This is a genomic window from Colwellia sp. C2M11, assembly GCF_018860915.1.
Lineage (GTDB): Bacteria > Pseudomonadota > Gammaproteobacteria > Enterobacterales > Alteromonadaceae > Colwellia.
The window spans coordinates 115,344-173,014 of sequence record NZ_JAHKQD010000003.1 but is presented as its reverse complement, the minus strand read 5'-3'; the positions used below and the strand labels follow the sequence as shown (position 1 = coordinate 173,014).

Annotated in this window: 53 protein-coding genes (2 of these 53 cut by a window edge); 45 read left to right on the top strand and 8 right to left on the bottom strand. The window is 35.3% G+C overall.

Features of this window, described 5'->3' with window-relative positions; translation table 11 throughout:
• Positions 1-139, top strand: the end of a protein-coding gene (gene thiI, locus KO509_RS00725) for a tRNA uracil 4-sulfurtransferase ThiI (RefSeq protein ID WP_215971364.1). Its footprint begins 1,316 nt before the window's first position; the window shows 139 of its 1,455 coding nt (coding positions 1,317-1,455); the start codon falls outside the window, past its left edge; its stop codon occupies positions 137-139.
• Between the two features lie 41 nt (positions 140-180).
• Here the strand turns inward: thiI and KO509_RS00720 are convergent, their stop codons facing one another.
• Positions 181-1,164, bottom strand: coding sequence for a 2-dehydropantoate 2-reductase (locus KO509_RS00720; RefSeq protein WP_215971363.1), 984 nt, complete (start codon positions 1,162-1,164; stop codon positions 181-183).
• A 7-nt stretch (positions 1,165-1,171) separates the two neighbouring features.
• Positions 1,172-1,570, bottom strand: a complete 399-nt coding sequence (locus tag KO509_RS18245; protein ID WP_215971362.1) for a VanZ family protein — start codon at positions 1,568-1,570, stop codon at positions 1,172-1,174.
• 145 nt (positions 1,571-1,715) lie between these two features.
• Between KO509_RS18245 and KO509_RS00710 the strand changes: the two genes are divergently transcribed.
• Both KO509_RS00710 and KO509_RS00705 read left to right on the top strand, forming a co-directional pair.
• A complete protein-coding gene (locus KO509_RS00710; RefSeq protein WP_215971361.1) occupies positions 1,716-2,198 on the top strand; it encodes a YajQ family cyclic di-GMP-binding protein in 483 nt (160 codons plus the stop codon).
• Positions 2,199-2,781: 583 nt separating this feature from the next.
• The gene (locus tag KO509_RS00705) at positions 2,782-3,135 is read left to right on the top strand and encodes a DUF1428 domain-containing protein (RefSeq protein ID WP_215971360.1); all 354 of its coding nucleotides are present in this window, start codon (positions 2,782-2,784) and stop codon (positions 3,133-3,135) included.
• 177 nt (positions 3,136-3,312) lie between these two features.
• Here KO509_RS00705 and KO509_RS00700 read toward each other — a convergent pair whose 3' ends face one another.
• Together KO509_RS00700 and ygfZ are read right to left on the bottom strand one after the other, a co-directional pair.
• Entirely contained in the window at positions 3,313-3,807 is a 495-nt protein-coding gene (locus tag KO509_RS00700; RefSeq protein WP_215971359.1) for a peptidylprolyl isomerase, read from the bottom strand.
• 80 nt (positions 3,808-3,887) lie between these two features.
• On the bottom strand, positions 3,888-4,868 hold the full coding sequence (gene ygfZ / locus KO509_RS00695) for a tRNA-modifying protein YgfZ (protein ID WP_215971358.1): 981 nt from the start codon (positions 4,866-4,868) through the stop codon (positions 3,888-3,890).
• Positions 4,869-5,066: 198 nt separating this feature from the next.
• Between ygfZ and KO509_RS00690 the strand changes: the two genes are divergently transcribed.
• Both KO509_RS00690 and KO509_RS00685 read left to right on the top strand, forming a co-directional pair.
• Positions 5,067-5,339 (top strand): succinate dehydrogenase assembly factor 2, encoded by a 273-nt coding sequence (locus KO509_RS00690; RefSeq protein ID WP_215971383.1) that lies wholly within the window; start codon positions 5,067-5,069, stop codon positions 5,337-5,339.
• A gap of 31 nt (positions 5,340-5,370) precedes the next feature.
• Entirely contained in the window at positions 5,371-5,766 is a 396-nt protein-coding gene (locus KO509_RS00685) for a protein YgfX (RefSeq protein WP_215971357.1), read from the top strand.
• On the opposite strand, the gene nadB is transcribed toward KO509_RS00685, so the two are convergent.
• Entirely contained in the window at positions 5,741-7,396 is a 1,656-nt protein-coding gene (gene nadB, locus KO509_RS00680; RefSeq protein WP_215971356.1) for an L-aspartate oxidase, read from the bottom strand. The two genes, KO509_RS00685 and nadB, sit on opposite strands and share 26 nt — an antisense overlap.
• Before the next feature lie 231 nt (positions 7,397-7,627).
• Here nadB and rpoE point away from each other — a divergent pair, with 231 nt between their 5' ends.
• From rpoE to KO509_RS00620, 12 genes are all read left to right on the top strand, one after another.
• Positions 7,628-8,206, top strand: coding sequence for an RNA polymerase sigma factor RpoE (gene rpoE, locus KO509_RS00675; RefSeq protein ID WP_215971355.1), 579 nt, complete (start codon positions 7,628-7,630; stop codon positions 8,204-8,206).
• Positions 8,207-8,283: 77 nt separating this feature from the next.
• A complete protein-coding gene (locus KO509_RS00670; RefSeq protein ID WP_215971354.1) occupies positions 8,284-8,913 on the top strand; it encodes an RseA family anti-sigma factor in 630 nt (209 codons plus the stop codon).
• A 91-nt stretch (positions 8,914-9,004) separates the two neighbouring features.
• Positions 9,005-10,018 (top strand): MucB/RseB C-terminal domain-containing protein, encoded by a 1,014-nt coding sequence (locus tag KO509_RS00665; RefSeq protein WP_215971353.1) that lies wholly within the window; start codon positions 9,005-9,007, stop codon positions 10,016-10,018.
• Positions 10,018-10,509: a SoxR reducing system RseC family protein gene (locus tag KO509_RS00660; RefSeq protein WP_252727311.1), complete on the top strand. Its 492-nt coding sequence runs from the start codon at positions 10,018-10,020 to the stop codon at positions 10,507-10,509. Before KO509_RS00665 ends, KO509_RS00660 begins: the two co-directional genes overlap by 1 nt.
• 102 nt (positions 10,510-10,611) lie before the next feature.
• A complete protein-coding gene (gene lepA / locus KO509_RS00655; RefSeq protein ID WP_215971352.1) occupies positions 10,612-12,402 on the top strand; it encodes a translation elongation factor 4 in 1,791 nt (596 codons plus the stop codon).
• 76 nt (positions 12,403-12,478) lie between these two features.
• On the top strand, positions 12,479-13,411 hold the full coding sequence (lepB, locus tag KO509_RS00650) for a signal peptidase I (RefSeq protein ID WP_215971351.1): 933 nt from the start codon (positions 12,479-12,481) through the stop codon (positions 13,409-13,411).
• Positions 13,411-14,139 (top strand): ribonuclease III, encoded by a 729-nt coding sequence (rnc, locus tag KO509_RS00645; protein WP_215971350.1) that lies wholly within the window; start codon positions 13,411-13,413, stop codon positions 14,137-14,139. The genes lepB and rnc overlap by 1 nt, the downstream gene beginning before the upstream one ends.
• 3 nt (positions 14,140-14,142) lie before the next feature.
• Positions 14,143-15,054: a GTPase Era gene (gene era, locus KO509_RS00640; RefSeq protein ID WP_215971349.1), complete on the top strand. Its 912-nt coding sequence runs from the start codon at positions 14,143-14,145 to the stop codon at positions 15,052-15,054.
• A gap of 86 nt (positions 15,055-15,140) precedes the next feature.
• Entirely contained in the window at positions 15,141-15,869 is a 729-nt protein-coding gene (gene recO / locus KO509_RS00635; RefSeq protein ID WP_215971348.1) for a DNA repair protein RecO, read from the top strand.
• Positions 15,870-15,880: 11 nt separating this feature from the next.
• Complete coding sequence (pdxJ, locus tag KO509_RS00630) at positions 15,881-16,612, top strand: pyridoxine 5'-phosphate synthase (protein ID WP_215971347.1); 732 nt, start codon at positions 15,881-15,883, stop codon at positions 16,610-16,612.
• Positions 16,613-16,701: 89 nt separating this feature from the next.
• Positions 16,702-17,094, top strand: a complete 393-nt coding sequence (gene acpS, locus KO509_RS00625) for a holo-ACP synthase (RefSeq protein ID WP_215971346.1) — start codon at positions 16,702-16,704, stop codon at positions 17,092-17,094.
• Positions 17,095-17,245: 151 nt separating this feature from the next.
• Positions 17,246-17,494 (top strand): hypothetical protein, encoded by a 249-nt coding sequence (locus tag KO509_RS00620; RefSeq protein WP_215971345.1) that lies wholly within the window; start codon positions 17,246-17,248, stop codon positions 17,492-17,494.
• Here KO509_RS00620 and barA read toward each other — a convergent pair.
• Positions 17,491-20,295: a two-component sensor histidine kinase BarA gene (gene barA / locus KO509_RS00615; protein ID WP_215971344.1), complete on the bottom strand. Its 2,805-nt coding sequence runs from the start codon at positions 20,293-20,295 to the stop codon at positions 17,491-17,493. The genes KO509_RS00620 and barA overlap by 4 nt on opposite strands.
• Before the next feature lie 195 nt (positions 20,296-20,490).
• On the opposite strand from barA, the gene rlmD reads away from it, so the two are divergent.
• The 5 genes from rlmD to KO509_RS00590 all read left to right on the top strand — a co-directional run bounded on the left by rlmD (position 20,491) and on the right by KO509_RS00590 (position 26,182).
• Positions 20,491-21,906 carry a 23S rRNA (uracil(1939)-C(5))-methyltransferase RlmD gene (gene rlmD, locus KO509_RS00610; protein WP_215971343.1) on the top strand — a complete coding sequence of 472 codons (1,416 nt, stop codon included), beginning with the start codon at positions 20,491-20,493 and terminating at the stop codon, positions 21,904-21,906.
• A 139-nt stretch (positions 21,907-22,045) separates the two neighbouring features.
• Positions 22,046-24,238, top strand: coding sequence for a GTP diphosphokinase (relA, locus tag KO509_RS00605; RefSeq protein ID WP_215971381.1), 2,193 nt, complete (start codon positions 22,046-22,048; stop codon positions 24,236-24,238).
• A gap of 35 nt (positions 24,239-24,273) precedes the next feature.
• Positions 24,274-25,092 carry a nucleoside triphosphate pyrophosphohydrolase gene (gene mazG / locus KO509_RS00600; RefSeq protein ID WP_215971342.1) on the top strand — a complete coding sequence of 273 codons (819 nt, stop codon included), beginning with the start codon at positions 24,274-24,276 and terminating at the stop codon, positions 25,090-25,092.
• An 11-nt stretch (positions 25,093-25,103) separates the two neighbouring features.
• Entirely contained in the window at positions 25,104-25,715 is a 612-nt protein-coding gene (locus KO509_RS00595; RefSeq protein ID WP_215971341.1) for an RNA methyltransferase, read from the top strand.
• A gap of 11 nt (positions 25,716-25,726) precedes the next feature.
• Positions 25,727-26,182 carry a YbaN family protein gene (locus tag KO509_RS00590; RefSeq protein WP_252727310.1) on the top strand — a complete coding sequence of 152 codons (456 nt, stop codon included), beginning with the start codon at positions 25,727-25,729 and terminating at the stop codon, positions 26,180-26,182.
• A 277-nt stretch (positions 26,183-26,459) separates the two neighbouring features.
• Here the strand turns inward: KO509_RS00590 and KO509_RS00585 are convergent, their stop codons facing one another.
• Entirely contained in the window at positions 26,460-27,074 is a 615-nt protein-coding gene (locus KO509_RS00585; RefSeq protein WP_215971340.1) for a DUF4202 domain-containing protein, read from the bottom strand.
• A 294-nt stretch (positions 27,075-27,368) separates the two neighbouring features.
• Here KO509_RS00585 and KO509_RS00580 point away from each other — a divergent pair, with 294 nt between their 5' ends.
• The 17 genes from KO509_RS00580 to KO509_RS00500 all read left to right on the top strand — a co-directional run bounded on the left by KO509_RS00580 (position 27,369) and on the right by KO509_RS00500 (position 44,897).
• Positions 27,369-29,006: a CTP synthase gene (locus KO509_RS00580; protein ID WP_215971339.1), complete on the top strand. Its 1,638-nt coding sequence runs from the start codon at positions 27,369-27,371 to the stop codon at positions 29,004-29,006.
• A gap of 68 nt (positions 29,007-29,074) precedes the next feature.
• A complete protein-coding gene (gene eno, locus KO509_RS00575) occupies positions 29,075-30,373 on the top strand; it encodes a phosphopyruvate hydratase (RefSeq protein WP_215971338.1) in 1,299 nt (432 codons plus the stop codon).
• A 204-nt stretch (positions 30,374-30,577) separates the two neighbouring features.
• Positions 30,578-31,231, top strand: coding sequence for a hypothetical protein (locus tag KO509_RS00570; RefSeq protein ID WP_215971337.1), 654 nt, complete (start codon positions 30,578-30,580; stop codon positions 31,229-31,231).
• A gap of 57 nt (positions 31,232-31,288) precedes the next feature.
• Positions 31,289-31,603, top strand: a complete 315-nt coding sequence (gene ftsB / locus KO509_RS00565) for a cell division protein FtsB (protein WP_215971336.1) — start codon at positions 31,289-31,291, stop codon at positions 31,601-31,603.
• A gap of 2 nt (positions 31,604-31,605) precedes the next feature.
• A complete protein-coding gene (gene ispD / locus KO509_RS00560) occupies positions 31,606-32,355 on the top strand; it encodes a 2-C-methyl-D-erythritol 4-phosphate cytidylyltransferase (protein ID WP_303495257.1) in 750 nt (249 codons plus the stop codon).
• A complete protein-coding gene (gene ispF, locus KO509_RS00555) occupies positions 32,346-32,849 on the top strand; it encodes a 2-C-methyl-D-erythritol 2,4-cyclodiphosphate synthase (protein ID WP_215971335.1) in 504 nt (167 codons plus the stop codon). The genes ispD and ispF overlap by 10 nt, the downstream gene beginning before the upstream one ends.
• Before the next feature lie 36 nt (positions 32,850-32,885).
• Complete coding sequence (truD, locus tag KO509_RS00550; RefSeq protein WP_215971334.1) at positions 32,886-33,968, top strand: tRNA pseudouridine(13) synthase TruD; 1,083 nt, start codon at positions 32,886-32,888, stop codon at positions 33,966-33,968.
• An 8-nt stretch (positions 33,969-33,976) separates the two neighbouring features.
• Complete coding sequence (gene surE / locus KO509_RS00545) at positions 33,977-34,729, top strand: 5'/3'-nucleotidase SurE (protein WP_215971333.1); 753 nt, start codon at positions 33,977-33,979, stop codon at positions 34,727-34,729.
• A complete protein-coding gene (locus tag KO509_RS00540) occupies positions 34,729-35,391 on the top strand; it encodes a protein-L-isoaspartate(D-aspartate) O-methyltransferase (protein ID WP_215971378.1) in 663 nt (220 codons plus the stop codon). Before surE ends, KO509_RS00540 begins: the two co-directional genes overlap by 1 nt.
• Complete coding sequence (locus tag KO509_RS00535; protein ID WP_215971332.1) at positions 35,391-35,969, top strand: YqaA family protein; 579 nt, start codon at positions 35,391-35,393, stop codon at positions 35,967-35,969. Before KO509_RS00540 ends, KO509_RS00535 begins: the two co-directional genes overlap by 1 nt.
• A 14-nt stretch (positions 35,970-35,983) precedes the next feature.
• Positions 35,984-36,868, top strand: coding sequence for a peptidoglycan DD-metalloendopeptidase family protein (locus KO509_RS00530; RefSeq protein ID WP_215971331.1), 885 nt, complete (start codon positions 35,984-35,986; stop codon positions 36,866-36,868).
• A gap of 131 nt (positions 36,869-36,999) precedes the next feature.
• Positions 37,000-37,893: an RNA polymerase sigma factor RpoS gene (rpoS, locus tag KO509_RS00525; RefSeq protein ID WP_215971330.1), complete on the top strand. Its 894-nt coding sequence runs from the start codon at positions 37,000-37,002 to the stop codon at positions 37,891-37,893.
• 503 nt (positions 37,894-38,396) lie between these two features.
• Positions 38,397-39,038: a hypothetical protein gene (locus KO509_RS00520; protein ID WP_215971329.1), complete on the top strand. Its 642-nt coding sequence runs from the start codon at positions 38,397-38,399 to the stop codon at positions 39,036-39,038.
• Positions 39,039-39,146: 108 nt separating this feature from the next.
• Positions 39,147-39,905, top strand: a complete 759-nt coding sequence (locus KO509_RS00515) for a hypothetical protein (protein WP_215971328.1) — start codon at positions 39,147-39,149, stop codon at positions 39,903-39,905.
• Positions 39,906-40,164: 259 nt separating this feature from the next.
• A complete protein-coding gene (locus tag KO509_RS00510) occupies positions 40,165-43,545 on the top strand; it encodes a carboxypeptidase-like regulatory domain-containing protein (RefSeq protein ID WP_215971327.1) in 3,381 nt (1,126 codons plus the stop codon).
• Positions 43,546-43,605: 60 nt separating this feature from the next.
• Entirely contained in the window at positions 43,606-44,094 is a 489-nt protein-coding gene (locus KO509_RS00505) for a hypothetical protein (protein WP_215971326.1), read from the top strand.
• Between the two features lie 125 nt (positions 44,095-44,219).
• The gene (locus KO509_RS00500) at positions 44,220-44,897 is read left to right on the top strand and encodes a FlgO family outer membrane protein (RefSeq protein WP_215971325.1); all 678 of its coding nucleotides are present in this window, start codon (positions 44,220-44,222) and stop codon (positions 44,895-44,897) included.
• 254 nt (positions 44,898-45,151) lie between these two features.
• Here KO509_RS00500 and mutS read toward each other — a convergent pair whose 3' ends face one another.
• Positions 45,152-47,746, bottom strand: a complete 2,595-nt coding sequence (gene mutS / locus KO509_RS00495; RefSeq protein ID WP_215971324.1) for a DNA mismatch repair protein MutS — start codon at positions 47,744-47,746, stop codon at positions 45,152-45,154.
• A 339-nt stretch (positions 47,747-48,085) separates the two neighbouring features.
• Here mutS and recA point away from each other — a divergent pair, with 339 nt between their 5' ends.
• From recA to KO509_RS00465, 6 genes are all read left to right on the top strand, one after another.
• Entirely contained in the window at positions 48,086-49,126 is a 1,041-nt protein-coding gene (recA, locus tag KO509_RS00490) for a recombinase RecA (protein WP_215971323.1), read from the top strand.
• A 167-nt stretch (positions 49,127-49,293) separates the two neighbouring features.
• Positions 49,294-49,884, top strand: coding sequence for a hypothetical protein (locus tag KO509_RS00485; RefSeq protein ID WP_215971322.1), 591 nt, complete (start codon positions 49,294-49,296; stop codon positions 49,882-49,884).
• Between the two features lie 33 nt (positions 49,885-49,917).
• Positions 49,918-51,141 (top strand): AVAST type 1 anti-phage system MBL fold metallo-hydrolase Avs1a, encoded by a 1,224-nt coding sequence (gene avs1a / locus KO509_RS00480; protein ID WP_215971321.1) that lies wholly within the window; start codon positions 49,918-49,920, stop codon positions 51,139-51,141.
• 5 nt (positions 51,142-51,146) lie between these two features.
• Positions 51,147-56,951 carry a serine protease gene (locus KO509_RS00475; RefSeq protein WP_215971320.1) on the top strand — a complete coding sequence of 1,935 codons (5,805 nt, stop codon included), beginning with the start codon at positions 51,147-51,149 and terminating at the stop codon, positions 56,949-56,951.
• A gap of 18 nt (positions 56,952-56,969) precedes the next feature.
• Complete coding sequence (gene avs1c, locus KO509_RS00470; protein WP_215971319.1) at positions 56,970-57,233, top strand: AVAST type 1 anti-phage system protein Avs1c; 264 nt, start codon at positions 56,970-56,972, stop codon at positions 57,231-57,233.
• 39 nt (positions 57,234-57,272) lie between these two features.
• Positions 57,273-57,671, top strand: partial view of an ATP-binding protein gene (locus tag KO509_RS00465; protein ID WP_215971318.1) — the 5' portion only. Its footprint extends 759 nt past the window's final position; only the first 399 of its 1,158 coding nucleotides appear in the window; the start codon lies at positions 57,273-57,275; the stop codon falls past the right edge of the window.

Sequence of the window (57,671 nt, the reverse complement as noted above, 5' to 3'; positions counted from 1 at the left end):
TAAACTTGCCACTCAGTTTGGTGATTTAGATATGAGTAAAGATTACCTACTTTACTGTGATCACGGGGTAATGAGTAAGCTACAAGCTCTTTACCTGATTGATAACGGTTTCAGTAACGTAAAGGTATATCGTCCGTAAAAGCAAGTTTAGTTCTTAAATTAGCGTATTAGGTCAGCACCTTAACTTAGCGCGCTAACCGCTTGCCACATTTTAGTATTTTCTGGTGTGGCAAGTTTGTGTTTTATACCTAAGCGATGTATATAGCCATTAATGTAATCTATTTCACTCGTACGTTTTTCGGTAATATCACAACGCATAGAAGAGCTATTTTTAGCGGTTGCTTGTGCTACATTTTTCACTATTATTTTAAGATCTGCTAAATCTAAATTCACCTTTTCAGCATCAGCTACAGCCACTACTTCTTCTAGTAATATTAAAATTGTTGATGAATATTCAGCATTATTTATTTCACCGTTACTGATATCGTTTATTGCAGTTAATGGATTAATAACACAATTGATTGCTAGCTTTAACCATTGTTTTTTATTGATTTCTTGATGAAATGTTACTTGAGGTAGGGCGGTATTTAATAATTTTGTCAGTGATTCTTGCTGTGCTAAGTTCGGCACACCTGAAAGTAAACCAATATCTGTTGAACCAACTCCGGTATGTGTCACAGTAAAAGGCGCTGAGCGCAAACAACCATGTGTTGTGAGTAATGCGTAAATATTCTGGTGCTTGATTATATTTTGCGATAGTTCTGACAAGGTTCCCATACCATTATGAGCAAGTACAATAGTAATATTACTTTTTAATTTATTTGCAATATTATCCAGTGCTAACGATATTTGAAAAGCTTTTACGCAAAAAATAATGAGATCAGCTTGCTCAATATCCTCAGTTTGCGCGTAATTAATTTTACCCTGATGTACTAAACCATTATGATCAGTAAAAGAATATTGATCATAGGACATGGTTATTTGATTTGTTGATGTCTTATTAGACCGCGGCTTAGCTGAAGGAGAAGTTGAATCGGTTCTCTTCGAGGGTAACAAATGCAGCCGTGCTTCATTATAATCACCGTGGTTATTTATCAGCTGTAAAATATGATGATACCAAAGTAAGCCTATCGCGCCTTGCCCAACAATAATAATATTTTTCAACTAAATGTTACCTTTGAAGCTTGTTGTTTTTTATTCTCTGAATCATAAATGATTTATATCGAAAATAAGCAATTTTAAACAGTATGTATAAAATGATCCCTGCTATATCAGCAAAAAAATCACTAAACTCACCATTACGAAACCCTAAATAATATTGCCCTAGCTCACTGAGCCCAGCATAGCAAGATAGCGTAAAAAAAGTAGTTAATAATGATAGCTTTATTACTGAAATCGCTAACCAGCTTAAAACGAAAAAGCTAATAAAATGACCAATAGTATCTATTTGCGGAGAGCGAAATATTATTCTTGTTAGGGCATCAGGTAGTAATAATTCATGAGAAAAAAATAGGGCTATCCCACAGCAGAAAACGAAGATAAAAAAAGTTAGGTGATGTCGTACTTTCACAAGGTATACATTTTAAAAAAATAAGACCTTAATATTACCATGTCCTCAGCGTTTGTGGATGAAAAATTCTCGTGAGGTCTGCTTGTTTGGCTTTTTTTGCTAGGTATAATAGGGACAATAATAATTTAATTGAAAGAGAATAATTATGCCATCAATGGATATTGTTTCTGAGACTGATTTAGAAGAAGTACGTAATGCGGTAGATAATGCCAATCGAGAAATATCAACTCGCTTTGATTTTCGTGGTGTAGATGCAAGTTTTGAATGGAAAAAACCTGTAGTAACAGTAAAGTCTGAAAGTGATTTTCAACTAAAACAACTTTGTGACATGTTACGTAGTCAATTAACTAAGCGTAATGTTGACGCTAAAGCGATGACAATAGGAGCTGCTTCTGCAACAGGTAAAAATTGGAGCCAGCAAGTAACCTTTAAAGAAGGAATTGAACAAGACGTAGCCAAAAAAGTTGTTAAGCTTATTAAAGGAGAAAAATTTAAAGTACAAGCGGCCATTCAAGGTGAGCAAGTTCGCGTTACAGGAAAGAAACGTGATGACTTACAAGCGGTAATGCGTTTTGTGCGAGAAGCTGATTTAGAGCAATCTTTTCAGTTTACTAACTTTAAAGATTAATTTCCATATAGATTTTAATTTTAGCTTATCGAGTTTCTGTCATTCGTTGTAGTGGCTCAAACTCGATATAGCATTGCTAGTTTCTGTGTTTGAGTCAAACCTTACTACAGTAATATCATCTAGGCGTTGCCCACCTTTATCACCTTATCGAACTAGTGTCATTTTACATCAATTATTTACCCAAACGGCTCTGTTTTATATCAGCTTCATTAATTAAGTGAGCAATTTTATATGTAGAAAAAATTGCCAAATATAAGGAATTTATTTAATAACTAGTTGTTCTAATTATTAAATAACGATGTGGTTGGTGGTTTTAGCAAGTAGAAATGCTCACATAGCTAGTGAGATTGGCATTAGCACTACAGAAATCTTTTAAAATAGGCAGTTTAGTCAATATTTCAGTGTATCTAATTCAATAAAAATTAGGGCGTGGTTATTTATACTGGCCTACGCTTCAGTTCTTTACTAAACTAATTATAGTTTTGATTTTTTAAGTTAATCTCAGATATGGAGACTAGCCTTTTGGGGAAGTCATCATGTCTATGTGAATTTAAACCATAAAAATATTAAACAGAGGTTATATATGTCTTATGTAGATGGTTTTGTAGCTGCAGTCCCAACAGAAAATAAAGAAAAATATATTGAACATGCTAAGTTATCTGCGGTTGTTTTTAAAGATCACGGTGCACTGAAAGTCACTGAAACTTGGGGGGATAATGTTCCTGATGGCGATATAACATCCTTCCCTATGGCTGTTCATTGCGGCAACAATGAAACGGTAGTATTTTCATCTGTATTATGGCCGACGAAGGAAGTACGTGATGCTGGTTGGGAAGCCATTATGGAAGATCCTAGGATGGATCCAGAGCAAAATCCAATGCCTTTTGATGGCAAGCGTTTAATATACGGTGGCTTCGAAGTTATTATAGAGGAGTAGTTGCGAGTGCCATTTAATTAACAAGGAACATAAAAAGCCAATAATCTGGCTGGCTTTGAACTTGAAGTGGCTCGTTAAAAGGTCTTTGGAATCTACTAGATAAAGTTTGAGTTATGCCACCTTAGTTAAATGTTGAAGGCTTGTAACTCGAACTTTACCTATGAGTTAAATTGTTATTTAATCGTGATCATGCCCACAGCTTTCACCTTCGCCATGAATATGGCCGTGCGCAAGCTCTTCTTCAGTTGCTTCTCGTACTTCTAAAATATCGACTTCAAAGCTCAAATCAATACCAGCTAATGGATGGTTACCATCAACAGTTACTTCATCGTCTGTAACATCGATTACAATAACTGTTTGCTCACCATCATCAGTACTAGCACGCAGTTGAGTACCCAGTGTTAAATCTTCAACGCCTTGCAGTAATTCTTTTGGTACTGTTTGTACATAGTCGTCATGACGTTCACCGTAAGCTTTATCTGCGCTTACATCAACTTTAAATTGATCACCAACTTGATGACCGATTAATGCCTCTTCAAGGCCTTCAATCAGATAACCTGAGCCTTGAATAATAGTCATAGGTTTATCATCATAAGAGCTGTCGATTAATGAACCTTCGCTGTCTGATACTGCGTAGTGCATTACGACTACTGAATTGTTGGTAATTTTCATATATTGTCCAATGTTAAAACTGAGTTTAAAGTTAAGTTTAGACGTTAAGAGATTAAGTTAACGTTTTAAGTATGATTTTTCTATTCCTCAACCGTTAACGAATAAGGTAATGTTTCAACTGCTACCTTAGCGTCAGGTTGTGATTTTATTCTTAATTGAGTTGAGCTATCAACATCATGCCCTAATACAGCTTGGATATAGCATGTACCATCATCAGCTTGATATGTAGATAATACATCACCAGCTTTACGCCAGTTTTCGCCTAATTGTTTTTCAATTATATCATCATTTTGTACTGGCTGATTCAGAAGAGTAGTTAATGAAAACAGGGCTTTTTTATTCTTACCTAAATATTGCATACGAGCGACAGTTTCTTGGCCTAAATAGCAGCCTTTAGTAAAACTGATACCGTGAATAGCTTGTAGGTTAAGCATTTGAGGAACGTATTCACCGCTGCTTTGATGAGATAACTGAACAAAACCTTCACTGATTTCGAGTAAATTCCAGATATTATTAGAGTAAACAGGTAAATTGATGCCTTGTATAATATTTTCTAATCTGGAGGTTGAATCAATTAATAAGTAACGAGTTATTCTGCCTGAAATATAAACCAGTGTTGTAGAGTCTGACTGTACTACGGGGTTTAAACTATCAGGGATACGTGAAAAATTATTTTTTAATATAGTTTCAGCGTCATCACCTATTAATGCAAAAATCGCTAAGTCATCAGCTTTTAAAATATCAACCTTGGCAAAAACACCAAACTTTTTTAGTTCTGCCATTGATGACTCAATACTCGATTCAGGCTGAATTAATAAGTGTGCGTCGTTTCTATTTAATAAGCGAAAAACACTGAATGTTTTGCCTTTAGCATCGCAATGTGCACCAACAAGTAAGCTATGTTCTGTACTTATGGTTACGTCACAAGTGACTTGTCCCTGCAAATACTTGCTCTTTTCTTCACCCGTTAATGCAATAGCACTATAATGATTTAGTGAAACTAAATAAGTGTCGGGTAATTGCTCTAGAGTAGGGGAGTTTGCTTCAAGGTTTATTGACATAAGAAAAGCCTATGCTGTGGTTAATAAAAGATAAATAAGGGTGAAAGAGCAATAAATCAAGTTTAGTTGCAAAAAACACACAATTTATTGGCGGTAAAACAGCTGTTATTGTTACAATGTATTCTACTAAACAACACGTTAAAGCAAAACGGTTAATCCTTAGAACATCACTTTAGGTAAATTACTATGCCAACATCAATAAGCTCTCTAGAAAAAAATCCTCAACCTATAGTCAATAAAGCAAGACTAAGATGGGCTTGTCGTCGTGGTATGCTAGAGCTAGATGTACTATTTATACCGTTTGTTGATGAAGCTTATGATAATTTAACATCGAAACAACAATACGTTTTTGAACGTTTACTGACCGAGCAAGATCCAGATCTATTCGCTTGGTTTATGGGGCATAAGGCTTGTGAAGACCAAGAACTTAACACCATGGTGCAACTTATTCTCAACCGCGTTAAAGTATAATATATGCGTTAGAAGTTCACGTTATCAGCCTATGTTATACGTGGGAGGATTTGTTGCGATACTTCTGTTACCCGTATTATTGTTTACTTATGCTTATCATCTTGCATTAGTTGTTATTGTACTTACGTTATTTTTATTTGGCTTTTGGCTATCAAGTAAATCAGTTCAATGTGTTACGGGTGTAAACTTTGAGTTAAGTAAAGAGGGGATTTGTTCTCTTAAAGGGAATGACTATCAACTATCAAAAAGTAGCCGCTTTAGTTTTTTGGGCTGTTGGTTAATTTTACAGCCCATCACTACAGTGAGTTTAATGCTTGATGATAAGGTAAGTAAAAATAAAGCTCTTTTTATTTACCGTGATAGTCTAAGTGAACAAGATTTTTCTCGATTAGTCACTGTTATTACTCAATTAAATCGTCAACCTTAGGCACTACACTTTTAATTGAGTTTAATTTAGTTGTCAGTATCGTTGGTTTTGCATCAGGTAAGGTGTCCGGATAATCTAAGGTATAGTGTAGACCTCGGCTTTCTTTTCTTTTCAGCGCACAGTGAATAATCAACTCAGCTACTTGTACTAAATTTCTCAATTCGAGTAAATTATTACTAACTTTAAAGTTTCGATAATAGTCTTGAATTTCTTGTTGTAATAATTCTACGCGATGCAAGGCTCGTTCAAGTCTTTTAGTGGTTCTAACAATACCAACATAATCCCACATAAATAGGCGTAGTTCATGCCAATTATGTTGAATAACAACTTCTTCATCAGAGTCTGTTACTCGACTTTCATCCCAAGGTGGTAAGTCAATAAAAGAGTTGCTATGGGTTAACGAACCGCTAATTTCTAAAGCGGCGGCTCGTGCATAAACTAGGCACTCTAGTAATGAATTACTCGCTAGACGATTCGCGCCATGCAAGCCAGTATAAGACATCTCTCCAATAGCATAAAGTTGAGGAACGTCAGTTCTACCATGCTGATCTATCATGACGCCACCACAGGTATAATGTGCTGCGGGTACAATAGGGATTGGCTGTTTAGTGATATCAATACCTAAATCTTTGGTACGTTGATAAATAGTAGGGAAATGTTGTTTAATAAATTCAGCAGGTTTATGACTTATATCTAGGTACATGCAGTCAACACCTAAACGTTTCATTTCAAAATCTATCGCTCGGGCGACAATATCCCTAGGTGCTAATTCTGCTCGCTCATCAAAAGCCGGCATAAAGCGACTACCATCAGGTCGTCTTAGTTTAGCTCCTTCGCCACGTAACGCTTCTGTTAACAAAAAGGTTCCAGCATCAGGATGAAATAAACAAGTAGGATGGAATTGATTAAATTCCATGTTTGCTACACGACAGCCCGCTCGCCATGCCATTGCAATTCCATCACCGCTTGCAATATCAGGATTAGAGGTATATTGATAAACTTTACTTGCGCCGCCTGTTGCTAAAATAGTTTTTTGAGCATAAATACTTTCAACTTTTTCTGTATTTCTATTCCAGATATAAGCGCCAATACACTGTTTTTTATCATCGGCTTGTTTAGAGTCGGCCTTATGATCACAAATAAGATCAATTGCATTGTAACGTTCAAAAATACGAATACGCGAATGCTGTTTAACTCGCTCTGATAAAGTTGTTTGAATAACTTTACCCGTAGCATCTGCGGCATGAAGGATACGGCGGTGACTATGACCACCTTCTCTTGTTAGATGGTATTTAGCTTCGCCTTGAGTGTCATCTTCTTTATCAAAATTAACACCTTGCTCAATGAGCCAATCAAGGCATGCTTTTGCACTTTCCGCTGTATATCGCACCGCACTTTCATCACATATGCCAGCACCGGCAACGAGAGTGTCTGAAATATGATCTTCAATACTATCATTTTCATCAAAAACGGCTGCCACACCACCTTGAGCATAATAAGTCGATCCTTCATTTAATGGACCTTTGCTCAAAATAACGACATCTGCATTTTTTGCTAAATGTAAGGCAAGTGTTAAACCAGCAGCGCCGCTGCCAATAATTAAAACGTCACAATTGTTTTGTTGATTCATATATACGAATGTTAAGTAAAATCAGTTATTATAGTACGATATTAACGTTAATTAGCGTTTGATAATAGAGCTAGCAAGTATGAATTGAGACTAAAATAGAAATAAATGAAATTAAATAGAACTTTTTCTAGAACCCGTAGTCTTAATTTATGCGTTTGTTATGAGCCAAATGTGTAAAATGATTTTTTACTCTGAATTTTTTGTAGAGTATATTTAGGAGAAATGGCTCAAATGAGCGAACAGAACGTCGACCAAGCATTGGTTGAGCGGGTTCAGCAAGGGGATAAAAACGCCTTCAACCTGTTAGTAACGAAATATCAGCATAAAGTGTCTAACTTAGTGTCGCGCTATGTAAGTAATCACAGTGATGTGCCAGATATCGTACAAGAAGCTTTTATTAAAGCGTATCGAGCCTTACCTAATTTTAGAGGGGAAAGTGCATTCTATACTTGGCTATATCGAATTGCAGTGAACTGTGCAAAAAATCATAGTGTCGCTTTAGGTCGAAAACCACCAAGTAATGATGTTGAAATAGAAGATGCTGAGTTTTATGATGGAGGGGAAGCGCTAAGAGAAAATGCTTCACCTGAAAAAGTATTACTTACTGAAGAAATTAAAAAGGTGATTTTCGATACAATAGCGCAACTACCTGATGACTTGAGAATGGCAATAAATTTTCGAGAGATTGAAGGATTAAGTTACGAAGAAATAGCAACCATTATGGAGTGCCCTGTTGGTACAGTGCGTTCGCGAATTTTTAGAGCACGTGATGTGATAGATAAAAAAATCACACCATTACTAAAAAGTTAACTTGCGTAATAATGGCTAGTTAAACGAGAGTTTATCAATTTTAACACCAATTTAGGTGTGAATTAAAAGGTTAAAGTATGAGTGAAAGTAAGTTTGAGACAATATCATCTATAGTTGATAACTATCGTGTTCCTGAGCAAGAGTCTGAACAGACTATTGACGAAATGCTCAAGGATGAAAACTTAGCAAACACCTGGGAGAACTACCATTTAATCGGTGATGTAATGCGCAATGAAGTACCAGCAGCATTACAGTTAGATTTATCGGCACAAATAGCATCAGCAATTGCAGATGAACCAACAGTATTAGCGCCTAATACTTCCAATAATAATGCAGCTACCGGATTTAAAGCTAAAGTTATCCAGCTGATAAAACCTGCAGGACAATTCGCTATTGCAGCCTCGGCAGCAGGATTAATGATTATTGGAGTACAGCAAAATACCGCGGATACCAATGAAGTTATTATGCCAAGTCAAATAGTACAAACTAAACCGTTAGGTGGATTTGCTAACCCAGTAAGCTTTAATTATCAGCAAAATACCAAGTCACAACAGCAGGCTGAACTTGAGCAAAGAATTGAGCAACAAAGACGTTTTCAAGCTTTATTATCAGATCATGAGCAACAAATTAAGTTGAGTGAAGTTAGAAAAACAGATAAGAAGGAAAGTCTTACTGAGATGGACAAAGAATTAGAAAAATCTCAATAGAAAGCAAACCTTTGATCTCCCCCTATATGAAACGTGAGTAACTTAAGTATAATGAGTTATTCACTTTTTACTGTCTAAACCACGAGAAAATATGAAATTACTAACATCATTCTCCTTTATCTGCATTTTTATCACCAGTTTATTTGTTAGTTTTTCAGCTGTGTCTGCCGATGAAGAACAAGCAAAGTTACTCCTAGAGCGACTTTCTCAATCGTTACGTCAACTAAATTTTAACACTTCGTTTGTTGTCGTTAAAAATAACCAAGCAGAGCCTTATCATTGGTTGCATGGTCTTGCCGAAAATAAAACGGCTGAACAAGGCGACAATAATAAATATGTTGAGCTTGAAATTTTAGCTTTATTAAATGGCCCACGTCGCGATATTCTACGTATTAATAATATCGTTAGTTATAATGAACCAGAATATGCGCCATACTCTATTGACTCTTCACAAATTAGTGGTCCAATTCCTGCTGTTTTTAGCCAAGATATAAGTATTTTAGAAGAAAACTATCATTTGGTTTTAGTGGGCAAAAATAGGGTGCTAGGTAGGGCAGCACAGTTAGTTCGTATTGTACCAAAAGATTCGCATCGTTTTGGGTACTGGCTTTGGTTAGATCAACAAAGTGGCTTGCTATTAAAGTTAGCAATTATCACTCGCAAAGGTAACTTACTTGAGCAAATTCAGTTTACTCATTTAGACATAACAGATACTGTTTCAGAAAACTTGAGTCAACTACAAACGACTGAATTACCAAAAGTAATTGATGTTGCTACTCAACAAAAAACAACAGAACTTGCTTGGCAAGTTAACTGGCTACCTACTGGATTTAAGCCAATTAAATCAGATAGACATCGTATTAGCACCAATAAACAAGCCGTTGAATTTATGCTTTTTAATGATGGTTTAGTAGATATTTCGGTTTATGTTAATCCAAGTAATGAAAAAAACAGACCATTAGAATTTGGTAATGACGGTGCCACCTTGGTATTGAGCCAGGTAGTTAATAATATTGAAGTAAGTGTTGTTGGGAAAATTCCTTTAGAGACCGCGAAGGAAATAGCTAATTCAGTCAGTTTTAATACTAAGGTTACTTCACCATAATGGAAGAATTAGCAACCGTTACCGAGATTAGTCATGGTAATATTACAGTCGTTAGTCAAATAAAGTCTACTTGCAATAGTTGCTCACAAGTTAATAACTGTGCCAACGGGCAAGTTGCCAAAGCGATACCTCATAAAAAGCTATCATTTACCTTAGGTAAACCTAAATCACTGAATAAGCAAATAATAGGGGTTGGTGATAGTGTTTTATTAACTGTGCCTGAAGAAGATGTATTGAGTAGTGCTTGGCAAGTCTATTTATTACCTATATTAGGGCTCTTTTCGTTTTCAGCATTAGGTCAATGGCTAGTACAGAAAGCGATAATACCGCATGAATTAATCGCAATCGTTATTGGTAGTGTCGGTGGTTACTTAGGTTATCGTTTAGCAAAAAAACTGCAAAGCGACCCAATTAAGCAAAAAAATTTGCAGCCGAAAATTTTACGTGTTTTACCTAAGCCTCTTGAAGTCAACAATATTAGCGAAAGTTAACATCTGTTGTGAAAATTCTGAACAAAAGATAGCCCCAGCGCGCTAAATTCGTTAAGATCACGCCATTCTTGAATTAATAACTTTTTATCTGAATAGCCATTTATGAAAAATATACGTAACTTCTCAATTATTGCTCACATCGATCACGGTAAATCAACACTTTCAGATCGTCTAATTCAACATTGTGGGGGGTTGCAAGCACGTGAGATGGAAGCCCAAGTTCTTGATTCAATGGACATTGAACGTGAGCGAGGCATCACCATTAAAGCACAAAGTGTTACTTTAGATTATATTGCGAAAGATGGTGAAACTTATCAGCTTAACTTTATCGATACTCCGGGACATGTTGATTTCTCTTATGAAGTATCACGCTCGTTAGCCTCGTGTGAAGGTGCATTACTTGTCGTTGATGCCGGACAGGGGGTTGAAGCACAAACCGTAGCTAATTGTTATACCGCCATTGAAATGGACTTAGAAGTAATTCCTATTTTGAATAAAATAGATTTACCACAAGCCGATCCTGAACGTGTTAGCGAAGAAATTGAACATATCATTGGTATTGATGCGACTGATGCCGTGACTTGTTCTGCTAAAACAGGTCTTGGCATCGAAGATGTTTTAGAAACGATTGTTAAAAATATTCCACCACCGCAAGGTGAGTATGATGCTCCGTTACAAGCGCTAATTGTTGATTCATGGTTTGATAACTATCAAGGTGTTGTTTCCTTGGTAAGAGTTATTAATGGTGAAATTAGGAAAGGCGATAAAATGTTGGTGATGTCTACAGGACAAGTTCACCAAGTTGATAAAGTAGGAATATTTACGCCTAAACAAATTGATACTGGTATATTACGTGCTGGTGAAGTTGGTTTTGTGATTGCAGGCATTAAAGAAATTCATGGAGCACCTGTAGGTGATACCATTACCATCAGTAAAAAAGAAACAGCGAATGCACTTCCTGGATTTAAAAAAGCACAGCCACAGGTTTACGCAGGTATTTTTCCTATTAGTTCTGATGACTATGAAAACTTCCGTGATGCTTTGAATAAATTAAGTCTTAATGATGCTTCTTTATTCTTCGAGCCAGAAAACTCTTCGGCTTTGGGTTTTGGTTTCCGTATTGGCTTCCTTGGCATGTTGCATATGGAAATTATTCAAGAGCGTTTAGCACGTGAATATGATCTTGATTTAATTACGACAGCCCCAACCGTAAATTATGAGATTGCCTGTACGAATGGTGAAGTATTATCTATTGATAATCCGGCTGACTTACCTGCAATTAATAATATTGACGAAATTAGAGAGCCAATTGTACAAGCTAATATTTTAGTACCACAAGAATATCTAGGTAGTGTTATTACCCTATGTATTGAAAAGCGTGGCGTACAAAAAGATATTATTTATCACGGAAATCAAGTTGCCGTTACTTATGAGTTACCTATGGCTGAAGTAGTAATGGACTTTTTTGATAAGTTAAAGTCAACAAGTCGTGGCTATGCTTCACTCGATTATAATTTTATTCGCTTCCAGGAAGCCGATATGGTGCGTGTCGATGTTATGATTAACGGAGACCGAGTTGACGCTTTAGCTATGATTACACACAGAGATAATTCTGTTTCACGTGGTCGTATGCTCGTTGATAAACTAAAAGAGCTGATTCATCGTCAAATGTTTGATATTGCTATTCAAGCCGCTATTGGCAATAACGTTATTGCGAGAACTACCGTAAAGCAGTTACGTAAGAATGTAACCGCTAAATGTTATGGTGGTGATATTAGTCGTAAGAAAAAGCTATTACAAAAACAGAAAGACGGCAAGAAACGTATGAAGCAAGTAGGTAATGTTGAAGTACCTCAAGAAGCGTTTTTAGCAGTATTGAAATTAGATAATTAACTAAAAAATACAAATAATAAGTGTTGAACCAACATATTCGGTACTTATTTTTGTGACAATTAAAAATAGGAATTTTATGGCTGTTTATTTTTCAATTATCTTGGTTGCAATTACGGTAATCACCGGTATTGTGTGGCTTTTAGATAAGCTTTATTTAGCACCTCAACGTAAATTGAAAGTTGAAGAAGCACAAGATGCGGTAAAAATGCAAGGTGGGGCAGAATTACCAAAAGAAACAATCGAAAAGCTGATGGAACCATCACCTCTTATTGATACTTCGGTGCAAATTTTTCCTATAATCGCTTTTGTTCTAATCTTAAGATCATTTCTTTATGAGCCTTTTCAAATACCATCTGGATCGATGATGCCCACGTTGCTCGATGGTGATTTTATATTGGTGAATAAATTTAACTATGGTTTAAGGGATCCTGTTGCTCGTAATAAATTTCTTGAAATTGGTTTGCCTAAACGTGGTGATGCTGTGGTATTTAAATATCCCGTCGATCCTCGAATTGATTATATAAAGCGTGTTATTGGTTTACCGGGTGATCGTATTATTTATAGAAATAAATCGTTATATATTAAAAAAGCGTGTACAGAATCGGATACAAGTTGTCCTGACTTTGTGCAGATTGTAAATAACTATACCAATAAGTATGAAGGGCCTGATGCTGAAGAAGGGATGAACCAATTTGAAGCAGTAATGTTTGATAAAAAACATAATATTTTGAATAATCAAAATGTTTTACCTAGAACAGGCCATTATTTTCAACAAGCAGGTACGGCACAAGATGAATTTTTAGTGCCAGCAGGGCATTATTTTGTAATGGGCGATAATCGCGATAATTCGCTAGATGGCCGTTTCTGGGGGTTTGTACCTGAAGAAAATCTAGTCGGTCAAGCTGTTGCTATTTGGATGAGTTTTGATTTTGAACGTACTGAAGAAAGTATTTTACCGCACTGGGTACCAACAAATATCCGTTTTGAACGTATTGGCGCAATAAACTAATGAGTAATAAAAATCAAATTAGTGCTATTTCTCTCAATCGTTTGTCAAAGAAAATTGGTTATAGCTTTTCTCAACCTGAATTACTAGTACAAGCACTTACGCATCGAAGCGCGAAGGGGCAACATAACGAAAGACTCGAGTTTCTTGGCGATTCTATTTTGGGGTTTGTTATTGCAAAAGCGTTGTTTGATAAATTTCCTAAGCATAACGAGGGCGATTTGACTCGTATGCGTTCTAGCTTAGTGAAAGGTGTAACGTTAGCTGAAATTGGACGAGATTTTAATTTAGGTGAATACTTAATACTTGGGCCAGGAGAGCTAAAAAGCGGTGGGCATAGACGGGAATCTATTTTAGAGGATGCTATTGAAGCCATTATCGGTGCGGTTTATTTAGATTCCAATATATCTCAATGTAAGAAGTTAATTTTATCTTGGTTTGCTCAACGACTTGATGCAATTAAGCCAGGAAATGAACAAAAAGACCCTAAAACGCGTTTACAAGAGTATCTGCAGGGAAGAAAAATACCTTTACCTGTTTATGATGTTATTGATACTAGTGGTCAATCGCACAATCAGCATTTTACTGTTAGTTGTATTACTGAGGTTGTCAATAAAGAAGTGATTGCTCAAGGTACAAGCAGACGTAAAGCTGAGCAAGCAGCTGCACAAGAAGTTTTAGCACAGTTAGAGCAAAGTAGTCTTAAGCAAAAAAATACCAAGGTAAAATAGTCAATGAATAATGAATCTACTCGTGCAGGAATAATTGCCATCGTTGGCCGTCCTAATGTAGGGAAATCTACTTTACTTAATGCATTGCTTGGTCAAAAAATTAGCATAACATCGCGTAAACCACAAACTACACGTCACCGCATTTTAGGTATTCTTACCGAGGAAAATAGACAAGCTATTTTAGTCGATACACCGGGCCTTCATTCTGAAGAGAAAAGGGCTATAAACCGTTTGATGAATAGGGCGGCAACTAGTTCAATTTCAGAAGTTGAGTTAATTCTTTTTTTAGTTGAAGGTACTCATTGGACAACAGATGATGATCTAGTACTGAATAAAATAAAAAAAAGTGGTTCACCTTGTATTTTAGTGGTTAATAAAATCGATAATATTGTTGATAAAGATGAGCTATTACCTCATTTGCAAAAATTAGGAGCAATGCATGACTTTACTGATATTGTGCCTATTTCTGCCAGCAAAGGGCATAGTGTCGATACGATAAAGAAACTGTGTTTAGATAGCTTGCCTGAAAGTGACTTTTGGTTTCCTGAAGACCATATCACGGATAGATCAAGCCGTTTTATGGCGTCAGAAATTATTCGTGAAAAGCTTATTCGTTTTACAGGTGATGAACTTCCTTATTCAATCACCGTTGAAATAGAACAGTTTAAAATGGATGATAAAGGTATTATTCATATTAATGCGTTAATTTTAGTGGAACGTGATAGTCAAAAACGTATGGTTATTGGTAATAGAGGTGAACGCCTAAAAACTATTGGCCAAGAAGCAAGACGTGATATGGAAAACTTATTTGATAGTAAAGTTTTTTTAGAAACCTGGGTTAAGGTTAAATCTGGTTGGGCGGATGATGAGCGAGCGTTAAGAAGCTTAGGTTATGGTGATGACTACTCTGGTTAGTGGCTAGTTAAGTAACAGCTAAGCTAATAAAGCAATACTTATTGGCTTATTCTATAAAATGACGTATTACGAAAAATAGTAGAAACATGTCAAATATTCAAGTGGAACATCATGCTTTTGTACTCCATTCTCGCCCTTTCAAAGAGAATCAGCAACTACTTGAATTGTTAACTGAATACGAAGGAAAAACTTCCGCACTTGTGTATGTAGGGCAATCTAAACGCTCTATTAAAAAAGGTATGATCCAGCCTTTTTTACCTTTAAAACTTACTTTTAAAGACAGCAATGCGACGTTAAAGCGTATTACGGGTATTGAAGCAGCAGGTAATTCTTATTCTTTAAACCAACATTATTTATATAGTGGTTTTTATATAAATGAGCTTTTGGTTAAACTCTTGAGTAATGATATTGTCTGTGAAGCGGTATTTAAGCAATATCAGTTAACATTAATATCCCTATCTGAAAATTTACCTATTGCTCCTCAATTACGACAATTTGAATTATGCTTGTTAGAAGAGCTGGGTCAATCGTTTGATTTTAGCCCTGTATTTAATGAAGTAAGTGATAATGTTGCTGGTTTTTATTATGTAGTAGAACAAGGGTTTGTTCCTGCTTATAAATATTCAGTAACTAATATAACTACGCCTTGGTTTAATACAGAGCATTTACAATCTATTGCTAATTATATTTATCAAGGCACAGAGCTTATAGATAAAGACGCTGGGCATACGTTTAAACTATTAATGCGAAATGTGTTAACCCATCTACTTGATGGTAAGCCTTTAAATAGCCGTAAATTATTTGAGAAAAAATAAGAGAGAATAAAATGAAAGAATTACTTTTAGGTGTTAATGTCGATCATATTGCGACTTTACGCCAAGCTAGGGGAACAAATTACCCTGACCCAGTATATGCCGCTAGTGTTGCCGAACATGCTGGAGCTGATGGTATAACTGTACATTTACGTGAAGATAGACGCCATATCCAAGATCGAGATATTCATGTGTTAAAACAGACACTACATACGCGAATGAATTTTGAAATGGCCGTTACTGACGAGATGATCGCAATTGCCTGTGAGGTGAAACCAGCTTTCTGCTGTTTAGTCCCTGAAAAAAGAGAAGAGCTAACAACAGAAGGAGGTCTAGATGTTATTCAGCAGTTTGAAAAAATAGCTGATGCTGTGACAAAAATTTCAGCAGTAGGTACACAAGTAAGCTTATTTATTGATGCAGATAAAGGTCAAATTGATGCTGCTTTAGCGAGTGGCGCACCTTATATTGAAATCCATACTGGCCAATATGCCGATGCAATAGAAGAGTCAGTTCAACAAAGTGAATTAGTACGTTTAACTGATGGTATTAAGTATGCGCACAGTATTGGTTTGAAAGTAAATGCAGGTCATGGACTTAATTACTTTAATGTTAAACCTATTGCTGCAATAGAAGAGATAATAGAATTAAATATTGGTCATGCCATTATAGCTCGTGCAGCTATTGATGGTCTTGATAAAGCGGTTAGAGATATGAAAGCATTAATGTTAGAAGCAAGGCAGTAGTTTTAGCTTCTTAATGATTATTTTAAATTGAGCTCAAGTTAGTTTGAGTTCGATTTAAAATACTGGGAACTAGCTTTTAAGGATCATATATGCCGATTATTGGTATTGGTACAGATATTGTAGAAATTAGTCGTATTGCTAAAATGCCTGATAATACTCGTGAACGATTAGCTAAGCGTGTATTGACACTGGATGAATATGAACGCTTTGTAAGTATGGGTCTAGTTTCAGTTAATAATGCTACAAGTTATTTGGCTAAACGTTGGGCAGGAAAGGAGGCGACAGCCAAAGCTTTAGGTACTGGTATAGCAAGTGGTGTTTCTTTTCAACATATAGAAATAATAACGCTTGCAAGTGGAGAGCCTAAACTTATACTTTCTAGTAGAGCCCTAGAAATTGCTCAATCTAAAAAAGCACAGTATTGGCATATTTCTCTTGCTGATGAAAAACGTTATGCAACAGCATTTGTGACGCTTTCATAAAGTAGTCAAAAATATTAAATTAAGGATAGCGGGTATAATATTTTTTTATTTTATTTTTATTTTTTTTATACTAAAATCGAGTTCTTATATTTGCGGAATTCTGCATTTTAATTGTAGCTATTAGCTTTTGTTGTTTAAATAAGGAATTTTCATGCAAGCAGAAGAGAAAATAATACTTGAAAGACGTGAACGCTCATCTGAAAAATCTATGTTGTGGGATAGGTTATCATTAGCGCAAAAATTTTCAGCTAGCAGTCTAGGCAAGTTTGGCTATGAATTATCCTTTATACGAAAAGAAAAAGACCATAGTATAGCTGTACTCACTTGTAACTCTGGGATCGCAATAATTACTGAAGATGGCGAGATTGATACAAGTCCTGATATTACGCTTCGTGATTAAATATTTATTCCAGGTACATCGCTATTTAGCTTTATTAACACACTAGGCGCTTGTTCTAATATTAACTCTATTTGTTCAAAAAACTCTAAAAATTCAGGCTCTAAGCTACCTAAAGCTGCCTCTTTTTTCAGTTGAGTTTCTATTTCTTGGCAAATATTGGTTAGCTGTGGAACCCCCGTGTAACAGCAAGTTCCGTTTAGTTTGTGTATCAATTTTGTTAATTTCGTACTATCTTGTTCTTCTAACGCAATGCTGATCTCTCTTTTACTTTCTGGTAAGTATTCAATTAATCCTATAAGCATCTCTTTAGCTAAATTTTCTTTTCCGCCTGTTCTGTTAAGTGCTATCTGCCAATCTATTATCTTTATATTGTGCTCATCTTGTAGTGTTAAAGGCAAAGTTTCTCTCGGTGTATGTGAATTTTTTTTGTCACTATCTAGAAAATAATTAATATCACAGTATTCATAAATAATGTGTTTTAACATAGTTTCATCTATAGGCTTAGTCATGTAGGCATCAAAACCTTGTTGTTCCATTCTTTCTTTTTCACCACTTAAAGCATGGGCTGTCACTGCAATTATAGGCGTTTTTTCGTTATAAGAATTACGTCTAATAGCTTGTAGGGAGCTTATGCCATCCATTATTGGCATTTGAATGTCCATAAAAATTAAGGTAAAAATTTCATTCTGGCATAACTCTAACGCTTTTAAGCCATTGTCAGCCAAGACAACTTCGCCCACTTGCTCGCATAATAGGGCATTAATGAGTTTTAAGTTCGCTTCGTTGTCGTCTACTGCGAGTACCTTAATGGGCAGAATGTTTTTATTTGGCGTTGATAAATACTCAGGCTCAGCTAATAAAGCACTGTAGAGTTTGTTTGTTGTTATTGGCTTACTTAAACAGCTTAAAGCACCACTGGCTAGCAGAGCATCATGTAAACTAGGTGAATTACTATTAATAGCTAAATGTATATTGGCTATTTGAGGCTTTATTTTAGTGATTGTTTTTTTTAAATCACTTAAAGCGGTTGAGGTTTTATCGTGACCAATTAATGCAAAATCAAAATGTGTATTTTCATCTTGTGCAGACTGTTCAAGCACTTCATCTAATTGTGTTTTAGTGTCGACTTTAGTTACTTTCATATCCCAATTAGATAAAATGTCGTATGTTGCCGCTCGGCTATGTGAATGCGGTTCATAATATAAAATAGACTTATCTGCTAGCCTTAAGTGCTCTAATTCACCTGTTACAGGTAAGGTGTTCATGCCACATTCAAAGTTAAACCAAAATGTTGAACCATGATTTTTATTAGAACTAAAACCTATATCCCCCTTCATTTCATGAGCAAGTCTTTGGCAAATAACTAAACCTAAACCGGTTCCTCCATGTAGTCTGGTGATACTTTGATCTGCTTGAGTAAAGGCTTTAAATATTGTTTTTTGTTGTACGTTGCTCATACCAATACCACTGTCAGCAACGGTTATTTTTATTGCAGCTCGTTTGGCGTTAATTATGTTGAAGGTAACATCGATAAGCACAGAGCCATGTTGAGTAAATTTAATAGCATTGCTGACTAAGTTACTCATAATTTGTTTAATGCGCATTGCATCGCCTAACAAGGAGTCAGGCAGTGAGTTATCAATTTTTATTGATAACTCTAATTCTTTTTTATGAGCACTAGGTGCTAATAGCACTAAGCTCTCATCGATAGATTCTCTTAATGAAAAGGGAATACTTTCTATTACCATTTTTCCTGCTTCAAGTTTTGAAAAATCCAGAATATCATTAATAATGGCGAGTAAATTATTGGCAGATCTATCGATTGTTTGTAAGTAATCTCGTTGAGAGTCGCTTAGTGGTGTTTTAAGTACTTGTCGAGTAAAGCCAATTACCCCATTTAAGGGGGTACGTAATTCATGGCTCATATTAGCTAAAAATTCCGACTTTATTTTATTAGCATCTTGAGATTTTTTCTTGGCAATGCTTAACTCAACATTTTGAATTTCATACTGTTCTAAACTTTCACGTAAATCAATGGTTGCTTGATCAATACTACTTTGCATTTCATTTTGGTAATTACCCAATGATTGCGCCATGGCATTAATACCTAGTTTTAAAAAATTAAGTTCGCCAATTAACAGTTGCCCAGTTACGCGACTTTCAAGCTTTCCCTCTCTAATTCGATCAATAGCATTCACCATGGAGTTGATCGGCTTAGTTACGTTTTGAATCAGCTTCAGTGCTAAAAGACTACTCAGTAAAACAGCAAGAAAAGCGAGGCTAAAGGCAATAATATATTGGCTTTGTTGTTTGAGCTTAATCCAGCTTTTATCGACATGTATAGCAATGTAGCCCAAAGGTGTTAAAACATTATTACTATCAAATTTTTCGTCAAGGATAGGCGTTCTGAAAATAATAAAATCGTCAAAGTGCTCTCCTTGAGTATAGGAAGGAGGGGCTTCTTCTGGTTTTAAGCGCATTAAATTTGTATCACCATGATAAGCGCTGGTTACTAATATTTGGTTATCTAAAGTAAAGACAGTAATACTTTTAATAAGACTTGATTGGCTTCGGTGTACCGCGCTGATGATAGCGCGAATTTTTTCGCGGTTGTTGTTAACATATGCTTCTTTAGTGGTAATGGCTAAAGGTTCAATAATACTTTGGGAGCGTAAAGTTAAAAATTCGTTTAATTCACTACTACGGTTATATGAAAAATAGCTGGCAAGTCCAAAGCTAATAAATGCTATAGGAACAATCGTTAGTAATATAACCCAGTCTTTGAGGCGTAATTTATGCATTATGAATAGTGTTTAATATTTGCTCGTTTTACCCTAAACCCGTAACTTCAGGTGGAACGAGTATAAAACTAGTGTAAAATGATCATCCTGATAAGCCTATAATGTCATATGCTTAATAAAATTACACTTTTTAGTTGAGTTCTGCTTTAGCTACTGATGTAAGCCCAAATAAAGAAAATTCCTAGGTATTCAATAATGGCAAACTTTTTCCAAGTAAATAATAAAAAGTCAGTTAAAGCCCAAGAGAGAAAAAAACTAACCGTTAAGGTTGAAAGATTAGACTCAAATGGCTGTGGCGTTGCCTACTACCAGAGTAAACCCGTTTTTATTCCTGGCTCTTTACCGAACGAAAGCGTCGATATTAAGATTGTTGAACAAAAAAATAAATATGCGTTAGCTAAACTTTTAACAATCAATAAAGCTAGCCAACATAGGGTTGTGGCAAAATGCCAGCATTTTACTCTGTGTGGTGGTTGCGATATACAGCAGCTAGAATATTCACAGCAGCTTGATTTTAAGAAAAATAAAATTATATCGCTTTTTTCTCGCGCTGGTGTAGCAGACACTATTGTTGCTAAATTACCTTGGCAAAGCCCCGTTACCAGTTCGCCATGGGAATACCGTCGAAAAGCAAGAATAGGTGTGCAATTTGATAAGAACGCCCACGCGACGATCGGTTTTAGGCAAAAATCTACTAATCAGCTTGTCGCTGTTAAGTCGTGCCCTGTGCTTGTTGAGCCGGCGGCTAATATATTTCCCTTATTAAAAACATTGATTAATAAACTGAGTGTGAAAAAAGCGATTGGTCATATTGAAGTTATTAGCACAGAAGATTTAGATGATAATGAGCTAGTCCCCGTTGATATAAATAGTGCTACGAAGCCAGTAAAAAAGTTAACACTCATCATCCGCCAAATTAGAGCGATAAATGAACATGACCATCAATTGTGGCAAGAATATGCTGAAAAGAATAGCTGGGAAATTTATTTCCAAACTAATGATAGTAATAACGAAAATGTTAATAAAAGTTCAGGTAACTTGGTTGATAGTTTACGTTATCGCTTAGTTAATGGTATTCAAATTAATTTTTCAAGTACAGATTTTATACAGATAAATCAGCAGGTAAATTTGGCCATGGTTGAACAGGCGCTTGATTGGTTGTCGCCGCAAAAAAATGACAATATATTAGATTTATTTTGTGGTCTTGGAAACTTCAGTTTACCGCTAGCGCAACAAGCTAAGTTAGTTATTGGCGTTGAAGGTGTACAAAGTATGGTTAATAAAGCGAGTGCTAATGCTAAGTTTAACCAGATAAATAATTGCCATTTTTTTCAAGCAGATTTAAATAGTGAATGGTTGTCTAATATTTGGGCGAAAAATGAATTTAATAAGGTGCTATTAGATCCTGCTAGAGCAGGAGCAGAGTTAGCTGTAGAGCAAGTGATTCAACTTAATATTCCCACAGTTTTATATGTTAGTTGTGATCCTACTACGTTGGCTAGAGATAGTCAGGTGCTAATTTCAAAAGGGTATAAAATTGAAAAAATAGGGTTAATCGATATGTTTTCTCAAACAAAGCATGTTGAGACTATGGTATTGTTTAGTCGGTAAGTAAACTAAATTACACTTAGTTATTGCTCAATGGCAATACTTCACGGCGCAAAAGTTGTTCTTGGCATTGAGAGCAGGAGTGCCGTGGTATAATTTAGCGAAATTGGTCTTAAATCGTGGTTTTCATAAAGGAAAGAAAATGGTTTCGGTGCGTAAATCTCATCAGGTTGTTAGTGTAAATTTTAAACATTGGCTAACAGAGCAATCTTTACCAGAAGAAAAACAACAAGCATTGGAACAGTTGTGGGAGCAAGTTTCGCCATTCTTTCAACAACATGAAGCTAGTCTTTTAAAAGCAAGGGAAATGGTAGAGATACTTTCTAGTTTAAATTTAGATGCTGATTCTTTATTAGCAGCTTTTTTAACGCCTTTACTAGAAGAGAATTTAATTACGCAAGATTTTGTTAAAGAACACTGTAGTAAAGATGTTGCAATGCTTTGCCAAGGTGTTGAGAAAATGGAAGCTATCAAAGGCTTAAGGCAACAAAGTAGTGTAAGTAATATTGATAATATTCGCCGTATGTTATTGGCCATGGTTGAAGATGTACGTGCGGTAGTTATTAAATTAGCTGAACGTTTGTGTGACTTACGAGAACAAAAGCACAGTGATGAAGAAAGTCGCGTATTAACAGCTAAAGATAGCGCTAATATATATGCACCTTTGGCCAACCGCTTAGGTATTGGTCAATTAAAGTGGGAATTAGAAGATATTTCATTTCGTTACCTTCATCCACAAGTTTATAAAAAAATTGCCAAATTATTAGATGAAACACGCCTTGAACGTGAACAATATATGCATGATTTTGTTGGGAATTTAAGTGATCAATTAAAAGCGTTAGAAATCAAGGGAGAGGTTTACGGTCGTCCAAAACATATTTATAGCATCTGGAAAAAAATGCAACAAAAAGCATTAGATTTCGATCAGTTGTTTGATGTGCGAGCTGTGCGAGTTGTCGTTGAAAGAATACAAGACTGTTATTCTGCTTTAGGTGTTGTTCATACTCAGTGGCAACATTTATCTCAAGAATTTTCAGACTACGTTGCAACGCCTAAGTCTAATGGTTACCAATCGATTCATACTGTTGTACTTGGCCCTGAAGGTAAGTCAGTAGAGGTACAAATAAGAACGCAGCAAATGGATGATGATGCCGAGTTAGGTGTAGCAGCACATTGGCGTTATAAAGAAGGCTCGATAACAGGAAAAAGTAATAGCTTTGATGACAAGATAGGCTGGTTACGCAAAATTTTACAGTGGCAAGATGATGTCTCGGAAAATGGAGAGCTGCTAGATGAACTTCGCAGCCAGGTTTTTGAAGATAGAATTTATGTCTTTACACCTTCTGGTGATGTGATTGATTTACCTATGGGTTCAACCCCATTAGATTTTGCCTATTATATTCACTCTAATGTTGGTCATTGTTGTATTGGGGCTAAAGTCTTTGGAAAAATCGTTCCTTTTACTCATCAGTTGAAAACGGGTGATCAGGTTGAAGTGTTAACAAATAATCACCCTAATCCAAGTCGTGATTGGTTAAACCCTAATTTAAATTATATTCATTCATCAAGAGCTCGAGCCAAAGTACAACATTTTTTTAAATTACAAGATCGCGATAAGCATTTAGCTCAAGGTAAGGAGTTACTTGATACAGAATTAGCAAAGTTAACTAACTTAACCATTAGCCAAGGGCAATTGAAAGAAGCGGTGGCGCATTTCAATGTAAAAACCATTGATGATCTATATGCTGCTATTGGTTCAGGTAATGCACGTTTACAGCAAGTTATTAATTACTTTAAACAACTTGAAGAAAAGTTTAATCCAGCACCTGAGATTGATCCGCAAAGTTTAGTGAAAGAGCCTCAGGCAGGGCATAGTACTGCTGGCGACGATAATGGTATTACTGTGTCGGGCGTCGGTAATTTGCTCACACACATGGCAAAATGTTGTTCCCCTGTACCAGGTGACATGATTTCAGGCTTTATTACTCAAGGGCGAGGTATTTCAGTTCACCGGCAAGATTGTGAACAACTCGCTAATTCGTTAAATCAGCAGCCGGAGCGTATTGTAGAGCTTCAATGGGGCGTTGATGATAAGCAAAATTATCAAGCGAGTGTGCTTATTATCGCTAGTGATCGTCAAGGGTTATTTCGAGATATATCAACGATTATTGCGAATGAAAAGGTGAGTATTGTTGGTATCGAAAGTCATAGCGATAGCGCTAAACAAACCATGAGTATGAAAATTAAAATAGAAGTCACCAGTAGTGAGCTACTTACTAGAGTGCTAGATAAAGTAAGGCAACTTGATGATGTTGTGGAAGTTAAAAGATTATAAAACTTGTTGTCAAAATTAAGAATAAGAGAACATACATGCTAAATGTTAATATTGAAAGCGAAGCTTCAATTGAAAAATTACGTTGGATCATGTCCCAATTACGTGATCCTGACACAGGCTGTCCGTGGGATATAAAGCAAAATTTTGCCTCTATTACCGCGCACACTATAGAAGAAGCATATGAAGTGGTTGATGCAATAGAGCAAAATGACTTTGTTGAGCTTAATAAAGAGTTAGGTGATTTATTGTTCCAAGTTATTTTTTATAGTCAGCTTGGACAGGAACAACAACTTTTTAATTTTGATACCGTGGTTGAGGCTATCTGTGAGAAGCTTATTCGCCGTCATCCTCACGTTTTTAGTAGTGCTGATTTAACGAGTGACGCACAAATAAAAGCTAACTGGGAAAATGAAAAAGCCAAAGAACGTCAAGCAAAAAATAACCAAGAAAACTTGAGTATTCTTGCTGATATACCTAAAAGCTTACCCGCTCTATCACAAGCAGCAAAGATCCAAAAAAGATGTTCGCATGTCGGCTTTGATTGGGATAATGTGAAGGATGTTTTTGCAAAAATTGAAGAAGAAGTACTCGAAGTTAAAGCAGAGCTCGAAGCAGAAAATCTTAATAAAAAAGCATTAGGGGAAGAAATAGGGGATTTAATGTTTGCCGTAGTGAACTTATGTCGTCATGCAAAAGAAGATCCTGAAACATTGCTGCGTAAGGCAAATCAAAAGTTTACTAAACGCTTTCATGGGGTTGAAGCACAAGTACAGCAATCGGAACGAGATTTTTCAGCGCATAGTTTAGCGCAATTAGAGCAGTATTGGCAGCAAGTGAAGCTGAATGAGAAATAGCAGATAATATTATGACTAAACTTTTACTCTCCACTATGGCTTTAGGAAAACGTTTACAAGTTGACAATAGTTATGTAACTGTTGGTTTAACTAACCCTAAAAGTCCCAGCAATGTTGGTGCTGTTATGCGTGCTGCAGGTTGCTATTGTGTTGACCAAGTATTGTATACAGGACAGCGGTATGCGAATGCAGCTAAATATAATGGCTCAAAACATAATACCGATACTAAAAATGCTCATGAAAAAATTCCTTTAAAGGCCGCAAGAAATTTTGAAAATATTGAAGCCTTGCGCGCTGAACTACCAGAAAATACCAAAATTATTTGTGTAGATCTCGTTGAAGGAGCGACACCATTGCCTCATTTTCAACACCCAGATCAAGCGATTTATATCTTTGGTCCTGAAGATGGTACTATTAGTCAAAGCGTCATAAATAATGCTGATGGTGTTGTATATGTACCCACGGTGGGCTGTATGAACTTAGCGGCCTCAGTGAACGTATTGTTATATGATAGATTAGCTAAATCCTTAGTGAATAGTAATCAGATAGATAGTGATAATGCATTAATAAAGAAAAGTCGCGACACCAATAATAAAGTTAAAGTTAACTTGAAACACGAATAATGGAGTGAGTTTTGCGTCAAAACCAAGAATCGCTAACTCAAACAGCAGAAATAAAGTCTAGAATAACGGCCCAAGGTTGTCCTGTGACTATTGCTAAACGAAACAAAATTATGGTTTTGCTATGGAAAACTATGGGCGTTTTTTGTGTTGGTTTAGCCATATTAGGTGCGATCTTACCAATTCTACCAACAACTGTTTTTTTGATTATGGCAACAGCTTGTTTTGCTAAATCGTCACCAAGAATGCAACAAAAATTACTTGATAACAAAACATTTGGACCACTAATTCGAGAATGGCAGAAAAGTCGAAGTATACCTAGAAAAGCAAAAAGAATTGCCTTGCTTATGATTATACTATCGGTGGCTTGGTCTTCTTATTTACTACAAGACTTGATGTTATCGTTTTTGGTTATTCTCCTAGTTATTTGGCCTTTCATTTTTTTATGCCGTTTACCTATTAGTAAATAGCCCTATATTATCACCATATTGTAGTCCCTTAAGAAAGCGGGACAAATAATGAGGTATGTGTAAGATTCTGAATTAAGTTCAGAATGACGACGGTGTAAGATGACGATTTTTTTAAGGTAACGATGGCCGTTTATGGGATATTGATTCCTTTCAGGATGACGCCCATTTCGTCATTCCGTAAGTGTTTTGATACGGAATCTCATGTCTGTAGTTAAACCACCGTCGAATTTTTGAATCCTTAACACTACACAGCAAACTATTGAAATTCTGAATCTAATTAGGCAGAAAGTGCTTTATTGACAATATTGGCCAAATGTTTAGGCAGTGCTACTTGCAAGGCAATATTATGAGCTTTTTCAGACATTTTTCCCCAGGTTAATTGCACAATACGAATTATTTTAGCTTCATTATCTTGTTCAATATATTGTGTAGCAAATTCATCAAAGTAATGAACTAGAAAAACTAAGCAGGCAACATCTTCCAATGTTTGGCTATCAGCATTGAGTTGGCTATCTTCTTTACTTTTTAAGTTTTCTTTACAAATTATAGAGGCTGTTTGTTTCGCTTGTAAATCACTGTAACCTTGCTCGATCATAAGGCTCGCAGTTAGTTCACCATGAAACTTCCCTAACGCGATTCGCCATTTATAATACCCAGCTTTACCTGGTTCATACTCATTACGTTTTAAATGCCAACGCTTAATATGCTGAGCTCGAACTGCTATTTGTAATAATTCACTTGCTTGTGGCCAATGCTCATTTAGACAAGCGGTCATTCGTTGGCCATAAAGCAATTCTTTTGGGTGCTTTTCGTTATTTAGTAGGGTGAAATTACTATCTTGGCGGTTAATATCGTCAATAGCTGATAACACGCGCTCTAATTTATTTGTCATAGGTTACTTAGGTTAAAAAGTGATACTCATATAATAACGATTAATGAACGACAAAAAAATGCTTATTTTAACTTGCGCTCTCTTTGAGGCAGAATAAATTTAATATAATTGTAAATTACAGTTATTATTGTTGTTGTCTTGTATTTTAAGTATAATGTTTTCCCGTCCTGCTTTACTTCTTTTTAACGTGCTTTTTAGTGTTTTCTTAACGAAAATAATCACTATGGATGAGCATTTTATAGTTAAAAAAGTAATGCAAAAAAAATTCTGTATTTCCCTTACATCGGTGTAGACATGACAACTAGATATATTTTTGTTACTGGCGGCGTAGTTTCGTCTCTTGGTAAAGGTATTGCCGCAGCATCCTTAGCTGCAATCCTTGAAGCGCGTGGTTTAAAAGTAACCATGTTGAAACTTGACCCTTATATTAATGTCGATCCCGGCACTATGAGTCCTATCCAGCATGGTGAAGTTTTTGTGACTGAAGATGGTGCAGAAACCGATCTGGATTTAGGTCATTACGAACGCTTTATTCGTACCAAAATGACTAAGCTAAATAATTTTACGGCGGGTCGTATTTACCAAGATATTCTAGCACGCGAGCGTAAAGGCGAATTTTTAGGTGCAACTATTCAAGTTATTCCACATATTACGAATGACATAAAGCGTCGTGTAATAGAAGGGGCGGAAGGTTACGATGTTGCCATGGTTGAAGTTGGCGGTACTGTTGGTGATATTGAATCACAACCGTTCCTAGAAGCTATTCGTCAACTCGCAACGGAAGTAGGTCGTGAACGTGCAATGTTTATGCATCTTACCTTAGTTCCTTACCTAGCTGCTGCGGGCGAAATTAAAACTAAACCGACTCAACATTCAGTAAAAGATTTACGCTCAATTGGTATTTTCCCTGATATTTTAGTTTGTCGTTCAGATCGACCTTTACCAAATGGGGAACGTGCGAAAATTGCTTTATTCTGTAATGTTGAAGAAAAAGCGGTTGTGTCAATGCGTGATGTTGACAGTATTTATAAAATTCCTGCGTTATTAAAATCTCAAGGAACAGATCAGTTAGTGACTAAACGTTTTGGCTTAGAGCTACCTGAAGCAGATCTAACTGAGTGGGAAGAAGTACTTTATCATGAAGCGAACCCTAAAGGTGAAATTACGGTTGGTATGGTCGGAAAGTACATTGAACTTCCTGATGCTTATAAATCTGTCAATGAAGCATTAAAACACGCAGGTTTGAAAAACCAAGTAACGGTTAATATTAAGTATATTGATTCACAAGATGTTGAAGTTAAAGGTACTGACTTATTAAAAGATTTAGATGCTATTTTAGTACCTGGTGGTTTCGGTGAACGTGGCGTAGAAGGTAAAATTTTAACGGCACAATATGCACGTGTAAATAAAATACCTTATTTAGGTATTTGCTTAGGTATGCAAGTTGCTTTAATTGAATTTGCACGAAATGTTGCAGGTTTGACTGACGCCCATAGTACTGAGTTTAATGCTGATTCGCCGCATCCAGTGGTTGGTTTGATCAGTGAATGGCTTGACGAAGAAGGGCAAGTTGAGTACCGCAGTGAAGAGTCTGATTTAGGCGGAACTATGCGTTTGGGCTCACAATTGTGTCACCTAGTGAAAGGTACCAAGGTGTGCGACGTATATGGCAGTGAAACAATTTATGAAAGACACCGTCACCGTTATGAGGTAAATAATAACTACCGAGAACAGTTAAGCAAAGCTGGCTTAATATTTTCGGGGTTATCAACTGATAAAAGTTTAGTTGAGGTGATTGAAATAGCAGATCATCCATGGTTTATTGCCGGGCAGTTCCATCCTGAGTTTAATTCAACTCCGCGTGATGGGCACCCTTTATTTGAAAGCTTTATTACCGCTTCTTTTGACTATCAAAAGCAGCAATTAAGTTAATTCAAAATAATTATAAACCGTAGCTATAGGCTGCGGTTTTTGTTTTTTAAGTTTGAGAAGGAAATATAATGTCAAATATAAGTAAAATAATAGCACGCGAAATTATGGACTCTCGTGGTAACCCAACTGTTGAAGCAGATGTTTATTTAGAATCGGGTGCTTGGGGACGTGCAGCAGCACCTTCTGGCGCATCAACCGGTTCACGTGAAGCATTAGAGCTACGTGACGGTGATAAATCTCGTTACTTAGGTAAAGGTGTCCTTAACGCTGTTGCTGCCATTAAAAATGATATTACACCTGCTTTAGTTGGCCAAAACGCACTTGAGCAAGCTAATATCGATAAAATCATGATCGATTTAGATGGCACTGAAAATAAAGAGAAATTTGGTGCAAATGCTATTTTAGCTGTGTCACTAGCTGTTGCTAAAGCTGCTGCAGCTGATAAAGGTGTTCAGTTGTTCGAGCATATTGCTGACTTAAATGGTACCCCTGGTGTTTATAGCTTGCCTGTACCTATGATGAACATCATTAATGGTGGTGAGCATGCAGATAACAATGTTGATATTCAAGAGTTTATGGTACAGCCTGTCGGTGCTAAAAATTTCTCTGAAGCACTAAGAATGGGCGCTGAAATTTTTCATGCCTTGAAAAAAGTATTATCAAGCAAAGGTTTGAATACTGCTGTTGGTGATGAAGGTGGTTTTGCCCCTGACTTAGCCTCTAATGCTGACGCTTTAGCGGTAATTAAAGAAGCAGTTGCTGCTGCTGGCTACAAGTTAGGCTCAGATGTTACATTAGCGATGGATTGTGCTGCATCGGAATTTTACGATAGTGAAAAAGGTATTTATGACCTTAAAGGTGAAGGCAAGCAATTCACTTCAAATGAGTTCTCTGATTTCTTAGGTGAGCTTTGTAAAGAATACCCAATTGTTTCAATTGAAGATGGTTTAGATGAGTCTGATTGGGATGGTTTTAAATACCAAACTGATTTACTTGGCGATAAAGTACAAATTGTTGGTGATGATTTATTCGTGACTAACACTAAGATCTTTAAACGAGGTATTGAGACAGGTGTTGCTAACTCAATTTTAATCAAGTTTAACCAAATTGGTTCATTAACTGAAACGTTAGCTGCAATTCAAATGGCTAAAAGTGCTGGTTATACTGCTGTTATTTCTCATCGCTCAGGTGAAACAGAAGATGCAACTATTGCTGATTTAGCGGTAGGTACAGCAGCAGGTCAAATTAAAACAGGATCTTTATGCCGTTCAGATCGTGTTTCTAAATATAACCAATTATTACGTATTGAAGAATTTTTAGGTGATAAGGCTGTTTATAATGGTCTTAGTGAAATTAAAGGTCAATAACCATTTGTGTTATTAATTTTGAATAAAGATTTATAAACAGAGTGTTTATATCACCGTAATATATTTCAAGTGTCTTTGATTAAAAACCGAGCTTTAAAGCTCGGTTTTTTTATCTGGCGTTGTATTTTTTATCGACAATCAAGTATGCTAAGAGATAACGAATTATCTGAATAATACAAATATAACTACTTGATTTATTAATTGATGTCGCAAACTTCTCTTTGGCAAACTGACCAGCAAAGTAATGACTTTGCAGAAATATGTAATGCGCTTTATGAGCGAGAGTTACGCCTGCTTGCACATGGTGAATTTACGTCTGTACAATCGGTACAAGGGCGTTTAAAGAGTTTAAGTTATTACATTAAGCGCACAGCCAATTTAATGACCCAAGTTAATGCACAGGGAATTAGTCCGTTAACATTAGATATTCAAAATGCGAGTTGGTCAGCAAAACAAGCCAGTAAGTTGTCGTTATCAGGACAGACAGCACCAGAAGTTTCTTCATGGTATTTAACACAAAAATTAACCTTAGGGTTAGTGGTGCCAATATTTATTGGGGGACATGTAATATTAGATTCTATTGATAAGATTGATGTCGAAAATAAACGACTTCGCAGTAATGTAGCTGGCTGGATTTCTCTTAGTAGCGATAGTTTAGCGGATAACTTTCCTGTAAATAATACCAAAATTAAGCTACTAAAACCGAATAAAAAGATTATGTTAGCGGCTTGCGCCGGACACTGTTGGAAAAATAAAACGTATAGTAGCGTGTCACAGCCGATCATACCAAGTTTACGTGAATTGTTACTTTCTTGTGCGATTAACTGGAAAGACTTCAAACAACCATTAGCGTTATAAATAAGAAGCCCATATAATAGTAAATCTTCTTGTCATTATTTATTTTATTAAGGGATTATGAGGGCATTTACAGTACTATTATTAATTGTGTTGGCTTTACTGCAATATCGACTTTGGTTCGGTAAAAACAGTGTGTCTGATTATTTATCTTTGCAAGAAGATGTTAAAGCTCAGCAACTAGTAAATGCCAAACTTCAACAACGAAATAAATTATTATATGCAGATACAGATGATCTCAAGTTAGGTACAGAAGCAATCGAAGAGCGTGCTAGAAATGAACTTGGTATGATTAAGGAAAATGAAACGTTTTTTCGTGTTGTTCCTAGTAAGAATAGTGAAGTAAATGACAATACCAACAAAGAGTTATATTAGTTGTGAATAATGCTATTCCATTCGTTGAAAATCAACAGTTTGTTGTCGTTGTTCCTGCTGCCGGTGTTGGCAAACGGATGTTGGCATCATGTCCTAAACAATATCTTACAATCAATGAACAAACTATTTTAAGTCATACAATTAAACGTCTACTTAGCCATAAAAATATAGCAAAAGTGATCGTAGCTATAAGTGATGATGATGGCTATTTTGTCAAAACAGCATTATCAGATAACCCTAACATTATAAAAGTTAGTGGTGGTGAAGAGAGAGTCGATTCTGTTTTAAGTGGTTTACAGGCGATTGATGAATTGGATTGGGTATTGGTACATGATGCAGCCCGACCTTGTATTACTCATGACGATATCGATAAACTTATTTTACAATGCCTTGAACATAATACAGGTGGAATCTTAGCAGCCCCTGTTGTTGATACCATGAAGCGTGCTAGCAGCAATGATTCTGGTCAAGCAGGTGTTGATAAAACAATTGATCGCAGTAGTTTGTGGCATGCTTTTACACCACAAATGTTTAAAGCCCAAGAATTAAAAGAAGCAATAATACAAGCTAAAGAAAAAGGGCTAGTAATTACGGACGAAGCTTCTGCTATTGAGTTTGTAGGCTTACCTTGTTTACTTATTCCAGGTAGAAGAGACAATATAAAAATAACGCGCCCAGAAGATTTAATCTTAGCTAGTTTTTATTTAAATCAGCAAAAAATTGAACATGAAAAGGATAAAAAATGCGTATAGGTCATGGTTTTGATGTACATAAATTTGGTGGCTCAGGACCCTTAATGCTTGCAGGAGTTGCCATTCCTTTTGATAAAGGTTTTATTGCGCATTCCGATGGTGATGTTGCTATACATGCGCTTTGCGATGCTATTTTAGGAGCACTTTGTTTAGGAGATATCGGGAATCATTTTCCTGATACTGATGGACAATATGAAAATATTTCTAGCAGAATTTTGCTACGTCATGTCGTGGCTTTAATGAATGAACAAGGTTATGAAGTTGGCAATGGTGATATAACCATTGTTGCTCAAGCACCTAAAATAGCACCTTATTTAATGGCAATGCGCGAGTGTCTAAGTGAAGACTTAAATTGTTCGTTAGGGCAAATTAATGTCAAGGCAACTACAACGGAAAAGCTAGGATATGCCGGTAGAAAAGAAGGCATTGCGGTTCATTGTGTTATATTGCTGACACCTCTTTCTCATTCCATTTCAGTGACAACAGAAATTTAATTTTACTGCTCCTTACGACTAATTCAGAGATAAATAATGTTACAAGAACTTGCCTATTTGCACCACAAACCTGAGTCTAAAGGTTTATTAAGAGTCAACCAAAGTGATTTTAAAGTGTTTGAACTACTGCCTTTTTTACCTTGCGGTGAAGGCGAGCACTTATTTATTCATATTAGAAAAACCGGTGCAAACACTGTTTTTGTTGCCCGAGAATTAGCTAAATATTTTAAGGTAAAAGAACAATTAGTGTCTTATGCAGGTTTAAAAGATCGCTTTGCTGTAACAGAACAATGGTTCGGTATTCATGTACCTGGTAAGCAAACATATGATTTATCAGATCTCGTTATTGAAGGTGTTGAAGTACTCAGTTACAAAAGACATAACAAAAAACTACGTACAGGCGCATTAACTGGTAATCGTTTTGAGTTAATATTACGTGACGTTACCGAACTTAAAACGTTGTATGAACGTTGGCAAAAAATTATAGAGCAGGGTGTGCCTAATTATTTTGGTGAACAGCGTTTTGGCATTGACGGTGGTAACATTGAACATGCATTAGGTTTGTTTTCAGGCACAAAAGTAAAAGATAAAAAGAAACGGGGGATGTATTTATCAGCAGCACGATCATATATTTTTAATGCGATAGTTAATCAACGTATTAAAAATAATACCTTCTCAGAATTACAATTAGGTGATGTATTAATGCTTGCCGGTTCTCAATCTGTGTTTCGCCCTAAAGAGATTGATGCTGTTCTTAAACAACGCTTAATTGAAAAAGATGTGGATATTACTGCAGCAATGTGGGGAGCTGGTGATCTAATGACAGCTGCTGAACCCGGTATACTTGAACAAGAAATCGCTGATAAGAACAGTGAATTTGCTAATGGCTTACCACGTTTTGGCTTAAAACAAGAGCGTCGACGTATTCGGTTAGTTGTTGATAATGCAGACATTGAGCTCTTAACAAATGACAGCTCGATTGAAGAAGCATTACCTGCTGTAAAAATTAGCTTCTCATTGGCTGCTGGTTCATATGCAACGACAGTGCTGCGAGAGTTAATTGATTATCAAGATTGCACTCAACGTGTTAATACACAGGCGAACGGTAATATAGAGTGAAATAATTAATGAGAATTTTATTAAGTAATGATGATGGTGTTCATGCATTGGGTATTAAAGTGCTACAACAAGAGCTAATAAAGTACTTTGATGTCACGGTTGTTGCACCGGATAGAAACTGCAGTGGAGCAAGTAATTCTTTAACTTTATTAAACCCTCTTAGAGCAGAAGTGTTAGAAAATGGTTTTATTTCTGTTAATGGCACGCCCACTGATTCAGTTCATTTAGGTGTTAGCCAACTTGCATCATCGTCATTTGATTTAGTTGTGGCTGGCATTAATAATGGCCCGAATTTAGGTGATGATACAATATATTCGGGTACTGTTGCTGCGGCGACTGAAGGTCGACATATGGGGTTACCTGCCATTGCTATATCGCTGCTAGGCAAAGATGAAAAGTATTATCAAACCGCGGCAATAATTACCGCGAGAATTATTAAGCGTATTCAAGAGCATCCTTTAGCTGCGGATCAAATTCTTAATATCAATGTGCCTGACGTGGCAATTGATGACATAAGAGGGATAAAAGTCACCCGTCTTGGTCATAGACATAAAGCTGAACAGATGCAGAAAATGAAAGACCCATGGCAAAGAGATATTTATTGGTATGGCAGGTTAGGTAAAGAGCTTGATGGTGGTGAAGGTACAGATTTTCATGCAGTAGCGAATAGTTATGTTTCAGTAACACCGCTCACTGTTGATATAACAGCACATAACAGTATAGATAGTATGAAAGAATGGATAGGTGAAGTAAGGTTATGATGAGTCATAAAAAAAATGCTAGGGCGGGCAGTAGAACAAAAAGAAGTGGAGAATTACTTGCACAAAAGTTGCAGGCTGAAGGCATAACAAATCCGCAGGTATTACATGCTATAGCAAGTTCACCTCGTCATATTTTCTTACCAGAAATATTGGCTCATAAAGCTTACGATAATACAGCCTTACCTATTGGACAAGGGCAAACTATATCTCAGCCTTATATAGTTGCAAAAATGTCAGAGCTATTATTGAATGATTATAAGCCTAAAAACATTCTAGAAATAGGTACCGGCTCAGGTTACCAAACTTCTATTTTAGCGCAACTAACAGATAAAGTTTTTTCGGTAGAGCGAATTAAGGCTTTACAGTTTCAAGCTAAGCGCTGTTTAAGATCGATAGATTTACATAATATTTCATTAAAGCATGGAGACGGTTGGCAAGGCTGGGCAAGTAAAGCTCCCTTTGATGCCATTATTGTAACCGCTGGTGCAGCTCGTGTGCCACAAGCATTACTTGATCAGCTGGTTGATGGTGGACGTTTAGTTATTCCTGTAGGCGATAAAACTCAAATACTGAAAACCATTACTCGCCATGGTGATAGTTATAGCGAGGAGCAAGTTGAAGTCGTTCGATTTGTACCGCTAGTCGCTGGAGAGTTATTGTAATGAAAATATTTACGGCGGTTTATGATTGGACGCTAAAATGGGCTGAGCATAAGTTTGCGCCACGGATGTTAGCACTGTTAACTTTTGCTGAATCGGTATTCTTTCCTATTCCGCCTGATGTTCTACTTGCACCTATGGTATTAGCTAAACCTGAAAAAGCATGGCGACTAGCCAGCCTGACAACGATTTCGTCTATTTTAGGAGGAGCTGTTGGTTATTTGCTTGGTTATATGATGTTTGAACCATGGATACAACCACTTATTACTGAATTTGGTTATCAAGCACGATTTGATACCGCAATAACTTGGTTTAATGAATGGGGTGTATGGGTAGTGTTTATTGCTGGCTTCTCACCTATACCTTATAAGTTATTTACAGTAAGTGCTGGCTTTTTACATATGGCATTTTTACCTTTTCTACTTGCTTCAGCTATTGGACGAGGGATGCGATTTTTCCTTGTTGCTGGATTAATTCAGTGGGGAGGAGAGGCTATTACACATAAATTACGTAAATGGATAGACATGATAGGTTGGACTGTTGTTGCACTAATTATCATTGCGTATTTAGTCTTGAAATAATTGTTCGTTTAACCATGATAGCGATTCAAATTAAAAATAATACAACGCCTAAAACACTTTTAAAATTATTGTGTTGTATTTTTTTAGTTCTGAATCTTTTGGCGTGCTCTTCTCGGGAAAAACCCGCTCCTGTAGTAACTGTCTATGGCAGTATTCCCTTAACTAAACAAGCTCAAAATACTATCAATAGTACTGAGTATGTAGTGCAGCCGGGAGAAACATTATATTCAATTGCATGGCGAGCAAATTCTGATGTTCGGCAAATAGCTAAATTGAATAATATTCCAGCTCCTTATAATATTTTTCCAAATCAAAAATTAATTTTAGTGGCGAATAAACAGACAAAAAGTGTAAAAGCTAGTAAGAATAAGCAGTACAGTAAAAGTCCGACTAAAAGCTCTACTCAAAAGAACAATACTGTAGTGAAAAAGAGTGTTGCATCTTCGAAAAAGCAGGCGTATGGTAAAAATATAAGTGATAAGAAAATAATAGAAAATAGTCAACCGAAAGATAATTTTTCTCAAAAAATTCGTCGTTGGCAATGGCCTGTTAAAGGAAAAATCATTGCCTATTTTTCTGCGAAAGAAAAAGGCAATAAAGGGATCGATATTACTGCTCAACGCGGTACTAAAATTAAGGCGACGGCAAGTGGTAAAGTTGTTTACTCGGGGAGCGCATTAAGAGGTTATGGCAAGTTAGTTATTATAAAGCACAATGATGATTATCTTAGTGCCTATGCCCATAATGATAAAATACTGGTAAAAGAACAGCAGCAAGTAAAGGCTGGAGATACTATAGCAACGATGGGAGATACTGATACAGAAAGGGTTATGCTTCATTTTGAAATACGTTTTCGAGGAAAGTCAGTTGATCCCTTAAAGTATTTGCCGAAGCGATAAGAAGTGTATTCTATTGAGGTATTAATCATAGTAAATCATTGATTAAAAAGAATACTGTTTGATTAAATAAATTGGAGTTAGTGTGAATATATAATAGTTAATAATAAGCTTGCGAGATAAGGGAGAACACCATGGTAAAAGAAAAAAAACAAACGACCGTGCTTAAAGACAAAGTACAAAAATCGTCAGGTGTTGATGCAACACAAATTTATTTAAGTGAAATAGGGTTTTCACCATTACTAAGCGCAGAAGAAGAAGTTTATTTCTCGCGCCTATCCCTAAAAGGTGATGAAGCATCACGTAAGCGTATGATAGAAAGCAATTTACGTTTAGTGGTTAAAATAGCTCGACGCTATAATAACCGTGGTTTACCTTTACTTGATTTAATTGAAGAAGGTAATTTAGGTTTAATTCGTGCTGTTGAAAAATTTGATCCTGAGCGAGGCTTTCGCTTCTCTACTTATGCTACTTGGTGGATTCGTCAAACGATAGAACGAGCGATAATGAATCAAACACGTACCATTCGCTTACCCATTCATGTCGTTAAAGAATTAAATATTTATCTACGAACTTCACGAGAACTTATTCAAAAGTTAGACCATGAACCAACCGCTGAAGATATAGCCAATACACTAGATAAACCGGTTGCAGATGTCACTAAAATGCTGCGTTTGAATGAACGTATAGCATCAGTAGATACACCTTTTTCAGGTGACTCAGATAAAGTATTACTCGACGTTATTCCTGATAGCAAAAGTAATGGTCCAGAAGGAGACTTACAGTCGGAAGATCTGAGTAATAACATAGTGAACTGGCTAAATGAGTTAAACTCCAAACAAAAAGAAGTAATTGCTAGACGTTTTGGTTTAATGGGCTATGAAGCTGAAACATTAGAAAATGTCGGCATTGAGATAGGTTTAACTCGTGAACGAGTTCGTCAAATTCAAGTGGAAGGACTGAAACGCCTTCGCGATATCTTAAGTCAGCAAAACTTATCGATTGAAGCGTTATTTGAAAATCAATAATTTAAAATGTAGTCAAAAAAATAATTAAATTATTAAAATAATAAAAAGCAGGCTGTAAAGAATAACTTTACAGCCTTTACATGATAACTTTGTATTACTTATTTCATTAGTATAATAACACTATAATGAAATAGCTGTGTCTAGCTTATCCTACCATATAGAATTAGTTTATTAATGAGTTAACTTTGTATGCTTCTCAAATTTTACAGTACAATGTAAACCTGAAGTATTTGCTAATTTTAGTGGTATTGTTAATGGCGCTACTCTTTTAAGCCGCTAACGATTATAGTGTTGTCTTAACCGTTTCCTTATTGCTCGTGTGGTAGTGGCAGTAGCTGCTGAACAAATATTGTTCAATATTTGTTTTATTGATTTTACTGTAGAAATAAATAACAATTAATTGTTTATTTTGCTCAAGTTATTTTATTTTAAGCCGATACTATAATTGAAGATATTCGTCTAAACTTATCACAGGCGGCATCCACTCTATAAAAGGGAAAACTATGAACAATAAATTATTATCAAAATCACTGGTGTTTACTGCAATTTCTTTTATTGCAACAACGGTTAATGCACAAAGTGTTGATTTTCCGGTTAGTTTTAGAACAATTTCTGATGTTGAGATTCAACAAGTACAAGCGCTAAGTTTCGGCGCAACAATGTTTTCAGCCAATGGTGGTACATGTTCAATGGATGCATCTGGGACAACTATAAATGATGCGGACGCTGCTATTCTACGAGGAACACCTGTATCAGGTAGCCTTGCAGGTGCTGTGACAGGTACAGGTTGTATTGATACTGCAGCAGGTATATCTGGAAACCAAATAGGTATTTATCGAGTGATAGGCATTTCTGGTTCTGATGTTCAAATTACTGTCAATGAAGTAACTGGTAGTGACTTTACTTATACTCCGGATTCTGGCTGTATCAGTAATTATGATGGCGCTACCGCTGGCGATACCTGTCAATCTTTCTTTGTTTCCTCTCCGACAACTACCGCTTTAGCTGATGCGACAGATGGTGCTGATGCTAATGTTACTGAGGGCGAATTACGTATAGTGATTGGTGGTAAAATTACTATTAACACGGATTTAACCGCTGATACTAACTATTCGCAAGACTTTACAATTGATGCAATATATTAAGATAGTATCTTAAGGTACTATATTTAACGACGATGAAAAGCCATGTTATTATTCACATGGCTTTTTTTTGTCCGTTTTGTATTTGTTTGGTATTTAATGAGTTTTTATATGTTAGTAAAAGTAAAATATATATGTGTGTTAATCGTAATATTATTAACGATTGCCACTTTTAATGTTAATGCTATTAGTTTAACAAGTAATAGAATTTATCTTGATAATAATAATCGAGTTGCCTCATTTATTGTTTTAAATCGCAGTTTAACGGCTGAAGAATGCCGCTTGTCTTTTCGCTATTTTGAATTTGATAATGCTGCGGTAATGGGGAAAGAGTTAACCGATACATTACCGAGTAATAATACCAGTAAAACAGTTAAATTTTCGCCACGTCGATTTTCAATTGCTGCAGGTAAATCTCAAGCTATTCGCTTATCGTTAAGGCGCAGTGCAGACACAGATAAAGCTGAATATCACAGTTACTTAAGTGTTAGTTGTGGAAAAATTTCCCCTCCGACACCAAATTTAGTCAATGTTGCTCCGCGACTTGTACATAATGTTCCTATTGTTGCTCGCACAGCTAAATTGAATGCTCAAGCAAGCTTTACTAATGTAAAGCTATTAGATAATGGAAAAGTATCTTTTAGATTGAATCGGGAAGGAAATCGTTCAATCTACGGAGACTTAGAGGTTTTAAATAAGCGAACTGGCAAAAAAGTTAACGGGTTAAAGTCTATTTCAATCTATACTCAGTCAAGTTATCGAGATTTTGAATTTTCAGTACCTGTTAACCTTGCTGAAAGTGATATTTCGCTACGTTTTACCGAAGTAGAAAAATATGGCGGCTCTTTAACCGTTACACATAATGATTAAAATGTTACAACAACAATACAAGCAATTTTTGCAATACAAGCAATTCTTGCTTAGCTAGAAGAGTTGCTTGCTGATATAGATTTCCACCTTTAATTATAATCTTAATTAATAAACTGTTGTTTAATTAATGGCATATAAAATGCTTTATGAATTATTCATGGATATTTTATCTTCGTAAAATCATTTCGCTATAATATCAATATATATGTATGAAACTTACGAGGCTTGAATAAAAAATAATTAATAACAATGGGTTAATATGAATAAAAAGAAATTAATACCTTATGAAGTACTGTTTTCAGTGCGTCATCTTTTTGTCATTTTTATTTTTTTATCTTGGAGCAGTGTAAGTTCTAGTGCTCAATTACATAAATTGGTTATTAATGATGAATTTTTATTGCTTGATACCTATTTAGATAAAGATCAAATATCTTCTTCGATAGATGCTTACTCTATAGATGGTAAATTACTTTTAGCGGTTCAGCCATTATTTGATGTATTAACATTAAGAAACTCGATTACAGGCAAAGAATTAAATGTATGGAAAGAGAACAAATTATATAGTTTTGAATTAATAGATAAAACTAAGATCAATGCTGATGGTTACTGGCTTGATGATGGTTATTATTTATTTATCGACAGTAAAACTCTCAGTGATTTATTTAATGTTGAAATTAGCTATAACGAGAGCAACCTAAAATTACATATAACTACTTCCGATTATAAATTTCCTAAACAGCAATTAGCAAAATTGTCTTTACAGCGTACTTTATCTCGCAACGGTAATAAAGTTAACTATTCTGATTTACTTGATGAAGACATTATTGAAGATGAATATCGTTTATTTACTATACCTCATGGCAGCTTTTCGAGTAATTTGAATCTTGATAGTGATGATAACACTTCGCTTAATTATTCATTGCAAACAGTTTCTGATTTTTTATATCACTCTGCAAATATCACTATTACTGATACCAACAAACAAGATCTTACTGGATCGGTACGCTTTTCAAGATATAAAACCAAGCCAAATGAGATGATTTTTGATGCTTTTGATAGTTATTCCTTTGGTGATATTAGTACTACAGGTAGGAATTTAACAACATCAACGCGATCTGGGCTAGGTGCTGTGTTCTCGCGAGCACCAGAAGCATATCGCAATAGGAACGTTGGTATAACGTTAGAAGAAACAGCAATTCCTGGCTGGAGTGCTGAACTTTATCGTAATGGACAGTTTATTGAGCTAAAAGTAGTGCCTGCTGATGGTAATTTGATCTTTGATGACGTCGAAACGCAATATGGTAATAATCGTTACGAAATTAAGCTTTATGGTCCTTTCGGGGAAGAAAAAATAATAACCCGTTATTATAATATTGATAGTAATGCTTTATCAGCAGGACAAATGGCTTATAGTTTTTATGGGGTTGATCGTACTAAAAGGGTTATTAATGATCAAAGCGACACTGATTTTTCACTTACGGATTCTGGTTTTACTTTTGACTATGGCATAAGTGATAATTGGTTACTTGGTTTAAGTGCTGTTCAATCGACGACTAACTTTAATGGGAAAAAACAAAGTTTTGTTACTTTAAAAAATGCTTTTGTTCTGCCTGGATATTTATTTGAAAATGAAATTTCAGCACAAAACGAGGCAGGTTATTCACAAATATCAACGCTTACAGGTAATGCTTATGGCAGAGATACCTTTTCTGTTGTTTATCAATCAGCAGATGATTTTAGAAGTAGCAGGATTAATTCAGCTGATAGCCGTTGGCACAATATTTATGCTAATTATGCCGGTTCTCTTCCATCTTTAGGCTCTCTTGGCTATGGCATAGGGGTCGGTTATAACACCATTAAAGATGATAGTTCTGTCGATAATATTTTGGGAAAAGAAGATAACCATTGGCAATTTAATCAACGATTATCAAAATCATTTGGTGGTGTCAGTGTGACTAATACTTTGTATTATAACCGTTATGAACAGCTAGAATTTGAAACAATTACTGAAGAAGATAAAATAAACAATGCGCGTGTATTACTTGAAGACTGGTCTGGTAACTTAGGTCTTGGTGGTTCACTGACGAATAATTTAAGATTGAATGCAGGTATACAGTATAAGCCCGATAATGATAGCGATATCATTCAAAGTGGTAATATTACTTTAAGTTGGTTTAACAATAGATTCTATCATAGCCTTCGAGGTATTTATTATTTAGCTGACACCAATAATAAATGGCAACTTGGTTACAACATGAGTTGGGATAACAATTACTTTTCGAGTAATTTATCTAGTACTTATAATGCGGAAGATGAATGGACTATTGGTTTAGGATTTAATTTGTTTTTTGGGTATGATCATCACAATAAGACAATGAGAATATCGAACGATTTATCCTCGGGCTCTGCTTCTATTAATACCTATAGTTATTTAGATAGAAACCCAAATGGTTGGAGGGATGAATCTGACTGGGATTTAGAAGGGGTTTCTTTTACAGGTAATAGTGCCTGGAAAAATATAAAAAGTGGTGAGAATGGCAGAGTAGTCGTGCCAGGGGTAAGTACAAATACACCTTTTAAATTTAATGCTAGTTGGGAGTATGGCACCAGTACACTACAGAAAGATTATGTCATATATACTCATCCGGGCGCTTATGTTGATGTTAATATCCCGTTTTATATTACTACTGATATTTCAGGTTTTGTGTATGTAACGAATAGTGAAAACGAAGATCGACCTTTAGCAGGAGCGATTTTATATATACAAAATAGTTTTGGTGAAATAGTTAAAGAAGTAAATACAGATCAAGATGGCTTTTATGAAGCGAGAAACCTTAAGCCAGGACGTTATCAAGTTGCCATTCTACCAGAGTATTTAGATAAAAGTGGCTTCACTGCGAACAATGTTGGTTTTGAATTTACAACGAGTAGTAAAGGTGGGTTTGTTGAGCTTGATGATATAAAGTTAACACTTTCAGATAGTAATGGACAAAGAAAAGCGCAAAATTTACGACTATTACGCTTGAATGTTAATAATTCAGGGCAACAAGTTTGGCTAGATAAAGACGATCCGCTTAGTCGACAAATTTATAGTTTACCTGCTCGTACTAATTTTCAAGTGCAACAACGTTATTCTCAACCTGACAAACTTCCTGTTGCACCCAAACGCAGGGATTACATAGCCATAAATCCCGTGCAGCGAAATGAACTTCCAATAAAGCCTATAGAAAGAACTGAGAGCATAGTTAAAATGCAAGAAAGAGAACACTTGCCAGAAGCGCTAACTCGCACGTTATCATCGATTAAGGCGAAGGAGTTAAATAATAATTTAACTCGCTTAAATGGAAACCTAACTCCTGAAAAAATTGTTGACAATAATGATACTATAGGCACAGAGTTTGTGATACAGCTAGCTGCTCACAATTATAGAGCAAATGCATTAGCTGCGGCTAAGCAGTTCAATAGTTCAATCCCATTATATATTGCTGAAAAGGAAATTAATGGGGTGAAAAAATACTGTATAATTAGCCAAGCCTATAGTGACTATCAAACAGCAAAAGCGCGATTGGCTACTAATAATGTAATCGGGTGGGTAACATCCAATAATGCTTATTTTAATGTGCAAAAATTAAGTGATTAAAAGTAAAGGCTTTTACTGTATTGACACTGTCAATGATATCAAAGGGGAGAGGGAGGTATTATGAAAATTAAATTAACACTGATAGTCATTTTCGGCTTGTTTTTCACTTTTTTTCACAGCAGTACTAAAGCTGATGCATATATTATTGAAAGGAGTCGGATTAATTTTGGTTCGTTAATTTATATCTCTGGTGGTTGTGTCATGGCCTATGACACAAAATTAATCACTAATGTAATAGGCTCTAATATTTGTATCTCTGAAGAAGGGCAATTAGGCAAGTACCGTATTTATGCCGACCCTCATACTGAAATAGCCATTACTGTCAAGTCACACAATGATAATGGCAGTGGCATTATTTATGTGCCTGATGGTGAAGTAACGAATGATATAGAAAGTAAATTAATAATCGCTGATACCGGTATAACGATTAATAGCGAAACATCAGGGATTATTGATATAAACCTAGGCGGAAGGATCAGAATTAACGGTATATTAAATTCAAATAATACTTATTCTGAAAACTTCAGTATTGAGTTTAATGAGATTTAATTGTTATATAAAGCTATTTTACTGTTAATTAATTTAAAGGCACATTTTATGCATTATTTATTTGAACTGAACCTGAAACATAAAGAAAGTGCTATGTTTTTGACTTTTACTTACTAGGTATTGTTATGAAATTTTACGTATGTTTACTTTTGATAGGGCTATTAACTGCCTGTACGTCATTTTCACAGAATGATTTTTATCATACTTTTAGAACAGAAAAGCCAGAAAAAATAGAAAAGACAAAAGTGGTTAAGCATAAACCCATTGATAGTGAAAATTTAGAAAATCATAGCTTAAATGCAATTGTACAAGGCCTAGCTTTTCAAATGTTAGATAACAGTGTTTTTGTTAGTCATAAAACACCTATTGCCATGGCTTCTTTTGTTAATTTAAATGATTTAGAAAGTACTAGCTGGCTAGGAAATTTAATATCAGAGAGTTTTATATATGAATTTCAACGTCATGGTTTAATTGTTGTAGATTTTAAAACGACCGGTTTTTTTAGAGTTACTAGTGAAGGGGATTTTGTTTTTAGCCGCGATTGGAAAGAATTACCGGACAATCAAATTATAGATTATGTAGTTACAGGTACTTTACTGGAACAAAAAGATGGTTTTATTGTTAATGCTCGAATGATCGGTATGATATCTCATGTGGTTGTTGCAACAGCTCAGACTTTTATTCCTCGATGGGCTATAGGTGAAATGTTATCTAAAGATAACCTTGTAGAAGATGATATGAAAGTAGAGAAGTCTGCTGATAAAGAAAATAATAAAGCATCTTGGATTGAGATTACTAACTAACGTAAAATAATTAGCCTTATTATACCGTGCTATAAAATAAGTATTGTTTAATAAGCAATGTTCAATGATCGTTGTTTAATAAATATCGTTTACTATAAAAATCTTCTAATTTATTAAAGTGCTAACCATATTAGACAGTGCACTATTAAAGCTGTAAAGTTTAGCTTCAACATTCCTGTGTCATCACAAAAATATGATTGCTGACTTATCTCATTTAGTGAAGATAAGTCAGCAGTTCAGTCTTTTTCAATATATTAAAGCTTTGTTTTTAAGTCGAATAACAAGTCTAATGCTTGTTTAGGCGATAAGTCATTCACATCAGTATTACGTAAAGTATCTATTGCAGGGTGTTCATCTGCGACCAAGGCTAATTGTTGAAAATTGTCTGATTGTGGAGGCAAAATAGAAGCAACTTCCTGATTCTCTAACTCGACCAGTCTTTGCTTAGCCCGTTTGATAACCATTTTAGGAACTCCGGCAAGTTGAGCAACTTGTAAACCAAAGCTTTTACTTGCCGGGCCTTCTTGCACTGCATGCATGAAAATAATGCTATCGTCATGCTCCATTGCATCTAAATGTACATTGGCTAGCGTTGGTATTTCTTGGGCAAGTAAAGTTAATTCGAAATAGTGGGTAGCAAATAAAGTAAATGCTTTTGTTTTTAACGCTAACATTTCAGCACAAGCCCATGCTAAAGAAAGACCATCATAAGTACTAGTGCCACGCCCAATTTCGTCAAGTAAAACTAAGCTTTTCTCGGTAGCATTATGAAGAATATTAGCGGTTTCAGTCATTTCAACCATAAAAGTTGAGCGACCACTCGCTAAATCATCAGAGGCACCGATACGGGTAAATATTCTATCAACTAAGCCAATTTTAGCTGAATTGGCTGGAACAAAGCAGCCAATATGCGCAAGTAACACAATTAATGCAGTTTGACGCATATAAGTTGACTTACCGCCCATATTAGGGCCTGTAATTATTAACATCTTACGTTGTTCTGTTAATAGGATTGGGTTAGCAATAAAGGTGTTATTAGTCATTTGTTCCACTACTGGATGTCGACCTGCATCTATTTCAATTCCAGTAGCGTTGACTAAGGTAGGTTTTACATAATTTAGGGTAATAGAACGCTCAGCAAAGTTAGTTAATACGTCAAATTCAGCAATAGCTTGACTGAGTGTTTGTAATCTTGCTAATTCAGGTAGTACGAGATCGAATAATTCTTGGTAAAGGCGTTTCTCTAATGCTAAAAATTTACCTTGAGCACTTAGTACTTTATGTTCATGCTCTTTTAATTCTTCAGTAATAAAACGTTCATTATTTTTTAATGTTTGGCGGCGTATATAATCGTCAGGTACGTCATTTGCCGCCGTTCTACTCATTTCAATAAAGAACCCATGAACTTTGTTATAGCCTACTTTTAAAGAATGGATACCAGTACGTTCTTTTTCTCTTTGTTCTAATTGTGCTAGAAACTCAGTCGCACCATCACTTAAATCACGTAAGACATCGAGTTCTTCATGATAACCAGGTGCTATAACACCGCCATCTCGAATAAGGACAGGTGGATTATCGACAAGTGCTTTTTCCAGTAGCTCTTGAATACTAGGGATTGGTGCCATTAATTTAGCTAATGTGTTTACATAACCAGTATTGGCGCTTGCTGATAAGTAGTTTTGTAGTTCGGGTAAAGATTGTAAGGTATTACGTAATCGAGCAAAGTCACGCGGTCTTGCTGAGCCTAATGCTATGCGAGAGACAATACGTTCAATATCACCAAAGCCTTTTAAAATGGGTTTTGCATCAATATGTAAGTCAGTTGAAATTATTTGTTCAATGGCATTTTGTCTATCAGATAAAATACTTAAATCACGCAATGGAAAATGTAACCAACGTTTTAATAAACGAGATCCCATAGGGGTAGCAGCATAATCTAATATCGCAGCCAGAGTATTATCCACACCACCTTGTAAGTTTTGTGTTAGCTCTAAATTTCGTCTTGTTGCTGCATCAAGGACGACACCCGAAGTCGCAGATTCGCAAATTATTGCACGAATATGTGGTAATGCGGTTCGTTGTGTATCTTTCACGTATTGAAATAAACACCCCGCAGCAGATAAACCTAATAATTTATCATCAACACCAAACCCAGTTAGCTCTTTTGTTCCAAACTGCTTATTAAGTAAAGCCACTGATGTTTCAAGATCAAACTCCCATTCTGGACGTCGGCGTAATCCTTTATATTGATCAACATGTTGCAGTGATGAAAGCGTTTCTGAGTAAAGTAATTCAGCAGGTGAAAGGCGTTGTAATTCTGCCTGTAATTGTTCACTTGTTTGCGGCTCTGTAATGACAAAACGGCCACTAGTCATATCTAAATAAGCTAAACCGAAACTTGGATCGGAAGCTTTTTTAGACTTAGCGTTATTTTCAGTAATAGCAACAATTAAGTTGTCTTGCCTATCAGATAAAAGCGCTTCATCACTCACTGTACCTGGCGTTATAATTCTGACTACTTTACGTTCTACTGGGCCTTTACTTGTTGCAGGGTCACCAATTTGTTCACATATAGCAACGGACTCTCCCAGTTGAACTAGTTTAGCTAAATAATTTTCTACCGCATGGTAAGGAACGCCTGCCATTGGAATAGCGTTCCCGCCTGTTTTACCGCGTGCTGTCAATGAAATATCTAATAAGTCAGCGGCTTTTTTTGCATCATCAAAGAATAGTTCGTAGAAATCACCCATACGATAAAAAATCAGAATATTAGGGAATTCTGCTTTTATTGTTAGGTATTGACGCATCATAGGGGTGTGTGAAGAAAGGTCTTGCGTTGTTGTGGTCATTTAAATGCTGCAACTCATAGAATCAATAAGGTTGGTGAAAGAGGATTATGCCATATTTAACAAATAAAATTATGAATTATTTTTATAAAAACTTTAAATTTAGCTTAGCTATAAACTACTGTGTAAACAGTGGTAAATCAAATTAGTAACTTTTTTAAGTCAAAAATTCAAAAGTTATTGATGTTGTTTTTAATCTTTTATATCAATAAGTTAAAAGTATAGGTTTTTATTTTTTTTAATTTAAGTAAAATAAATTATAAAAAAACTTGATACTGTACGACCATACAGTATACTTGCTCTATCAAAACGACGTACCAGACGTTATTAGTGGAGTAAATTATGAAAGACGATAAAGAAAAAGCATTAGCAGCAGCCCTAGGCCAAATCGAAAGACAATTTGGTAAAGGTTCAATAATGAAGCTTGGCGACAATACTACAATGGATGTAGAAACTATTTCAACTGGTTCGTTAGGTCTAGATATTGCCCTAGGCGCCGGTGGTTTACCTATGGGAAGAGTTGTTGAAGTTTATGGTCCAGAATCAAGTGGTAAAACAACATTAACTTTAGAGGTTATTGCTGAAGCGCAGCGTAATAATAAAGTTTGTGCTTTTATTGATGCTGAGCATGCACTTGACCCTATTTATGCTGAGAAGCTTGGTGTTAACATTGATGAATTACTTATTTCACAACCTGATACCGGTGAGCAAGCACTTGAAATTGTTGATATGTTAACTCGCTCTGGTGCTATCGACGTTATTGTAGTTGACTCTGTAGCTGCTCTTACACCTAAAGCTGAGATTGAAGGTGACATGGGTGATTCACATATGGGATTACAAGCGCGTATGTTATCGCAAGCTATGCGTAAGTTAACGGGTAATTTGAAAAAATCTAATACTATGCTTATCTTCATTAACCAAATTCGTATGAAAATTGGTGTTATGTTCGGTAGCCCTGAAACAACTACTGGTGGTAATGCACTTAAATTTTATGCCTCGGTTCGATTAGATATACGCCGTATTGGTGCGGTTAAAAATGGTGATGAAATTATTGGTAATGAAACGCGTGTCAAAGTTGTAAAAAATAAAATTGCTCCACCTTTTAAACAAGCTGAATTCCAAATACTGTATGGTTTAGGTATTAACAGCTTAGGTGAATTAATTGATTTAGGTGTTAAAAACGGTTTTGTTGAAAAGGCTGGCGCTTGGTATAGCTGTAATGGTGAGCGTATTGGACAAGGTAAAGCAAACGCCGCTAAGTATCTTGAAGAAAACCCAGAAATGGCGAAAGATGTTGATGCTAAATTAAGAGAGCTATTTCTGAGTAAGAATATTGATGCCAAGAAAGTTGAACCGGAAGGCTTAGACATAGTAGAAGAGTAATACTATTATGTAACCTCAATCTAGTTTGAGTGAATTTATCTATAAAACCTTTGCTACTTTAGCAAAGGTTTTTTTTATTTAATATAATTGTATATAGACAGTATTAATAGGTCAGTTACTTGGGTTCAAGGTAAGAAAAGAGAAAATAACGTAAATTAAGACACATTATGAAAGAGATTGAATTACCTATAACCCAGACAGTATCAGCGACTATCCAATTTACGAAAGAAGGGATAATTGATAAAGATATAGGCTTTATCATAAATACTGAAATACAAGAGAGTATGCGTGTTGCCAGAAACAATGGCGGTAAAATTCTTTATGCTACAACATCTATTGAGCAAGAGTTAGAAAGCTTTCTTATGACTTATTTTATGGGGCCATTCAATGAACCTGATGCACGTAGGCATTTATTTGAAAATGAACTTTTAAAATCAACAATTATGTCTTTTTCAAGTAAGAAGTCTTTGTTCATTAAAATTCTTAACTCAAAGAGGTTCATCAAGGGAAGTGAGAAAGAGCAATTAACTAAACAATTAAATACTATCATGAATTGGCGCAACGCTTTTGCACATGGCAAAGTCCAGCATGATACTGAAAAGGGCTGTAGCCTGAAATACTATTCGGGCAATCAAAAAGAGCAAATACTTGATGATAAGTATTGGGATACTGTTTTAAGTGTTTTTGAAAGCTGTAAAAAATTATTAACTAAATCAAGAGATAATATGCAGCGTAAGCTATACCCTGATTCGTTTTAAACTAGACAATCCATATGTTCCAATGGTGAATAAATGACAAACATTCCTAAAGTTAATAGCTTAAGCATTACTATGTTTCCTGCGTCCTATGGTGACAGCTTTTGGGTTTCAGTAGAAGAAGATAGCTTAGATATTTTGATCGATACAGGGTTTAAAGGTACTTATGAAGATCATATCAAATCAAAATTAACTGAACTCAAGACAAAGAATAAATCTTTAGATTTTTTAATTGTTACTCATATAGATTCAGATCATATATCGGGGTCATTGTCCTTGTTAGAAGCTAATGAATTATCTAAAAAAATTAATATTAAAAACATTTGGCACAATAGTTACCGACATATTCAAAATAGTCCCACTAATGAAAACAAACTGTCGTTAAAGGATCAAAGGATACTCCAGCAAATAAATATTAATGGATATAAAAATGATGAAACCATTGTTCAAAACCACAATAAAGATATCAGTGGTAAACAAGGTTCATCTTTAGCTTCTCTTATTTTTAAAGGTGGTTATGACTGGAATGCACAATTCAACCATGACGCAGTTTGTGTCGAGAATGGTACAGATATAGAGCTTTCAAAAAATGTGAAATTAATTCTTCTTTCTCCAGATAAACCTAAACTGCAAAAGCTAATGATATTCTGGAAAAAGGAGTTAAGGAAGCTAGGAGTTAGTAGTTCTGCACTGGATAATCAATTTTTCGATGATGCATTTGAGTTTTTAGTTTCTCATGAAAAACCGATAAAAAAGAACATAAACAAAAATATATCTAGTAAAGGAATCAATATAGAAAAGTTGATGGCTGAGGTTTTTGAAGAAGATGATAGCCCTACAAACGGTAGTTCAATTTCGTTTGTCTTGGAGTATGGAAATAAAAAACTTCTTTTTTTGGGGGATTCACACCCATCAATAATAGAACGAGCGTTAAAAAATAAATATCAACAAGAACAATTATGGTTTGATGCAATTAAAGTAGCTCACCATGGCTCACATAAAAATACCAGTCCGAGCTTATTAAGCCTTATAGATTCAGATACATACTTTATTTCAACTAACAGCTATAAGTTTGGCCACCCTGATTTAGCTACTATTGCTAGAATTGTAGGCCGAAAAACAAGTGTTAATCGAAAGGTGATTTTCAATTATGAAACGGATACATCTAATTATTTTGATAACGAAAAATTAAAAGAAACATACAATTACAGCGTGTATATTTCAGGTGCAGACGAAGCATTTACTTTTATAAAGGACTAATTAAAGTGCAAAATTATTTAGAAAAGTATGTAGGTAGAATTTATTGTAATGACGATGTAGGTACAGCTTTTCTTGTTTCAAACAAAGAGCTTTTGACAGCATATCATACAGTCGAAAATGTAGAAGAAAATACTACTGTAATTTTCGTTGAGCTAGATGAAATATCTAGTGAGCCATTAGAAGTCAGATTAAAGGACTTCGATGAAAGCCTTGATATAGCCATTTTAGAGTTAATACAACCGTTAGATATAGAGTACTTTTTAAAACTATCCAATCAAGTCATTAGAAATAATTCTACCTGGAGTACTTTTGGTTTTCCTGGAGGAAAATTGAATGCAGGCGCTAAACTGGATGGAATAGTTGCTAGATCGAATGTGAATATTGAAAGATCGAATTATGAGTTAGATTTGGAATATAACCAGAGTAATGAATGCATAGAGGGTCTATCGGGTGCCCCTTTGATGGTTAGTGATACAACCATTGGTGTAATTACAAAAGAACTAGATGGTACGTTAGGCGCTATAAGTGTATGCAAAATAGCTACGTTACTAGATAAAAATTATATTACATATGAATCTCAAGAAGAAAGTTTGGGAGATGAGAGTGGTTTTGAATTAAATACCCCTGTTGTAGATAAGTTAACAAATAAGATCACCTCTTTAGATTCAGGTTACCTCTTTCTCAAGGGGCATCCTGGGTCTGGTAAAACGACTATTGTTGAGTCGGTAGGTTATGCTAAAAGTGACATTGTAGTTCTTGGAAAGTATTTTCTGCTTGAAAAAGGTAAGGAAAACCTTCTTTCGTTAAGAATGAATCACTTAAAGTTCTTAGAATGGTTAGAGGATAGAGTTGTTGCGGATTTGTATAACGCTATCCCGCAGAAATCAGAGAGAGATATTAATCAATGGATTACAACAATATTAGATTTATTACAAAAGTTGTCAGAAAAATATGCGGCAAAACAAACTAAATGCGTTATTTTTGTTGATGGCATAGATGAGCTTTTCAAATCAAATAAAATAGAAGAGTTTTTTTCTGCTTTACCAGTTACTTTACCTAAAAATATTATTTTCGTAATTGTCGGTCAAAATGAAAGCAGCCTTCCTCCTAAGCATATAATTCAAGATGATAAAAAAATAATATTAGTAACTCCATTACCTGTAAATACATGCTTAAGACTTATCAATAAAGAACTACCTGAACTAGCATTTGAACTTCGTAATAAAATGGGGAAATGCTCAGAATACCATCCACTCTATCTTCGATATTTAATTGAGTACGTTAGAACCAATATGCCAGTCGATGGAGAACAAGAAATCAATAAATGGCTGGATAGGTTACCTCAAGTTAGCGGTGAGATTGAGGTCTATTATGAAAGCCTCTGGCAAGATATTGTAAAGAAAGACGAATTGCTTTATCTAATATCATTAATCACCCGTTTTAGGGAATGCATATCACATAAATCGCTTATTGAAACGGTTCCAGCGAGTATGAGAATATCTTTAGATAAAAACCTTGATTTAATTAGTCATTTTTTAACAAATAAAGAAAACATCTTTGCATATCATGCTTCACTTATAACCTTTGTAAATAAGAAAACAAAGGCTCTTGAAGAAGATTTTCAATCACAAATATCCCTTTTTTGTAAAAAACATATTGATATCTCCTATTCTCAAAGGAATATACTTCATCACCTTTTGAGAGCAACAATTGAAATCAGAAACGAAACCATAGATTTTTGTAATCAAGACTGGGCCGATAATTGCTCGCACAACTTTGTTGAGCCAGGTTTGATTCTTGCAGACCTAAAAGATGCACTTTCTTTTTATTTGCAAACAGGCTGTTTTATATCTGTGACTAAATTGCTTTTACTTTCACAACGGATCAAGTTTCGATATAACAATGTATTTGCCTTGAATGCAATGGAGTTAGCTGAATACTTAATTGCTTTGAAAAAGCCTAAAGAAGCACTTCATCATTTATTCCGTGAATCTATGCCGTTAGTTTCAACAGAAGACCTTATTTATATTCAGTACAAACTAATTATGGAAAATAACTTTGAAGAAGCTGAATTTATTCATTCGGCTATACATAGTTATTTCATGAGCGAATATGAAAAAGGCTCAATTGCATATGAGGATATGCTAAATTTCTTTACATCAGCTTCTATAAATAATTGTTTGTTGTCAAGCACACCAACTAAAAGTTCTTTAAAGGTAATACAATTACTTCATAAATTTTTAACTAGCTCATCAGAAGGAAGTGAGGAAGAACAAGAGCAGAAGCATAAAATACTCCTTTATATTCTGGGACATAATACTGCCTTGTTATTACTTCATCATAATATTTATACGCCAATAGAAGAGTTGGAAAGAAGAGAAATACCTATTGATAATTCTATTACCATGACTCTAATACAGGCGTATAACCATGTAGATCATTTCTCTGATATTTCAGGAATCCAAGTGGATCTTGGTGATATTGTTAAAGATATAGAATACGGTTTAACAAAATATAAACCAGATGAAGAAGATTCTCCCATGATTGTAAGGTTATTGGATGGGGTATCAATCAAATATGACATATTGGAAGGGTTAATTAGTGGGGCTACTTTTAAGGAAATACCTGATTTTAGAGAAAGTAATGGAGTTGACCTAAATCATAACTGGCTTGGCAGTGTACTATCAAACTCTAAATATAAAGGTTTTTTAGATGAACATTACTCGCCCCCTGATTTGGAATTATTCACCGAAACAGAATGGGAAAAGTCGTTAGAAAGTATTGTTTCTTATATTGGTTACCTTTTAGGTTCCGCTTGGAAACTAAAAGTTACTTCCCAAGAATCAGAACAATTGTCTGTAGACATGTTAGAAAAGGTTTTACCTATTCTTAAGTTTGACTTACTAACACGTTCACAATTTGAACGTTCATACATGTTAGTAGAGGAGGCTCTTCCTTTTATTTATAATTCTATCTTAGAATTTTTCTCTTTATATTCAAAACAAAATTTAAGTAAGTATTTAGATTTTATCTATGAACATTCAGATAAACAGTTAGGTGTATATTCTGAAGGTTTTAGAGAAACTATTCACACAATAGCAAAGAACTTGCTCCCCCAAATAGAGCACAAAAAACATATATTCCAGTTACTAAAGAAACTTGAAGACCACGTTTTATTAGGTATTCAAAATCGTTGGGATAGATGTCAAGAATTAGTCTTATTAGCTACGCATTATAGAGCATTAGGTAGTAGTCGCGCTGACGGATGTTTTCAAGAGTTACTAAATTCTTCGATGGGGCCATCATGGTATAAAGAAGATCAGTTAGGATTAATTAATTCTTCTTTAAGTATGCTTAAGCGCCATAACGCTTCATGGTCTCCAAAAGAACTGGCTCCTATTTTAGACTTTGCCGCAGGTGAAATGACTTTCCAGCGTTATATACGGATGGAAAAGGAAGAATTCATTGGTTCTTTATGTTCATCAGGAAAGTTATCTACAGCTATAAAATACTTTCAAAATGAGACCATTCCTCTTGAGCCTAAATTAATTTTGCATAGGGCTGAATCAAATCAAATTGATAGTTTATATAAAGGAGCAAGTTACGATACTGGAGTAAGAAAAATTGATGAACAAAGTGGAATATTAAACATATTAGAAAATACAAAGGGCATACAACTTAGCTTGCAATGGGCTATTAGTGAACTATTCCTTATTGGAGATGATAGGTATATCAGTCGCTTCTCTGAAATTTTTGCCAACACTATTAATAATAGCAACACAATACAATCAAATTTCTACATGAATAGAATTATTCGAATTTTGATTTCTGATATGGAGTTCGCTATAAGAAATCAATTTATTAGTGGGCTTAATAAGCATCTTGAACAGCGTCATTTTGATGAGTTGATAATACAGATCCATAAGAACAAAATTGATGTGGAAGTTCCAACAATACCTGAATCTACTCCTACAGAAGTTGAACATGAAGATGTGACTCTCGTTGACAGGGGAGAAGATGACATTGGTAATTCAATTTACCTACCAGGAACTTTTGGAACATCCCAAGGGTTAAAAGAGTTTGATATTCACTATGGGCTTGCCAAAGAAGCTTCAGATATCGAGGACGAAAAAACAAGTAAGCAAGAATTACTATTATCTTTAAGAGCGATACAGGATTCAGGGTGGGGTGTTTGGTCGAGAAACCTTGGTCAAAATGATCAAGCATTTGCAGAGCTATCTAAATTATGCGATGAAAATGAATTATTAGAAATATTAACGCCTCTTATTATCGATGAACCACATGCAACTGACTGGTTAATAGTAGATAAATTAATTTCAAAGTTTAGCAATGTATTGTCTCCTGAAAAGGTTGAACAGTTACATGAGAGTATTATTGAACATATAAAAATTATGGTATCCCCACCAAACCATATTGTTGAGGATTTTGAGTGGATGGACTTTGAAAATTCAAAAACTATCTTTAATGATCAAGAATTAATGGGCTTTTTACTTAATTTCATCGATCACCCATCTCCAGCCATATATTCGAGAGCACCTAGCATAATTAAATCTATTTCGAGGTTTGAACCAGATATTTATCTACCTATTTTAGCTGAGCACTCATTAACAGGTATACAAGCACTATCACCTGAGATTGCAGTTGGAATAATCTACTCATTAGCGATAGAAGATGTTAGCCAAATCAAATCTCATGTAAATATACAGTCATTATTTAGCAGAATTGAGAGCTGTAAACATTTAGTCATAAAGCATACGTGGTCTCTTATAGTCGCATGTATTAACAATCTTGATAGTTCTTTGTTGGAAGAGGATGTATCACTAGATAACGCAATTTTTAATAGTAAACCAGTAGATATAAATGGGAAAATTGAAAACGAAATAGATATTAGCAGCTTAGGTGATTCACTAACTTATATCTTATCTAGATTAACAAAAATTGGAGTATGGAAGGATTCAGATCTTATTTCGCTAAGTAAGCTATTGGTTCAAAACTCTCCATGCTTAGGGTTCGATGAAATCGTCAGAATCAATGACAAAATTCATAAAGGGTATAACTTAGGAAAAAATAGAAAATTTATAAATGACCAGTTAATGCCCATAATAAATCAGATTATTCAACATAGAGTTACAGAAGAAAATATTAATTCTGTTATCTCTGCATTAAGGCAGTTTAACCCCAATTTTCCAGATGAAAGCATACAGAGTTATAGTCAGAATGGCTTAAATGAAAAAATAATTAAGTTTCTTTCTAGTTCTTCACAAAACCCCATGGATTTCCTTAAGGAGGGTGATAATGAATACTTACATTATTTTGAAGTGGTTGTGCCTCATGATAGTAGCCCTAAGATGATTGAAATATCAGTTCTCTTAAGTAATTCAAAAGTTAGTCTTGAACCTTCAGAGTTTCAAGCTAATCAACACCCTTTTGTTAAAGATATTCATGAGCTTAACAAAAGAAAAAATGAATGTTTCTTGTTTAATTGTGCTCCAGGAATTAATTATACAGGAGGAAGAGTAACACCTTCATTTATTAACTTGGGAGTTCAAGGTTTTGCAGGTAAAGTCAAACTTAATGACATTAGTGAGAGTCATTGGATTGAAGGACGTAGTTGGGATTCAGAACAATTGGGAAGACCTATTCGAGAGGGGAATCGATTGATGATGACAAGTGAAAAATTGGATCTATTATCTCAAAAAGGTTGGGAAATATTTTGGCGTGTAGAATACAATTTTACGACACAATTTTTCATTAACCGTAAAACCCTAGAAGTATCGATGATTAATTAGGAAGTAGAAATGAGTAAAATGACAGACATGAAGACACCTAGAAATAGATTGGAATTTGAGCGTAATTTCAACTTACTTAAAGAACAAGGGTATCAAGGGAAAATGCACTTTATGCAGGGTACATCACATGTGATGGATAGTTTAAACAAAGTAAAAATGCTTCCAAACGGGAGAATTGATCTTTTAACCATTAACGAAAGTGCCAGACTTCAAGCAAATATGATGAACAATTTTCATGACATGATAAATGTTGAATCTTCATCTGAAGATGAAACAAAATAATTAATTGTAATCATAAAGCTCATAGATATATGGATGAAAATGAAAGAACTCATTGAACAACTGCTGTCGGAAAATAGAGAAGGACAGTGGTGGGATTTTAAACAGCAACATCATTCTAATCTAGTAGATCTTCTCCATGATATTTTATGCATGGCTAACGTGCTTTGTGATAGTGATCGTTACTTAATTTTTGGTGTAAATGATAATTGTGAGGTTATTGGTTTAGCGGGGAGCGTGTATCGCCCAACACAAGCAGATATCATTAGTTACCTTCAGACAAAAAGTTTTGCCAAAAATAATATACCAACAATAGAGCTTAAGACCATTAAAGTTAAAGCCTTAGAGTTAGATATTCTTGTGATAAAAAATGAAAGGTTTAAGCCATATTTTTTAACGCGTGATGAAAATAAAAAAGGCAGATGTGTTCGCTCTGGAACT

Excerpts from the sequence above, each read along its gene's own strand:
- KO509_RS00710 (WP_215971361.1), top strand. The coding sequence starts at position 1,716 with ATGCCATCAATGGATATTGTTTCTGAGACTGATTTAGAAGAAGTACGT.
- KO509_RS00705 (WP_215971360.1), top strand. The coding sequence starts at position 2,782 with ATGTCTTATGTAGATGGTTTTGTAGCTGCAGTCCCAACAGAAAATAAA.
- KO509_RS00700 (WP_215971359.1), bottom strand. The coding sequence starts at position 3,807 with ATGAAAATTACCAACAATTCAGTAGTCGTAATGCACTACGCAGTATCA.
- ygfZ (WP_215971358.1), bottom strand. The coding sequence starts at position 4,868 with ATGTCAATAAACCTTGAAGCAAACTCCCCTACTCTAGAGCAATTACCC.
- KO509_RS00685 (WP_215971357.1), top strand. The coding sequence starts at position 5,371 with ATGTTATACGTGGGAGGATTTGTTGCGATACTTCTGTTACCCGTATTA.
- nadB (WP_215971356.1), bottom strand. The coding sequence starts at position 7,396 with ATGAATCAACAAAACAATTGTGACGTTTTAATTATTGGCAGCGGCGCT.
- rpoE (WP_215971355.1), top strand. The coding sequence starts at position 7,628 with ATGAGCGAACAGAACGTCGACCAAGCATTGGTTGAGCGGGTTCAGCAA.
- KO509_RS00670 (WP_215971354.1), top strand. The coding sequence starts at position 8,284 with ATGAGTGAAAGTAAGTTTGAGACAATATCATCTATAGTTGATAACTAT.
- KO509_RS00665 (WP_215971353.1), top strand. The coding sequence starts at position 9,005 with ATGAAATTACTAACATCATTCTCCTTTATCTGCATTTTTATCACCAGT.
- KO509_RS00660 (WP_252727311.1), top strand. The coding sequence starts at position 10,018 with ATGGAAGAATTAGCAACCGTTACCGAGATTAGTCATGGTAATATTACA.
- lepA (WP_215971352.1), top strand. The coding sequence starts at position 10,612 with ATGAAAAATATACGTAACTTCTCAATTATTGCTCACATCGATCACGGT.
- lepB (WP_215971351.1), top strand. The coding sequence starts at position 12,479 with ATGGCTGTTTATTTTTCAATTATCTTGGTTGCAATTACGGTAATCACC.
- rnc (WP_215971350.1), top strand. The coding sequence starts at position 13,411 with ATGAGTAATAAAAATCAAATTAGTGCTATTTCTCTCAATCGTTTGTCA.
- era (WP_215971349.1), top strand. The coding sequence starts at position 14,143 with ATGAATAATGAATCTACTCGTGCAGGAATAATTGCCATCGTTGGCCGT.
- recO (WP_215971348.1), top strand. The coding sequence starts at position 15,141 with ATGTCAAATATTCAAGTGGAACATCATGCTTTTGTACTCCATTCTCGC.
- pdxJ (WP_215971347.1), top strand. The coding sequence starts at position 15,881 with ATGAAAGAATTACTTTTAGGTGTTAATGTCGATCATATTGCGACTTTA.
- acpS (WP_215971346.1), top strand. The coding sequence starts at position 16,702 with ATGCCGATTATTGGTATTGGTACAGATATTGTAGAAATTAGTCGTATT.
- KO509_RS00620 (WP_215971345.1), top strand. The coding sequence starts at position 17,246 with ATGCAAGCAGAAGAGAAAATAATACTTGAAAGACGTGAACGCTCATCT.
- barA (WP_215971344.1), bottom strand. The coding sequence starts at position 20,295 with ATGCATAAATTACGCCTCAAAGACTGGGTTATATTACTAACGATTGTT.
- rlmD (WP_215971343.1), top strand. The coding sequence starts at position 20,491 with ATGGCAAACTTTTTCCAAGTAAATAATAAAAAGTCAGTTAAAGCCCAA.
- relA (WP_215971381.1), top strand. The coding sequence starts at position 22,046 with ATGGTTTCGGTGCGTAAATCTCATCAGGTTGTTAGTGTAAATTTTAAA.
- mazG (WP_215971342.1), top strand. The coding sequence starts at position 24,274 with ATGCTAAATGTTAATATTGAAAGCGAAGCTTCAATTGAAAAATTACGT.
- KO509_RS00595 (WP_215971341.1), top strand. The coding sequence starts at position 25,104 with ATGACTAAACTTTTACTCTCCACTATGGCTTTAGGAAAACGTTTACAA.
- KO509_RS00585 (WP_215971340.1), bottom strand. The coding sequence starts at position 27,074 with ATGACAAATAAATTAGAGCGCGTGTTATCAGCTATTGACGATATTAAC.
- KO509_RS00580 (WP_215971339.1), top strand. The coding sequence starts at position 27,369 with ATGACAACTAGATATATTTTTGTTACTGGCGGCGTAGTTTCGTCTCTT.
- eno (WP_215971338.1), top strand. The coding sequence starts at position 29,075 with ATGTCAAATATAAGTAAAATAATAGCACGCGAAATTATGGACTCTCGT.
- KO509_RS00570 (WP_215971337.1), top strand. The coding sequence starts at position 30,578 with ATGTCGCAAACTTCTCTTTGGCAAACTGACCAGCAAAGTAATGACTTT.
- ftsB (WP_215971336.1), top strand. The coding sequence starts at position 31,289 with ATGAGGGCATTTACAGTACTATTATTAATTGTGTTGGCTTTACTGCAA.
- ispF (WP_215971335.1), top strand. The coding sequence starts at position 32,346 with ATGCGTATAGGTCATGGTTTTGATGTACATAAATTTGGTGGCTCAGGA.
- truD (WP_215971334.1), top strand. The coding sequence starts at position 32,886 with ATGTTACAAGAACTTGCCTATTTGCACCACAAACCTGAGTCTAAAGGT.
- surE (WP_215971333.1), top strand. The coding sequence starts at position 33,977 with ATGAGAATTTTATTAAGTAATGATGATGGTGTTCATGCATTGGGTATT.
- KO509_RS00540 (WP_215971378.1), top strand. The coding sequence starts at position 34,729 with ATGAGTCATAAAAAAAATGCTAGGGCGGGCAGTAGAACAAAAAGAAGT.
- KO509_RS00535 (WP_215971332.1), top strand. The coding sequence starts at position 35,391 with ATGAAAATATTTACGGCGGTTTATGATTGGACGCTAAAATGGGCTGAG.
- KO509_RS00530 (WP_215971331.1), top strand. The coding sequence starts at position 35,984 with ATGATAGCGATTCAAATTAAAAATAATACAACGCCTAAAACACTTTTA.
- rpoS (WP_215971330.1), top strand. The coding sequence starts at position 37,000 with ATGGTAAAAGAAAAAAAACAAACGACCGTGCTTAAAGACAAAGTACAA.
- KO509_RS00520 (WP_215971329.1), top strand. The coding sequence starts at position 38,397 with ATGAACAATAAATTATTATCAAAATCACTGGTGTTTACTGCAATTTCT.
- KO509_RS00515 (WP_215971328.1), top strand. The coding sequence starts at position 39,147 with ATGTTAGTAAAAGTAAAATATATATGTGTGTTAATCGTAATATTATTA.
- KO509_RS00510 (WP_215971327.1), top strand. The coding sequence starts at position 40,165 with ATGAATAAAAAGAAATTAATACCTTATGAAGTACTGTTTTCAGTGCGT.
- KO509_RS00505 (WP_215971326.1), top strand. The coding sequence starts at position 43,606 with ATGAAAATTAAATTAACACTGATAGTCATTTTCGGCTTGTTTTTCACT.
- KO509_RS00500 (WP_215971325.1), top strand. The coding sequence starts at position 44,220 with ATGAAATTTTACGTATGTTTACTTTTGATAGGGCTATTAACTGCCTGT.
- mutS (WP_215971324.1), bottom strand. The coding sequence starts at position 47,746 with ATGACCACAACAACGCAAGACCTTTCTTCACACACCCCTATGATGCGT.
- recA (WP_215971323.1), top strand. The coding sequence starts at position 48,086 with ATGAAAGACGATAAAGAAAAAGCATTAGCAGCAGCCCTAGGCCAAATC.
- KO509_RS00485 (WP_215971322.1), top strand. The coding sequence starts at position 49,294 with ATGAAAGAGATTGAATTACCTATAACCCAGACAGTATCAGCGACTATC.
- avs1a (WP_215971321.1), top strand. The coding sequence starts at position 49,918 with ATGACAAACATTCCTAAAGTTAATAGCTTAAGCATTACTATGTTTCCT.
- avs1c (WP_215971319.1), top strand. The coding sequence starts at position 56,970 with ATGACAGACATGAAGACACCTAGAAATAGATTGGAATTTGAGCGTAAT.